This is a genomic window from Microlunatus sp. GCM10028923 (assembly GCF_042666975.1).
Taxonomy (GTDB): domain Bacteria; phylum Actinomycetota; class Actinomycetes; order Propionibacteriales; family Propionibacteriaceae; genus Microlunatus.
Genome location: NZ_JBHTFF010000005.1, coordinates 1 through 54,799 on the forward strand (window position 1 = coordinate 1; position 54,799 = coordinate 54,799).

Sequence of the window (54,799 nt, forward strand, 5' to 3'; positions counted from 1 at the left end):
TACACCTCCGAAGCCGAACGCCGCACCGCCCTACCCGGCTGGCTCCACTTCTACAATCACCACCGAACCCACTCCGCCACCGGCACCACACCCATCACCAGACTCAACAACCTGCCTGGACATCACATCTAGTCGGTGACGGTCATCCGCCAGCGGACCGGCTCGACGCCTTCGACCGTCGCGGTGGCCCAGTAGATCCCCGGGCGCGGCGTTTCGGAGCTGATCTTGCAGTCCTCGCGGGAGCGCTCGCCGTCCCAGGTCATCTTCCAGGGCAGGGATTCCTGGCTGTCCAGCGTCTTGGTGACCGGCTTCAGCGAGCTCACGCAATGATCACTGGTCCAGATCGGGTCCGTACCTGAGGTGATCGTGAACTCGAACGAGGCCGGGTCGATCGTGATCTTGCACGGGGCAGCCCCGCCGTTGATCACCGATAGGTCGTACGTGGAGTCCCGCTGGACCCGTACCGTGCGCTTGCCGATCAAGGTCACCCGGAGATCGTCCGGCTCACAGGCCACCACCTCCGGCGGCTTGGTCGGCGTCGGGGACGGACTGCCGCTGCTGCTGGTGCTGCTGCTCGGCGTCGGGCCGGGACTGGTCGGCGGCTTCGGGGTGGCCGACCCGGACGGGGTCGAGGAGGGCGTCCCGCTCGACTTCGGGGTCTCGCTCGGCTTCGGGGTCGAGCTGGGCTTCGGGGTGGCCGAGGGAGTCGGACTGTCGGCCGGCGGTACGGCGCTCGTCGGCTCCGGCCGGGTGAGCGTCTGGACCGCCAGCACCACGATCAGGACGAGCGCGACCACGGTCCCGATCACCAGTGCCCGCCGTATCCAATACGTACGCGCCGGCTCGGGCCCTACCGGCCGCAGCACGCCGCTCATGCCACTGAGGGTAGGGATGACTGTCCCCGGCTGGGGCTAGGCACGCCGGACGGGGGTCCGGGTCTGCACTCCGACGGCACACGAAAGACTGGTCCGGTGACTATTCGACTGATCCATGTTGGCCTCGGCGGCTTCGGCCAGGACTGGGAACGGCGCCGGTTCCCCCAGGTGCCCGAGGTGGAGCGGGTCGCCTGCGTCGACCCCGAACCGGCCATGCTGGCTCGCGCCCAGGAGCGGCTCAAGGTGCCGGCGGAGGACTGCTTCGGCTCGCTGGCCGAGGCGATCGAGGCCCGCGAGGCGGACGCGGTGTTGATCACGACGCCGGTCGACGGACATGCCCCGCTGGCCATCGAGGCGATGCGGGCCGGCAAGCACGTGATCACCGAGAAGCCGTTCGCGGCCAGCCTCGACGACGCCCGGGAGGCGATCGCCGTCTCCGAGGAGACCGGCCGGATCCTGCTGGTCAGCCAGAACTACCGCTTCCAGCCGGCCGCCCGGACCGCCGCCAAGCTGGTCGCGGAGCAGGCGCTCGGCCGGCTCGGCGCCGTCCGGGTCGACTTCCGGAAGTGGGCGAACGACAAGGAGCCCGGCACCCACAAGCACTACCGGCTGCACCACCCGCTGCTCTTCGACATGGCGATCCACCACTTCGACCTGATGCGGTTCATCCTCGGCCGGGAGGCGAAGTCGGTGTTCACCCAGGTCACCGACCCGCCGTGGAGCCGGTTCGTCGAGGAGGCCGCGGCGACCGTCACGGTGACGTTCGACGACGACACCGTGGTCAGCTACCGGGGCAGCTGGGTCAGCCCGGGCGAGCCGACCACCTGGAGCGGCGACTGGCATCTGGAGTGCGAGCAGGGCGAGATCTTCTGGACCGGCCGTTCGGGCGACGACGACGCCCCGCACGAGGTCGTACGGCTTCGCCAGCGCGGCGCGGAGACGGCGGAGGACGCCGAGTTGATCAAGCTGGACCGGCTCGGCCGGGCCGGTTCCCTGACCGCGCTGGTCGAGGCGATCGAGAGCGGCGAGGAGCCCGAGACCTCCGGCCGGCGCAACCTCGGCACCCTCGCCCTGATGGAGGCCGCGGCCCGGTCGGCCGTGTCGGGCCAGGTCGAACAGGTCTGATCCAGTGGGGTGCCGTCCGGATACGTTGACGACTGGCGGCGTCCAGGTGCGTGCATCGCCAGGCCGACGAGGAAGGCATATCGGGTCATATGTCGACTGAGGAGAACGCCGCGAGGCGCGTGCCTGGGCGTCGCCAGTCGTTGACGTATCCGGACGGCACTCCACTTGTGACGACGGCGGTGGTGTCGGCGGTGCTGCGCTGGTACGGCAGCGAGGCCCGCGACCTGCCCTGGCGCCGGCCCGGCACCACCCCGTGGCAGATCATGATCAGCGAGTTCATGCTGCAGCAGACCCCGGTGGCGCGGGTGCTGGAGCCGTGGCAGCGCTGGGTCGACCGGTGGCCGGTGCCGGCGGCCCTGGCGGCCGAGCCGTCCGGCGAGGCGGTCCGGGCCTGGGGCCGGCTGGGCTATCCGCGGCGGGCACTGCGGCTGCACCGGGCCGCGGTGGCGATCGACCATGATCACGACGGCGAGGTGCCGGCCGACCTGGCCGCGCTGCGCGCCCTGCCCGGCGTCGGCGACTACACCGCCGCCGCGGTCGCCAGCTTCGGCTTCGGCCAGCGGCACCTGGTGCTGGACACCAACGTGCGCCGGGTGATCACCCGGATCGGCGCCGGCCTGCAATACCCGGCCACCTCGCTCAGCGCCGCCGAACGCGCACTGGCCGAGACGTTCCTGCCCCGGCCGGCACCCCGCGCGGCCCGCTGGGCGGCCGCGTCGATGGAACTCGGCGCCGTCGTCTGCACGGCCCGGTCGCCGCGCTGCGATGTCTGCCCGGTCCGGTCCCGGTGCGCCTGGCGGGCCGCCGGCTACCCGGCCTGGGCGGGACCGCCTCGCCGTGGCCAGACCTACACCGGCACCGACCGGCAGTGCCGGGGCGCCGTCCTCGCCGTACTCCGGGAGCGGGACGATCCCGTACCGGCCGAGGAGCTGGCGACGGCCTGGCCGGACCAAGATCAATATCGGCGGGCGCTGGCCGGTTTGATCACCGACGGCCTGATCACCGAGGGCTCGTTCGGTTACGCACTGCCGAGCTAGCGGACGTTCAGGACCGGGGTGAGCGCCGGGTCCGCCGGTAGTGGTCCCGGGAACGGTTCTTGGCTCCGCAGTCCTCGGCCGAACACCAGCGGCGGTTGCGGCGCGGTGAGGTGTCGAGGTAGATCCAGCCGCAGGCCTCGTCGGCACACTGCTTGACCGGGGCCGGCTCCTCGAGGAGGATCCGGACCGCCTCGTGGCCGAGGCGCAGCGCCACCGAACGATGATCAACAAAGCGTTCCCGGGTTCGCCAGGACCCGTCGGCGCGTTCGAGTTCCACGCGCCCCCACCAGTCCCGGTCCAGCTCGAGCAGGGCGTTGGCCCCCTCCGGGTCACCGTCGATCACCGCCGCATGGACGTGTTCCCGGGTGCTCCGCAGTTCCGCTGACAACGCGCCGGTCGACTGCGCGGCGAGCAGCGCAGCCTCCTCCTCGGTGCACACCCCGAACGCCGTCGCCCAGGCCAGCGCCGCCGCATCATCGGGCAGGCGGTCCTGGCGCCGGCTCGGATCCAACCGCCAGGCGACCGTGTTCACCAGGTCCAGGCAGCGCTCGCCGGCCCGGGCCAGGAATCCCCGGTCCCTTCCGACCTCACGGGTGATCGCTAGTTCAGGCATGAGAATCATGTTATCGTCCCATTCAACGGGTGACTCGATGATTACCCGTGAGAATTCCGGATCTTCGCCGCGGCGCCGGCCGATCTGAAGGCGGTGGGGTCGTTGTCGGTTCGCTTCAGGATCGACCTCACGCCGCTGCGCGCGTCGCGCGACTTCAGGATCCTGTTCGGGTCGGGCACCGTGTTCGCGCTGGGCCTGATGTTCGGCTTCGTCGCGGTGCCGTACCAGCTGTTCCAGCTCACCGGGTCGAGCCTTGCCGTCGGGATCATAGGCGCGGTCGAACTGGTCCCGTTCATCGTGTTCGGCCTGTACGGCGGCTCGCTGTCGGACCGACTGGACCGGCGCACCGTTCAGCTGGTCACCGGCGCCGGGCAGGTGCTGCTCGCGATGATCCTCTTGATCAACGCACTCTTGGACGCCCCGCAGGCGTGGCTGCTGTACGCGGTGGCCGGACTGACCGCCGTCCTGTCGGCACTGCAACGGCCGAGCCGGGACGCACTGCTCCCCCGGGTTGTCGATCATGAGGACATCCCCGCGGCGGTGGCGCTGTCGTCGTTCGGCCTGCAGCTCGGCATGCTGGTCGGGCCGGCCGCGGCCGGGCTGGTCATCGCCGGTGCCGGATTGCCGGCGGCGTACGCGATCGAGGCGATCGGGCTCGGCGCGGCCACCGTGTGCCTGCTCGGGCTCCGGCGGCATCCGCCGACGGGTGGGCCGGCCACCGGGCACCTGGCGGCGATCGGCGCCGGTCTGCGGTACGTCAGGCAGCGCCGGGACCTGGTGGGGACCTACCTGGTCGACCTGGTCGCCATGGTGCTGGCAATGCCGATCGTCCTGTTCCCGGCGTTCGCCCTGCAGGTCGTGAACCGGCCCGACCTGCTCGGCCTGCTCTACGCGGCCGGTGCGGTCGGCTCGTTGATCACGACGCTGACCAGCGGTTGGACCCGCCGGGTCCGACGGCACGGCCGGGCCGTCGCGCTGGCCGCGATCGGCTGGGGCGCCGCGATCGCGCTGGCCGGGCTGGCCCCGAACGTGTGGATCACCCTCCTCTTCCTCGTCCTGGCCGGCGGGTTGGACACGATCAGCGGACTCTTCCGGTCCGTGATCTGGAACCAGACCGTCCCCGACGCCCTGCGCGGCCGGCTGGCCGGGATCGAGATGATCTCCTTCACGGTCGGCCCGGTCGGCGGGCAGCTGCGGTCCGGGATCATGGCCGACCTGAGCACGGTCCGTACCGCCATCGTCAGCGGCGGGATCCTCTGCGTGGTCGGGGTCGCCGCGGTCGCCGTCGGGTTCCGCGAACTCTGGCGGTACGACTCCGGTACCGACGAACACGCCGTCAACCAACGCACCGTCCGAACGCAGCGAAGGATCGCCAGCCATGCCGAATGATCATGAAATCCTGCCCCGCGCCGCCGGCACGGACGACGCCTCGGCCGCCATCGAGGCCAACCTGGACGCGTTCCTGTTCGCCCTCGGCCGGGCCGGCGGCGCCGAGGAGCGCTCCGATCCGACGGTGCGCTGGACCATCGGCGGTTCGCCGATCGACTACCACAACGCCGTCACCCGGGCCCGGCTCCCGGCCGACGAGGTGGACGCGGTCATCGAGGAGATGATCAACACCTGCCGCCGGCATCGGGTGCCGGGCAGCTGGCACGTCGGGCCGTCCATGCGGCCGACCGACCTGGGCGACCGGCTGCGGTCCCACGGGCTGAGCCCGGACGGCGCCGAACCGGGCATGGCTCTCGATCTGAGCCGGTTCGATCATGCTCCGGTGCCGGCCGGCGTCGAGGTCCGGCGGGTGGCCGACCGAAATGATCTTGATGCCTGGGTCCGTACCCTCGGGGCCGGGTTCGGCGAGGGACCGCGCGAGGCGGCCTGGGTCGGCCGCATGTATGCCCGGCTCGGGTACGAGAGTCCGGAACCCTGGCGGCACTACCTCGCCCGGTCCGACGGCCGGCCGGTGGGCACCGCCTCACTCTTCACGGCGGCGGGCGTCGTCGGCGTCTACTTCGTCTCGACCCATCCCGACGTTCGCGGCCGGGGCATCGGGTCGGCGGTCACCGCGGCCGCGCTCCGGGACGTCACCGGGCTCGGCTACCGGACCGCGGTCCTGAACGCGTCGAAGGCCGGCCACCCGGTCTACCGCCGGCTCGGCTTCCATGATCACTGCACGTTCCACAGCTACACCTTCGACCCCCGGCGCTGACGGGTCACCCGCCGCCGTCGAGGTCGGTCCGTTGCCGGCCGAGCCGCAACTCCGAGCCGACGAAGTCGATCTCGTAGAGCTTGCCGCGAGCGTTGTTGAAGGGCCGGTGCAAGATCAACAACGGGCGGCTGTCCCGGCCGAGGGTGGTGAAGATCATTCCGTGCCCGCTGTCCTGACGGACGAGCGGCGGGTGCTGGGTCCAGGGACCGGCCAGCCGGCCCGATTCCGACACGGCATAGGTCTGCACGTAGCCGCCGCTGACCTGCTTGCGGTTGGTGTTCTTCTCATAGGTGGACCAGAGCATGATCAACGCGCCGTTCGGAGCCCGGTAGAGCTGCGGCCCGTCGGTGACGTACGGGGCGAACTGGGCCGTCGAGGGCTCCGGAAGCTCCTCACCGAGCCAGGTCGCGTCGGAGCCCTTGAAGAGATGGATCGGGTCGCCGGCGGCCCGGCTGAGATCCTCCTCGAGCGGTACGGCTTCGATCGTGCCGTCGATCTTCTGCAGCCATTCGTGGGCGTACACCATCCAGGGCCGGCCGTCCGGGTCGACGTGCAGCGTCCCGTCCAGGTGCATGAAGTTCTCCGGGCCGGCCGGGCGGTCCTGGAGCGGCACGAACGGGCCGGACAGGCTGTCGGCGACGGCGATGATCGTCCCGCGCTGGTAGTTCGCCAGCTGCACCGGCAGGCCGTACGCATCCGGGGGCGGCACCGGGATCGGCTTGTCCTCGTTGTGCAGCGTGGTGAACAGGTAGTAACGGCCGCGGTACGCGTGCACCTCCGGGGCCCACGCTCCGTCGGTCGCCCACCTGCCCGGTTCGGTCCGGAACACGACGACCGGCCGGGTCCAGTCGCGGAGGTTGCGACTGCGGTAGACCATCGTGCCGGTGACCGTCTCGCCGGTCAGCGACGAGACGTTCGACGTGTACAGGTGGTAGTGCTCGGTCTTCTCGTCCACCACGACGTACGGGTCATGGAGCGGCATCTCCGGCAGCCGCAGGGGATAGTCGGCGGCGGAACTGAAGGTGCGCCCGGACGGTGACATGCGTGATCACGACTCCTCGGTGCGGTCAGGGTTGCGGTTCCGTCGCGGGCAGCCGGACCCGGAAGGTGGCGCCGCCGTCGGCGTTGGTCTCAGCGGTCACGGAGCCGCCGTGCGCCTGGGTGACCGCGGCGACGATCGAGAGGCCGAGCCCGGCGCCGCCGTGATGGCGTACCCGCGACTCCTCGGTCCGGTAGAACCGCTCGAAGATGTGCTCGCGTTCCTCCTCGGGCAGGCCCGGCCCGCTGTCCGAGACCTCGATCACCGCGTCGCCGCCGTCGCGGCGGACCCGGACCACCGACGGCGTGTCCGGCGGGGTGTGCTGGATGACGTTGGAGAGCAGGTTGCCGAGCACCTGGCGGAGCCGGTGCGGATCGCCCTGCACCACCACCGGGTCCTCGCCCGCCCCGGCGTCCGGCGCGTCCAGCCGGATGCTCCGCCCGGGATCGGTGACGACGGCGTCGGCGACCGCGTCCGAGGCCAGATCGGTCAGGTCGACCGGCTCCCTTTCCAGCGGCCGGCCCTGGTCCAGCCGGGCCAGCAGCAGCAGTTCGTCCACCAGCAGGCCCATCCGGTGTGCCTCGGACTCGATCCGGCGCAGGATCTTGGCCAGGTCGTCCGGCCGGGCCGCGGCGCCGCGGCGGAACAGTTCGGCGTGACCGCGGATCGTCGCGATGGGTGTCCGCAGCTCGTGCGACGCGTCCGCGACGAACCGGCGCAGCTGCTGCTCCGAGGCGGCCCGTTCGGCGAAGGCGCGTTCGATCTGGCCGAGCATCGCGTTCAGCGCCGACGACAGCCGGCCGATCTCGGTGCTCGGCCGGGCCGGCGGCACCCGCCGGGTCAGGTCGCCGGAACCGATCTCGCGGGCCACCTCGGCGATGTCGTTCAGCGGGCGGAGGCCGCGCCGGACCACGGTCACCGAGAGCAGCGCGACCGCGATCAGGGCGACCACGCCGGACACGGTCGCGGCGCTGGCCACCCGGCGCATCAACTCGTCGGATGCCTGGGTCCGCATCCCGACGATCAGCTGCTCGCCGCCGTCGCCGACCCGGCTGGACCGGAGCAGCCAGCCCGGGTCGCCGTTGCCCTCGGCGAGCGCCGTCTCGGCCTCGTTGAACGCCTCGCCGTCGGGATTCTCGGCCGTCGGTTCGACCGGCCAGTACGCCTTCGGCAGCGGCTCGGGCAGGTCCGGCGCCGACCCGTACACGACGGTCTGGATCACCATGCCGTCCGCGGACCGCAGCTGGAAGAACGACGGCAGCTCGCCGTCCTGGGAGGCCAGCGTCGACCAGGTCCGCCAGACGTCGTCCTCGGCACCGTCGCGCAGCCGCAGCCGGGGCTCCGGCCGGGCGACCAGCTCGGTGCTGAGCTGCCGGCCGACCGCGGTGAGCACGTCGTCGTTGCGGTCGGTCTGCCAGTCCTGCAGCGCGCCGGCGGTGGCGCCGAGCGCGACTCCGCAGCCGAGGACGAGCAGGCCGAGCACGGTCAGCACCAGGCGGGTGCGCAGCGACATGTCAGCCCCCGGCGCCGCGCCGGCGGACCGAACTGTCCCCCTCCGGAAGCCGGACGATGTAGCCGATCCAGGGGATGGTGTGGATCAGCGGCGGGTCGTAGGCGTCGATCTTGCGGCGCAGGTACGAGATGTAGGTCTGCACCACGCCGTCGTTGCCGGCGAAGTCGTACTCCCAGACATGGTCCAGGATCTGCCGCTTCGACAGCACCTTCCCGGCGTGCGCGACCAGGTAGCGGAGCAGCTTGAACTCGGTCGGGGTCAGCTCGATCGGCTCACCGTGCCGCCGCACCTCGTGCGCGTCGTCGTTGATCTCCAGATCCGCGAAGCCGATCCGGCTGCTGCCCGTGTCCGGCTTGGACCGGCGCAGCACCGCCTGGACCCGCAGCATCAGCTCGTCCAGGCTGAACGGCTTGGTGACGTAGTCGTCGCCTCCGACGGTGAGGCCGGCGATCTTGTCCTCGGTCGCGTCCCGCGCGGTGAGGAAGACCACCGGTGCGTTCTGGCCGTTGGCCCGCAGGGTCCGGCAGGTGTCCAGGCCGGAGCCGTCCGGCAGCATGACGTCGAGCACGATCAGGTCCGGATCGAACGTGGACACCTGTTCGATCGCCTCCCGGCCCGTCCCCGCGACGGACGTCTCGAACCCCTCGTACCGCAGCGCGGTCGCGATCAAGTCAGCCAGATACTGCTCGTCGTCGACCACGAGGACTCGTGTTGTTGATCCGCTCACGGGGTCCAGTCTGACAAGTCCACCGGCGGAGAGTTCATAGAGAACTCTGTGACAGCAACCTCTCAGACCGATCGCACGCCGATCGAAGATCGGTTTGGTGGTCTGGTGTCGTGGAAACCTTGTCGCGCTTCGTCCTCGCCCGTGGTCGGTTGATCACGCTGCTCACCGTCATCGCCGTCGCCCTCGGCGGCGGCGCACTCGCCCTCGTCCTGGCGAACGTGTCCGAGAAGAACGAGTACCCCGGGCTGCCCGGCTACGAGGCCAACCGGCAGATCCTGCAGACCTACGGGACCGGCGGGTACGAACGCCCGTACGTCCCCGTGATCACGCTGCCGGAGGGCATCACCGCCGACAGTCCGGAGGGCCGGGAGGTGCTCGCGGCGGCGTTCGCCGCGGCCGACCGGGCGACCGGGGGCCGGGTCGTCTCCTACGCCGACACCGGTGACGCCCGGTTCGTCGGCGACGACGGCCGGACCACCTTCGGCCTGATCTTCGGCGGGCCGGTCGAGCAGGGCGGGATCCCCGGCAGCGCCCTCGGCGAGGGCAGCACGCTGAACCTCACCATCGACGCGGCGATGCGGCCGGTGCTGCCGCCGGGCACCACGCTGTTCGTCACCGGGCTCGACCCGCTGGCGACCGGCGAGGACACCGGCGGGCTGAACGTCGGGGTGAAGTTGTTGATCACCATTGCCGCGGCGATCGTCGTGCTGGCCTGGGTGTTCCGCTCCGCGATGGCCGTGGTGCCGCTGCTCACCGCGTTGATCACGCTGCCGGTGTCGTTCATCGGCCTGCTGGTGGCCAGCTTGATCACCGAGGTGCACGAGACGACGACCACGATGATCCCGCTGCTCGGCCTGGGCATCGCGATCGACTACGCGTTGATCTTGGTCACCCGGTGGCGCGAGGAACGGGCCGCGGGCCGGGTCGGCGACGAGGCCGTCCACCGCGCCATGGCAACCGCCGGGCACGCCATCGTCTTCTCCAGTGTCGCGGTGGCGATCGGGCTGCTGGCCATGATCGTGCTGCCGATCCCGATCATGCGCAGCCTCGGCGTCGGCGGCATGCTGGTCACCGCGACCAGTGCCGTGGTGTCGCTCACCGTCCTGCCGTTGATCTTGTCCTGGACCGGGCGGCGGCTGGACCGCCGGGCCGCGGCCGGGAAGCCGATACGGCCCACCGGGTACGAGCGCGCGGGCCGGTTCTGGACCGCCTGGGCCCGGGGTGTGGTCCGGCACCGCTGGATCGTGGCGATTGGCTCCGTCGCCGCGCTCGGCGCGCTGACCGTGGTCGCGCTCGGGATCAACCTCAACGTTCCGGTCACCGGCGGCCTGTCCCGGTCCGGTCCCGGCCACGACGGCCTGGTCGCGCTGCAGAACACCGGCGTCCCCTCCGGGCCGCTGACCTCCTTCGACGTGTACCTCCCGCCGGGCACCGACCCGGTCGCGGTGGCCGACGGAATCCGTCCCCTGCCAGGGATCTACACCGTCGTCACGCCCCAGGGGTCCGACTGGCGGGCGGCCGACGGCTCGGCCCTGCTGACCGTACTGCCGGTCGACGAGGGCGGCTCACCGGCCGGCCGGGAGACCATCCAGCGGGTGATCGACGCGGTGCCGGACGGGGTCCTGGTCGGCGGCAACGTGACCCAGCAACTGGACTACGTCGACGCGACCTATGCCGCCTTCCCGTGGATGCTGGCGCTGATCGCCTTGATCACCTTCGTGATGCTGGCCCGGGCCTTCCGTTCGGTCCTGCTGCCGCTGAAGGCGATCGCGCTGAACCTGCTCTCGCTCGGTGCGGTGCTGGGCGCGATGGTGATCTTCTGGCAGTGGGGCTGGGGCACCGAGGCACTGCTCGGCATCCAGCCGAACGGGACCGTCGGCACCTTCATCCCGGTGACCATCTTCGCCTTCCTGTATGGGCTCTCGATGGACTACGAGGTCTTCATCATCGCCCGGATGCGGGAGGAGTACGACCGCACCGGCTCGACCGAGGAGGCCATCGTCCAGGGCATCGGCCGGACCGGCCGGCTGGTCACCTGCGCGGCGTTGATCTTGTTCTTCTCGTTCGCCTCGATGGCCGGCGGCGGCGAACTGGATGTCGCCGTCTTCGCCTCCGGCGTTGCCCTCGGCATCATCCTGGACGCGACCTTGATCAGATCCCTGCTGGTGCCCGCCACCGTCGCCATGATGGGCCGCTGGAACTGGTGGCTGCCGGCCTGGCTGGCCCGGATCCTGCGGGTCGACCCGTCCCCGGTCCGGAACGAGGCTGTGCTGAAGGGGAACGGTGCCCCGGATCCGGAGCCGCGGGTACCGGTGAGCAGCGGCGTCTGATGTCCTTGCCGGGCAGACTTCTCACAGGTCAGTGACTCGCACCCCACGGCGGTAGCGCCGTGATCAATTCGCTCACGAGAGCCGCGAAGGCCGGCGGAACCGCGGGGTCGCCCTGCGCGGCCGATGCGGCGATCTGGGGTATCGGGCTTCCCGGCGCAGCGGCCTGCACCCGCAGGACGCTGAGCGCCTCGGCGGTGGCGGCCGAGGCGTGCTCGTCCTCCCGGTGCCGCTGGAATCCGACGACGAACTCGCTGACGTCAATCGCCTGGAGAAGCCTGAACACGTCCAGTGCATCCTTTTCCTTCACCCGATCGCGCTGATTGGCCGCTTGCTCGAGACGCTCGCCGATCTTGATCATCTTTGCCGTCAGCAGTGCGGCCGGCCCGGCGACGCGCAGGTCGCTCGTCCTGGGATCGCTCTGGTCGAGGGACACAAGGGTCACCATCTCGTTGTCGATCAAGGCTGGTTCGAGGCCGTGCGCAATCCGTGCAGTGGCCTTCTCGTGCGGTGCGATCCGGGCCGCCCGCGCGGAGCGCCTGTCGGTGCCCGCCTGGTGCGGCACAACCATGAGGTCGATCGCGACGTCGCTCAGCGCCACCCAGTGGCCGGGATTCGCACCCGGCCTGAAACCCGCCGCCCGCAACTGCGAACCGATCTCCGGCGCGTCGGCAAGCTGACGTGTGTCGACAGCAAGATCAGCATCCGTCGTCATCAGCGGGACGTTCAGGTCCGTCGCTCCGGTGTGGTGGTAGACCGCCTGGGCACCCACCAGAACGAGACTGGACAGGTGGCTGTCCAGAGCTGAGAGAGCGTGGAGCAGCACTTTGCGTGCAGCCACGTACTCGGGTGCAGGTTCATCCATGATCATTCCTTCCACAGCGGGTCCGTTGCCGCTAGCGCGTTCATGAGCTGCTGCGCCTCCGCATCGGAACGGCCGGGCAACGTCATCAGGTCCGCGACGACCAACGGAAGCGGAGCTGTCACGAGCGTCCCGGGGTCACCGGCGGGCATGAGGATGTCCGAGTCCTGCGGCCGCGCGATGATCACATTCGCGGTCGCAGGTTCCGCATCGATCAAGCCGAGAGGGGCGGCGACCTGTACCGGGTCCGCCGAGTAGAGGGCAAGGAGGCGGAGGGGGACAACGGATGTCACTGACTCCGGAAGCAGTCGACGCGCAGCGGCTGATCCGGTGAGGGCAACGCCGGTCAGATCACCGAGACGGGCCATCGCCCGGTCCAATCCCCTCGCCGCGATGAGATACCGGACCGAATGATTGGTCCTGGCGAAGGCGTAGTCCGCCACCCACCGACGTATCAGACCGCGGCGCCGGACGGCGACGACGCCGCCGTCCTTACCTCGGTCGACGATGCCCTCCGCGGCCAAGGTGGCCAGAAGCTTGGACACCGAGCCCGGCGACACACCGGCGATGCCGGCGAGGGCTCGGACTCGGACGGGCAACTCGGTCATCGCCAGACTGCGAATGATTCGACTTGCTGCAAGTCCGTTGAGCCTGGTCACCGCTGCGGACTTGACGGGTGAACGCGGCGATCGAGCTGCACCTTGTCCGGTGAGAAGCACGAGGGGCTTGATTGAGGCGACCCGAATCCAGCCGGTCGAGTCGGCAAAGCTGAAGTCTTCAGCGGCCAGTGTGTCCCGCAGTGCAGGCCCGATGTAGTCGGAAACGAACAGGATCGGAACACCGCCGTTCGAGCGTTGAAGATCTCGGAGCGCGCGAACGAGCACCGAGCTGGAGAGTGCGCCGGACCGCTTCGCTTCGACCAGAAACGAGAGCCGTGCAGGAGCCGGTCCTACGAGTTCGACGAGTCCGTCTGCTTTCGAGTCGCCAGACTCCTGGTTGTAGTCGATGCGCCAGGATGTAGGCAGCAGCGCGGCGAGTCGAGCGAGCGCCTCACCTACCATTGATTCTCGAAGTGGCGTGTTTCCCATGGCGAGAAACAGGCTATTTCAAGAAACGTCTCACATCAACCTGCTCCTCGACGACTGGAGCCTCGTTGGTCGCCTGGGGCGGCGCTGATCTTGGTCTTCTCGTTCGCCTCGATGGTCGGCGGCGGCGGCCTGGACGTCGCCACCTTCGCCTCGGAATGAGAAACGGCTCCGGATCCGGAGCCGCGAGTGCCGGTGAGCACCGGCGTCTGATTTCCTGTTAGCTCAAGCTTATCGCAGTCCCACCCCGCGCCGCCTCCGGTTTATCGGCCCGTGAAATCGGGCTACCGGACCGGCTCGGAAGCTGCGCACAATGACCCGGCTCGGCCAGGAGACTCCTAGCTGACCAGGAGGTTCGTTGTGTCAGCGGATGACACGGCCACGGCCGGCGGCGAGGTTCGCCGCCGGCTTGCCGACAGTCCGGTCCGCTATCTCCGGCACGCGCAGGTGCTCTGGCGGGCCTCCCGCGGGTGGACCGCGCTGAGCACGCTGCTGGTCCTGCTCGACGCTGTCGTCCGGACCCTGTTGATGATCATGATCGGCCGGTTCGCCGGCGCGGTCGCGGCGGCCGTCCGGCCCGGCGCCCCGGCGTCGGAGGTTGATCAGGTCTGGAGCTCCCTGGTCGCGATCGCCGCCCTGCTGCTGCTCGGCCCGGCGGTGCAGTCGCTGAAGGCGGTGACGGCGGCGCGCTGCTCGGCGGCCTACCTCGCGTACGTCTTCGATCTCCTGGCCGAGGCCGGCGTCGGGCCGCGCGGGATCGGGCACCTGGACAGCCCGGGTCCCGCGGGCCGGCTCCGCGCCATCGCCGACGCCACGAAGGACTGGTCGTTCCTGATGGGGATCGACTCGACCTGGTCGGTGCTGACCTCGCGGCTGGCCGCGGTCGGCGCCCTGGTCCTGCTGCTGCCCTGGCGCTGGTGGGTGCCGCTCCTGGTCGCCGCCACCTTCGTCCTGCTGTCGTACGTGTTCATGGGCTGGATCGGCCTGGCGTTCGACCGGCTGCTGCAGACCACGGGTGACCAGCGCCGGCGGGCCGGCTATCTGCGCGGCCTGATGCTCGGAACCGAGGCGGCGAAGGAGATCCGGCTGTTCGGCCTGGCGGACTGGCTCGGCGAGACGTACCGGTCGACCTGGACCGAGGCCATGACGGGACTGTGGCAGTCCCGGCAGCGCGGCCTCGGGCCGGTGCTGGGCGCCTGCCTGGCCGTGGCCGCGACGACCGGCGGCGCGTTGATCATGATCGGGGTGGACGTCGTCGCCGGGGCGGTGACGCTGGGCGGCGCGGTGACGCTGGCCCAGGCAGTGCTGCGGCTGCAGATGTTCGGCCAGCTCGGGAACCCGAGCTCCGCCCTGACCCGGAACACCTCGACGCTGAACGCCCTCGCCGAGCTGCGCCGGGAACTGGGACTGCCCGCGGTCCGCACGCTTCCCGGTACGGCCCGCCCGGCTGGTCCCGATCGTGGCCCGGCCGCGGTCCGACTGGACGGCGTCAGCTTCGGCTATCCGAGTCGGAGGACCCTCGCCCTGGACGGGGTCAGCCTGGACGTGCCGGCCGGGCAGTCGATCGCCGTGGTCGGCAGCAACGGCGCCGGCAAGTCGACCATGATCAAACTGCTCTGCGGGCTCTACCAGCCGGACCAGGGCACGGTCCGGGTGGACGGCGCCGACCCGGCGGTCGACGAGACCGCCCGGAGCCGGGTGGCGGTGATCTTCCAGGACTTCGTCCGCTACCACCTGCCCTTGCGGGACAACGTCCGGCTCGACGCCGGCGATCATGATCACGAGGTACTGGAGCGGGCCCTCGCCGATGCCGGCGGCGCCGGTCTGCTGAACCGTCTCGATCATGGTTGGGACACCGTGCTGTCGGCGGCGTACGACGGCGGCACCGACCTGTCCGGCGGCCAGTGGCAGCGGGTCGCGCTGGCCCGGGCGCTGGCCGCGGTGGCCGACGGTGCCGGCGTGTTGATCTTGGACGAGCCGACCGCAGCGCTGGACGTGCGGGCCGAGGCGGAACTGTTCGACCGGTTCCTCGAGGTGACCCGCGGCGTCACCACGATCCTGGTCAGCCACCGGCTGTCCAGCGTCCGGCACGCCGACCGGATCGTCGTGCTGGCCGACGCCGCGGACGATGATCAGGGAATCGTCGAGGACGGGACGCATCAGGAACTGATGGACCGCGGCGGCCGGTACGCGGCCATGTTCCGGCTGCAGGCGCGGCGCTTCGCCCGCGACGACTCCGGCGAGGAGGCCCGATGAGCCCGGCCCTGCGCGGGATCGGCATCGTGCTGCGGACGGCGGTCCGGGTCAGCCCCTGGCAGTCACTGCTGTGCCTGGTCGAGACGGTCGGCAAGGTGCTGGCCGCGCTGGCGCCGCTGTTCATCGGGATCTTCGCCGCCGGGGCCGTCGACCGCGACCTCGGCCGGATGGCCGGCGCGGCCGCCGCCCTGGTCGGTTCGACCGCCGTCACGAACGCGTTCTCGGCCCTCGGCGTGAACGCGCAGGTGAAGCAGCACGAACTCGTCGGGCACACCCTGGACGCCGAGATCGCCCACCGCACCGCGCGGCTGCCGACCCTGGACCACCTGGAGTCCGCCCGCTTCCAAGATCGACTGCAGCTCCTGAAGGACGGCGAGGGCGTGCTCGGCGGAGCCTTCAGCCTGCTGGTCCACACGATCAACATCCTGGCGTTCTCGGTCGCCGTGCTGATCGTGGCGGCCACGGCGGACTGGCGGCTGTTGATCTTGATCGCGATCGGCGGGGTCCGGATGCTCAGCGCCCGCTGGACCGTCCGCTGGGAGCGGGACGCCGAAGAGGCCGGCGCCGCCGCGAGCCGGCTGTCCCGCCATCTGCTCGACCTGACCGGTTCGCCCGCGGCCGGTGCGGAGACCCGGGTCTTCGGCCAGCAGCAGCCGCTGCGCCGCCGGCTCCGGGCCGCGGTCCTCGGCTGGCGTACCCCACTGGTCCGGGCCGGCGACCGGACCAGTGTGCTGGACGCCGGGCACCTGCTCGTCTTCTACGCCGTGGCCGCGCTGATTCTGGCCTGGATGACCCGGGATGCCTTGGCCGGAACGGTTTCCGTGCAGGCCCTGGTGGTCGCCGTCGGGGTGCTCGGCTCCCTGCACGGCGTGAGCTCGTCCTTCGTCGAGGCGATCCGCAACTTCAGCAGGATCGGCCGGAACTGCGCCCGGCTGGTCTGGCTGATCGACTACACCGACCGGGTCACGGCGGAGCAGCCGGCCCGGACCGTACCGCCGGCTCGGATCGAGCACGGCCTCCGGATCGAGAACCTGAGCTTCGGCTACGGCGACGCCGACCGGCCGGTGCTGACCGGCATCGATCTCGACCTGCCGGCCGGAACGGTGATCGCCCTGGTCGGCGAGAACGGCGCCGGCAAGTCCAGCCTGGTGAAGTTGATCAGCGGGCTGCACCGGCCGACCGGCGGCCGGATCATGATCGACAACCAGGACCTCGCCGACCTCGACCCGGCCTCCTGGCGGACCCGGCTGTCCGGAGCGTTCCAGGACTACGCCCGGTTCGAGTTCACCGCGCAGCACGCGATCGGCGTCGGCGACCTCCCGGCACTGGACCGGGAGGACCGAGTCCGCCGGGCCCTGCACGACGCGGCCGCCGAGGACGTCATCGCCGCCCTGCCGCAGGGACTCGGCACCCAGCTCGGCACCACCTGGCCGGCCGGCGTCGACCTCTCCGGTGGCCAGTGGCAGCGGATCGCCATCGCCCGCGGCATGATCCGCCCGGCCCCGCTGCTGCTGATCCTCGACGAACCGACCGCGGCCCTCGACGCCGCCACCGAGCACGCCCTGTTCGAGCGCTACGCGGCCGCCGCCCGCACCGCCGCCGGCCACGGCGCGATCACTCTGCTGGTCACCCACCGCTTCTCCACCGTCGCGGCCGCCGACCTGGTCGTCGTGCTCGACCAGGGCCGGGTCGTCGAGACCGGCACCCACGAGGACCTGATCGCCGCGGGCGGTCGGTACGCGGAGCTGTACGAACTCCAAGCCCGCGGCTACCGCTGACCCCTCCTCCCCCAACCCCCGCTGACTGGGCACAAAAGCAGGCGTTTGGACGGCGTGTCGCTGCGGTTGTGCCGAGTCGACGGAGCCCGGGGTCGTCGGTTCGGAAGGGGAATCGCGACCTGCCGGATCACGAGATCCGGCCGGCGGTGTCCGATCCGACCGGGCCCGTTCGTGGTGAGGGCAAGGAGACCCTTTCACCCCGAACGAGGAGATTTGATCATGAAGGAATTCGCCACCAAGCCCGGTACGAAGATCGCGGTGTGGATCGTGTCCGCCCTGCTCGCGGCGTTCTTCGTGTTCGTCGGCGGCAGCAAGGCCCTGATGGCGTGGGAGGTGCTGGAGGCCGCCTCGATGGGGATCCCGGTGATCCTGCTCAAGACCGCCGGGTTCGCGGAACTGTTCGGCGCGGCCGGGCTGATCCTGCCCGCGCTGACCCGGATCGCCCCGGTGCTGACCCCGATCGCCGCAGCCGGCCTGGTGCTGACCATGATCGGCGCGACCGGGGTGGAGATCGCGCTGGGCCATCCGGTCACCGCGGTCCAGGCCGGGGTCGCCGGCCTGCTGTCCGCCTTCGTCGCCGTCGTCCGGTTCGCCGGGTTGCGGGCGACCACGCCGAGACGAGTTCGGACGATCGGCACCCGTACCGGCGTGTCTGCTGGTGCGGCCTGAGACCGTACGCGATGATCTTCGGACTCAGGCGGCCTGTTCGCCGCGATCAGCGGTGAGCAGGCCGTCGACGAATCTGGTGGTGTGCCGGGCGGCAGCGAAGTCCGGGTCGGTGATCAGCCGGCGCAGCAGCGGGATGGTGGTCCGGACCCCGGGACCCTCGACGACATACTCGGCCAGAGCCCGATCGGCGCGGGCAATCGCCTGCTCCCGGGTCGGCGCCCAGACGATCAGCTTCGCGATCAACGAGTCGTAGTGCGGCGACACCGTGTCGCCCTGGACGAAGCCCGAGTCGATCCGCACCCCCGGTCCGCCCGGCTGCCGCAGCTCGGTCAGCCGGCCCGGGGTCGGCGCGAAGCCGCGGTCCGGGTCCTCAGCGTTGATCCGGCACTCGATCGCCGCCCCACGCGGCCGAACGTCGTCCTGCTCGTAGCCCAGCCGTTCGCCGCCGGCGACGCGGAGTTGCTCGGCGATCAGGTCGAGGCCGGTCAGCATCTCGGTGACCGGGTGCTCGACCTGGATCCGGCCGTTGATCTCCATGAACGTCGCCCGGCCGTCCGGGTCGACCAGGAACTCCATGGTGCCGGCGCCGACGTACCCGATCGCCTTCGCGCCGGCCACCGCATACCGGCCCAGGTCGGCCCGCAGTTCGTCGGACAGTCCCGGCGACGGGGCCTCCTCGACCAGCTTCTGGTGCCGCCGCTGCAGACTGCAGTCCCGCTCCCCCAACGACACCGCGGTGCCGTGGCCGTCGGCCAGCAGCTGGACCTCGACGTGCCGGGCGGCGGGCAGGAAGCGTTCCAGGTAGACGTCGCCGTTGCCGAAGATCTGCCGGGCCAGCGCGACCGTGCGGCGGTACGACTCCGGCAGCTCGGCCGCCGTGTGCACCACCTGGATGCCCCGACCGCCGCCACCCGCCGCCGCCTTCAGCACCACCGGATAGCCGATCCCGGCGGCGATCGCGACCGCGTCGGCCTGGGTCGGCACGGCCCCGTCGCTGCCCGGCAGCACCGGCAGCCCGGCCTCGCGCATCGCGACCCTGGTCCGGGCCTTGTCGCCGAGCTCTTCCATCACCGCGGGCGGCGGGCCGACGAACACGATCCCGTTCTCGGCGCAGATCCGGGCGAAGTCCGGGTCCTCGGACAGGAAGCCGTAGCCGGGATGGATCGCGTCGACGCCGTGCCGCAGCGCGGTCTCGATCAGGCTCGGCAGATAGAGGTAGCTGCGCTTCGCCGCGGGCGGCCCGATGTGGGCGGTCTCATCGGCGTAGCGGGCGACAGCGCTGTCCAGATCCGCGCTGGAACAGACGGCAACTGTACGGATGCCGAGCTCGCGACAGGTCCGGGCGATCCGCAGCGCGATCTCGCCGCGGTTGGCGATAAGCACCGACCGGATCGGCTTGGTGATCATGAGACCGCCTCCCGGATCCGGACCAGCGGTTCGCCGAACTCGACCGGCGCGGCGTCGGCGACCAGCACCTCGACCACCTCGCCGGACCGGTCCGCGGCGACCGGGTTCATCAGCTTCATCGCCTCGATGATGCCGATCGTCTGCCCGGCCTCGACCCGGTCGCCCGGCCGGACGAACGGGTTCGCGCCCGGCTCCGGAGCCACGTAGAAGGTGCCGACCAGCGGCGCCGGGATCACCTCCCCCTCGATCTCGGCGATCTGCTCCGGCTCGGCTGCCGGGCCCTGCGGAACGGCCCGCGGCGCCGGGGCGGCCGCGCCGTCCGGCAGCACCATCGCCGGCTCGGCCCAGGTCACCTCGAGCGAACACTCGCCGGACCGGACCGAGACCCGCGACACCGGGCCCGGCACGGTCTTGACCAGGCTGCTCACCTCTTCCCGGAGCAGCCGCAGCGTGCTGTCGTCTGACTCGGCGTTCATGCGGTCACCCCCAGTGCGCGGAACCGGTCGAAGCGCTGCTGCCGGCACTTCTCGCCCGACCAGCCGGCCACCGCGTCCAGCTCGGCCATGATCATCGAGCGGACGGTCGCGGTGGTCTCGTCCGGCGCCGTGTGCGCGCCGCCGTCGGGTTCCGGTACGACCGCGTCGACCACGCCGAGCTTGATCAACTCCGGCGCGGTGATCTTCATCGTCTCGGCCAGCCGGGCCGCCTCGCCGGCGTGCCCGTACAGGATGGTCGAGCAGCTCTCCGGGCTGATCACCGAGTAGCAGGCGTTCTCCAGCATCAGGACCCGGTTGCCGACGGCCAGCGCGAGCGCGCCACCGCTGCCGCCCTCGCCGGTGATCACGCTGATCACCGGGACGGTCAGCTCGGCCATCCCGGCGATGCACTCCGCGATCGCCCAGGCCTGGCCGCGTTCCTCGGCCGCGACGCCGGGGGCGGCGCCCTGGGTGTCGACGAAGGTGATCACCGGTACGTCGAGCCGTTCGGCCAGCCGGAGCAGCCGGAGCGCCTTGCGATAGCCCTCCGGCTGCGGCATCCCGAAGTTGCGCAGCACCAGGGTCGCCGTGTCGTGGCCCTTCTCGTGGCCGAGCACCATCACGGTCCGGCCGCCGATCGAGGCCAGCCCGCCGACCACCGCCGGGTCGTCGCCGTGGGTCCGGTCGCCATGCAGCTCGACGAAGTCGTCGCAGATCGCCTCCAGATAGTCGGAGGTGACCGGCCGCTGGATCTGCCGGGCCAGCTTGAGCACGTCGGCGGCCGGCCGCTGCCGTACCTCCGCGGTGTCGAGTCGATCATGGAGCGCGGCGCTCCGGTCGTCCCCCGCGGACCGGCCGGCGTCCAAGATCAACAAGCGGGTCAGCGTCGAGCGCAGGCTCTTCCGCGGCTCCACCCGGTCGATCATCCCGGCACCGTGCAGGTATTCGGCGGTCTGGAAGCCCTCCGGCAGCCGTTCCCGGGTGGCGTTCTCGATCACCCGCGGCCCGGCGAAGCCGATCATGGCGCCCGGTTCGGCGATCAGCACGTCGGCCAGCGTCGCGAACGACGCGGTCACCCCGCCGTAGGTCGGATCGGCCAGCACCCCGATGGTCAGGATGCCGCGCCGCCGTGCCTCCGCCATCGCCTGCGCCGTCTTCGCCAGCTGCATCAGCGACAAGCACCCCTCCTGCATCCGGGCCCCGCCGGACGAGACCAAGATCAGGTACGGCCAGCCGCGGTCCATCGCATCCTCGGCACCGCGGGTGATCACCTCGCCGACCGCCGAGCCCATGCTGCCGCCGAGAAACCCGAAGTCCATCGCGGCCAGAACCACCGGCCGGCCGCCGATCGTCGCCGTGCCGTGCACCGCCGCCTCGTCCAGCCCGGACCGGCGCCGGGCCCGCTGCACCCGTTCCGGGTACGGCAGCGTGTCGCTGAACCCGAGCGGATCCGCGCTCCGCGGTTGATCATCGGCCGGCACCCAGGAACCGGGGTCGACCAGCTGGTCGATCCGTTCCCCGGCACCGATCCGGTGGTGGTGGCCGCAATCCGGGCAGACCTGCTGGTCCCGGCGCAGCCGCGGCTCGTACAGGGTCACCGAACAGCGCGGGCAGCGCACCCAGGCGCCGGCCGCGGTGTCCACCGGTGGTGACAGGGTCATCGCGGGCCTCCTTCCGGAGTCCAGCTGTAGAAGCCGGAGGCCATCGCGTCGGCCGGGCTGCGCCAGGTCGCCGGGTCGTACGGCGCGATGAACGCATCGAGGTCCGAGCTCAGCTCGCGGAAGTCGTCCCGCCCGCGGGCCTCGGCCATCGCCGCGGCCGGGTCGCCGGCGAACTCGACCTGGTGGAAGTACAACCCCTGGTACTCGTACAGGTCGCGCCGGACCACCCCGAGCGCGCGCGGCAACTCGGTCCGGTCCGAAGCGCCGAACAGCCGCGCGACGTCGCCGGCGGCACCCGGCCTGATCCGGGCCACGATCAGCATCCTTGTCGTCACTGGAATCCCTCTCCCTGTTAGGAATCGCACCTCTGACTCACGACACTAGAAACCCGTCCGGCCGCTGTCGCCCGCCCGGAATGGGAACTTTGATCTCCCCCCGCGGTCGGTCCTCCACTCCCGGAGGCGGAGATCCGGACGAGATGCCGTTCTCGTACGCGTAGATCACGACCTGCACCCGGTCCCGTACCCCGAGCTTCTGGTACAGGTGCTGCACGTGCGACTTGATCGTGCTCTCGCCGAGCACCAGGTGCTGCGCGATCTCGGCGTTGTTGTAGCCCTGCACCAGCAGCAGGAACACGTCGTACTCGCGGCCGGTCAGCGCGGCCAGGCCGGTGCCGTCGGTGGTCGGCCCGAGCGCGGGCCGGCGGACGAACTCCCTGATCAACATCCGGGTCACGGTCGGTGACAGCAACGCGTCGCCGGACGCGACGGCCCGGACCGCCTCGACCAGCTGGGTGCCGGTCGACTCCTTGAGCAGGAAGCCGCTGGCGCCGGCCCGCAACGCCTCGAACACGTGCTCGTCCTGGTCGTACATGGTCAGGATGATCACCTTCGGACCGGGCCGGCCGTCGGCGCACAGCTGCCGAGTCGCTTCCAGCCCGTCCATCCGCGGCATGTTGATGTCCATCAGGACGACGTCCGGATGGTGCCGGCGGACGTCCCGGATCGCTTCGATCCCGTTCCCCGCCTCGCCCACCATGATCATTCCCGGCTCGTCGGCGATCACCGATCCGACACCGTGCCGGACCAGCGGCTGATCGTCGACGATCAGGATCTTGATCTCATCCACGACCTCTCCCCCCGCAGTGCCGAAAGGTCCTCCGGGCCGGCCGGCAGGATCGCCTCGATGAAGAAGCGCCGGTCATCCCTGCTGCCGTAGCCGAACGATCCGCCCTGTTCGGCCACGCGTTCCTCCAGGCCGCGCAGCCCGCCGTCCACCCGGTCACCGGCGGCGACCTGACGATGCGCCGCCACCTCGTTGATCATGGTGATCCGGACCTGAACGCCGAACGACACCGTCACGTCCACCGAGCCGGTGCCGTACTTGAGTGCGTTGGTCAGGCCCTCCTGGACCACCCGGACCGTCGTATGCCGGACTCCGGCCGGCAGCGTCCGTTCCAGCTCCGCGTTCTCGAAATGCAGGCCGCCGCCCGGGTTCACCCGGGTGAACAGCTCCACGATCTCGGCCACCGCGTCGCTGGTGCCGGTAACGATCTCCCGGTCCAGCCCCACCGTGGACGTACGCCGGAGCAATCCCAGGATCCGGCGCAGTTCACCCATCGCGTCCCGCGACGTCTCCTCGATCGAGCGGGCGTGCGTCGCCCCGTCGTCCCGATCGACCTCCATCCGCCGGGCCGTCATCATGATCACCACCAGCCGATGGCCGATCACGTCGTGCAGTTCGCGCGCGATGCGCCTCCGTTCCCGACCGACGGCGTCGCCGATCCGCTCTGTCCCGTTGACAATCCCCGCATCCGGTTGGATGACGTTCCCCGCTGAACTTCGGACTCCCTCACAGTTACCGAACCTCAACCCGATCACCTCCCTTGCGAAGACCATAATCTTCGCAGTGAAGTGTCACAAGGTTGTCCAAAGATAACGTTCGTTACAGTCGTACGAATTCTTTCCCACAGTCGACAAGACGCATATCCGGCATAACTGTTGAACTTCGAAGCAATTCGAGATCCCTTGCACGCAAGGGATTCACTGCGCTCTGATCATCACGGATATTCGTAGATCCGGACGCGAGAAATTCGCGAAGACGCCCGAATCGGATCGCGCAGTTCGCAACCCTCGAAATCCCCGCAGAATTCGAATTCTTCCGACCACACCAGGCGGGTGAGCGCAGAACGATCCCCCGGAATCGGCGCTGGTAGGACTCCACGGTAACCGACGCCGGTGCAGTCGACCCGGGTAAGTTTCTGTGAGCTTTGTGTGAAGTCACCCGGGAGGTCCGGTGTGCCCTCCGTCACCGTGTCTCAGGTGCCGGGACGGCGCAGCACGGCGGCGGCGTTGAAGCCGCCCGCGCCCCGCGCCAGGACCACGACGGCGCGCAGATCCGGCACCGGACGGGCCTCGGTCACCAGGTCCAGCGAGGTCGCCACGCCGTCCAGGTTGACCGACGGCGGCAGCACCCCGTGACGCAGCGCCAGGGCCGCCCAGGCGACGTCCAGGGCGGCGCCGCCGGAGCAGAGCCGGCCGACCATCGTCTTCGGTACGCAGACGGCCACGCCGCCCGGCCCGAATACCTCGCCGATCGCGGCCTCCTCGAGCCGGTCCAGCCGGGGATCGCCGGCCGCGTCGGCGAACACGGCGCCCACTTCCGCCGGGGCACAGCCGGCCCGGTCCAGCGCGGTCCGCAGCGCCCGGGTCAGCTGCCGGTGATCGGGCGCCGGGTCGGTCGGGTGGTGGGCGTCATGGGTGGCCGCGGTGCCGGCCAGTTCCGCGTACGCGGTCGCGCCGCGCTCGGCCGCGAAGCCCGGCGACTCCATGATCAACATCGCGCCGCCCTCGCCCGGCACCTGGCCGGTCGCGTCGGCCGCGAACGGGCGGTAGGCGGTGGCCGGGTCGCGGCCCGTGCTCAGGCCCGGCTGGCTGGACTGGCAGACGATCGCGTACGGGGACAGCGGCGCCTCGGTACCGCCGACGACGGCCGCCCCGACCCCGCGCCGGATCGACCGGCTCGCCGCGGCGAGGGCGTCGAGCCCGCCGGCCGCGTCGGAGACGATCACGCCGCAGGATCCCTTGAGCTGCTCCTTGATCGAGATCTGGCCGCTGCTGGCGGCGTAGAACCAGCCGATCGACTGATAGGCGCTGACCGCCCGCGGGCCCTGCCCCCAGAGGGCGTGGATCTCTCGCTGACCAAACTCGTTGCCGCCGGAGGCGCTCGCGGTCACCACCGCGAGCCGGTACGGATCGTGGTCGGCCGGGTCCAGCGCCGCGTCGGCCAGGGCCAGCCGGGTCGCCTCGAGGGCGTACCAGGTCCACCGGTCGGTCTGCACCCGGAGCTTGCTGTCGGTCCGCTCGGCCGGGTCGAAGCCGGGCACCTGGCCGACCACGCCGATCGGCAGGCCGCTCGCGTCGTACCCCTCGACGGGGCCGAGCCGGCAGGTCCTGGTCAGGGTCTGTTGCCAGTGATCGGCAACCCCGATCCCGGTCGGTGCGACCACCCCGATCCCCGTGATCACCGGATTCATCATGCTGCGACCTCCGCCACTCGTGAGAACACCATCGCCGACTGGAAGCCGCCGAAGCCGCTGCCGGCGGACAGCGCATGATCAACTCGGACCTCGCGCGCCACCTGCGGCGTGTAGTCGAGGTCGCACTCGGGATCCGGCGTCTCCAGGTTCGCCGTCGGCGGCACCACCCCGCGCTGGATCGCCAGCGCACAGGCGGCCATCTCGATCGAGCCGATCGCGCCGAGCGAGTGCCCGACCACCGACTTGATCGAACTGATCGGCACCCGCCGGGCATGATCACCGAGCGACCGCTTGTAGGCGGCCGTCTCGTGCCGGTCGTTCTGCTTGGTGCCCGAGCCGTGCGCGCTGATGTACGAGATCTGGTCCGGGTTCAGCCGGGCCTGGCCCAGCGCGTCGACGATCGCGTCGCCGAGTTCGACCCCGTCCGGGCGCAGCCCGGTCATGTGAAACCCGTTGGCCCGCGCCGCGTAGCCGCCGATCTCGCAGTAGATCTCGGCGCCCCGGGCCAGCGCGTGGCCGAGCTCCTCGACCACCAGCACGGCCGCGCCCTCGCCGAGCACGAAGCCCTGCCGGTCCGCGTCGAACGGCCGGGAGGCGCGTTCCGGGTCGGCGTTGCGCGGCGTGGTGGCTCGGATCGCGTCGAAGCAGGCCACCGTGATCGGTGTGATCGGCGCGTCCGCCGCGCCGGCGATCATGACGTCCGCCTCGTCGTCCTGGATCAGCCGCAGCGCATGGCCGATCGCGTCGATGCCGGAGGTGCAGCCGGTCGACACGACGGTGGCGGCGGCCCGGGCCCCGAACCGGACCGCGAGCTCGGTCGCTGCGCTGGACGGGACCAGCGACTGGTAGAGGAACGGCATCGCGTGCCGGTGATCGACCAGCCAGTCCCGACCATGATCGCTGGCGACCACGTACTCGTCCTCCAGGGTGATCGACGAGCCGACCGCCGAGCCGAGCGAGATCCCGCGCCGGTCGCCGTCGTCCTGGTCGGGTTCGACGGCCAGCCCGGAGTCGGCAACCGCCTCGCCGGCCGCCGCGAGCGCCAGCTGGACGAACCGGTCGGTGCGCCGGCAGATCCGCGGCGTGAGGCCGTACCGGGACGGCTCGAAGTCCACCTCCGCAGCGATCTGGGACCGGAACCCGGTCGGGTCGAACGCGGTCACCCGGCGGATCGCCGGCTTCCCGTCGACGATCCGCTGCCAGAAGTCCTCCCGGGTCGGGCCGCCCGGCGCGACCACGCCGACGCCGGTGACGACGACTCTTCTCATCGCCCGACACCTGATCGGCTCGCCGCGCCGTCGCCGACCAGGACGGCCCGCTCCTCCGGGCCCGGCTCGGTGTCGACGTGGCCGAGCTGCGGTGCCGGTGCGAGCGGGCTGAGCTGGAACACCGCCAGCGCCTCGTCGTCGCCGATGTTGATCAAGCGATGCCGTACGTTGCGCGGCACCAGCAGCGCGTGCTCGCCCGGCACCGTGACCGCCTCGCCGTCCAGGTCCACCTGCAGCGTCCCGGACGCGACGAACAGGAACTCCTCCGAGTACGGGTGGTAGTGCTCCGAGACCCGTTCGCCCGGGGCCAGCCGGACCGCGCCGCAGAAGCCGGACGAGGACCCGACGTTCGGCGGAGCGATCATGGTCCGCAGGTCGCCGCCGCGCCGCCGGTTGGCCGGCACGTCGCCGAACCCGACCACCAGCCGGCGCCGCTGCTCCACCCGGTCCTTGATCAACTTCAGCTGGACCGCGCTGTTGCGGTTGATGTTGTCGGTCATCCAGGCGGTGTCCACCGGCGCGTCCGGCCGCATCTCGAAGTCCTGCACCCAGCGCAATTCGGTCCGGTCCGGACCCAGCTCCCGGTAGGTCCAGGTCAGGTTCATGAACTCGAACGGGCCCTTCTCGATCCGGCGGGCCCGGACTACGCCCTGCTCGGTGTCCCAGCGCCGCTCCGAGACCCAGGACCAGACCCGACCTTGATCATCGGGATGCATGGTCAGCCGGAACGTCGCGGAGTTCTCGGTCTCCTCGAGGATCTCGATCTCCGCGTACTCGGAGAACAGGTTGGGCCAGTCGCTCAGGTTGTTCGTCTGGGTCCAGACGAAGGAGCTCGGGGCGTCGATCTCGATGGCGTTGTCGGTGTGTCCGATCATGATGCGCTCCTCTCAGGCCTGGCCGGACAACCGGGCGTTGACCAGGTCGCGGATCCCGGCCGGCGTGGCCTCCGCGGTCAGGTCCGGCTCGATCTCGACCCCGAACTGATCTTGGATCCGGCCGGCGATCTCGACCCGGGCCAGCGAGTCGAGGTCGAGCTCGGTGAAGGTCGACTGGTAGGACTCGGGCACCGCGGCCGCGGTGTCCAGTCCGACCGCCAGCAGCAGCTGGCGAAGATCATCGTCGGTCAGGCCGGCGGTGGTCACTACGGTCTCGTTGGTCATGATCAAGTTCCCTTCAGGAGGAGGTCGTGGTCGGTTGGGCCGAGGTCTCGGCACAGATCTCGAAGCGGAGCGAGCGCGCCTCGGTGAAGCACTTCCGCAGCGGTGCGGCCAGTTCCCGGTGCTCCTCGGTGGCCTCCCAGGCCACGAAGGAGTCCAGGTCCCGCCATTCGCTGGTGATCATCCACTGCTCGGGATCGGTGGCCGACCGGCAGACCTGATCACGCAGGTGTCCGGGTACGCCGCGGGCCACCTCGTAGCGGATCTGTTCGTAGGCGTCCAGGAAGTCGTACTCGTACTCGAGCGGAACCTTGAGCAGGAAGACGATCCGGGCCCGGAAGCCCTCGGTGCCCGTCATCGCGCACCTGCCTGGGCCGGCGCGCCGGTGGCGGGTGCCGCGGAGGTACGGGCTCCCGGCGGCGGGCCACCCACCCCGGGCGGCGGCCCGCCGGCCAGCGCCGAGCTGTAGGAGAACTTGCCGAGCACCGGGACGACGCTGCCGTACAGGCCGTCCGACTCCGGACTGGTCAGGAAGCCGACCGCCCGGGCCACCAGGGCCGGGTCCACCGTGTGATCAAGATCAAGACCGGGCCGCTCGGCCCGCATCTTCGGCGTGTCCGCGATCGTCATCGACACCACGTTGGCGTGGATGCCGCGCCGCTTCACCTCGTGCGCCATGGACCGGACCCAGGTGGTCAGCGCCGCCTTCGCGGCCGAGTAGGCCGACAGCGCGGCCAGCGGCTCGACCGCCAGCGGGGTGCTGAAGTAGACCAGCCGGCCGCCCTCGGTCAGGTGCGGCAGCACCGCCTGGGTGGCCACCACCGCGGAGCGGAAGTTCGACATGATCAACTCGTCGTAGACCGCGACGTCGGTGAGCATCACCGGGCCGAAGCCGAACCGGCCGATCAGGTGGACCAGACCGCCGAGCCCGTCGAATCGTTCCGCGGCCCGGGCGGCCGCCTGCTGGGCGCCGTCCGGCTGGGCGGCGTCGGCCTGGAAGGTCTCGATCACGCCCGGCGCACCGTACCGGCGGTCCAGGTCGGCCAGCCGCTCGGCGTTGCGGCCGGTCAGCAGCAGCCGGTGGCCGCGGTCGGCGAGCACCCGGACGATCGGCTCGGCCAGCGGGCCGGTGGCGCCGGTGATCAACAGGGCCGGGGCCGTCTTTTCGGGGTCCCCGCGGCCCGGTTCGGGGGAGCGAAGCGGAGGAGAATCGGGTCGTGGGGTGTTTCTCATGTGGACGCCTCGAGGGTGGCGACCCGGGTGGTGACGTGCTCCATCATCGCCCGGCCGAAGAACGCCCGGGCACCCTCCGGTGTGCTGAGGTCCCGCGGCTCGGCCAGGAAGGGATCGAGGTCCCGCTCCAGCTGCTGGATGCTCGGCTGCCGGGCCAGGTGGGCCATGATGCTCGGCAGTGGCCCGTCCACCTCCATCATCCGGACCACCAGCCCGTCCTTGATGAAGATCGAGGTGCCGAGCAGGCGAGCCCCGTCCGGGGTCACCCACTCCGGCGGTTCGTAGCCGGCCAGGAGTTCCTTGACCTGGTCCTCGGTTCCGGGCCTGACCCGGAACATGATCGCGTATCGCTGCATCGTTCCTCCCGCGTCGTCGTCTGCTTCCAGCCTGGACATCAGCGCGGTCGCTGTCTTCCACCCGGTGGAGGAGATCCGGGCTCCCCTGCCTGGTGGACCGGGAGTTCATTCCGCCGACGGAAGACGATCATGGTCCGACCTGCGTACCGTCGTGATCATGATCTTGGAACCTCGGAACGTACGATGAGCCCGCCGGCCACCGCCGTGATCATCGGCGGCGGGATCGGCGGTCTCGCGACCGCCCGGGCGCTGCACCGGCAGGGCATCGCCACCACCGTGTACGAGCGCCGGGCCGAATCGACCGACGCCGGCGCCGGGAACGGCCTGGTGGTCTGGCACAACGCGACCATCGCGCTGCGCGGCCTGGGCCTGGAGCGCGAGCTGGCCGGCGCCGGGATTCCCTTGCAGCGTTACCTTTTCCGGTCCGCCACCGATCATGACCTGGCCACCTGGTCGCTGGCCGACGGCGCCCGGCGGACCGGCGCGGCCGCGTACACGGTGGCTCGTCCGGAGCTGCACCGGCTGCTCGCCGAGGCGGCACCCGGCCCGATCGAGTACGGTGCGCACTGCGTCGGCTTCGCGGAGGATGCCGACGGCGTTCTGGTCCGGTTCGCCGACGGCCGGGAGGTGCGGACGGACCTGCTGGTCGGCGCCGACGGGATCCGCTCGGTGGTCCGGCGGCAGCTGATCCCGGCCGAGCCGCCGCCCCGGCACGCCGGTGTCCGGGCCTGGCAGGGCGTGGTCGCCGACCCCGGCGGGCTGCCGGACGGCGCGTTCGTGAACACGTTCGGTCGCGGGCTGTGGTTCGTCTGCTACCGGCTGGCCGGGGGCCTCGTCTACTGGGACGGGGTGGTCAGCGACGAGGTCGCGCGCGATGATCACCGGCTGCGGGACGGGCAGCTCGGTGAGCAGGGCAAGGCGTTCCTGACCCGGCTGTTCGGCGACTGGCCCGGCCCGATCCCGGAGCTGATCGCGGCGACGCCGGCGAACGCCCTGCAGCCGGTCGACATCGCCGACCGCGACCCGGTGCCGCGCTGGAGCACCGACCGGGTCACCCTGGTCGGCGACGCCGCGCACCCGATGACGTTCAACCTCGGCCAGGGCGCCAACCAGGCGATCGAGGGCGCGACCGTGCTGGCGGGTTCGCTGGCGGCCGGTCCGGACCTGACGACCGCGCTGCGCCGTTATGACGCCGCGCGCACCGACCGGACCGCCCGGCTGGTCCGGCAGTCCCGGGCCAACGGCGTGTTCAGCCGCTGGCGGCATCCGGTGGTCTGCGCGGCCCGGGACGCATTCATGCGGATCGCGTTCCCGCGCCTGGTCTACCGCAAGACGTACCAACTGACGATGGATCTGAATCCGCTCACCACCACCGAAGGACGGCCATGACGACCCTGCAGCAGCCCACCACCGGCGTCAGCCGGACCGCCGTGATCATCGCCCAGGCCCGCGCCGAGGAGCACCGCCGGCCGGACCGGTTGTTCGACGACCCGCTGGCCCAGCACTTCGTCGACACGATCGGCTGGATCCAGGTCGCCCAGGCCGGCCGGCTGAACCAGGAGCACTTCGTCCTCCGGACCCGCTTCTTCGACGACTACCTGCGCTCGACGACCGCGGCCGGCCGGCGGCAGGTGGTGCTGGTCGCCGCCGGGCTGGACACCCGCGCCTACCGGCTGGACTGGCCGGACGGGACCCAGCTGTTCGAGATCGACCTGCCGGGCCTGGTCGCGTTCAAGCAGGCGGTGCTCGGCGTGCACCGGGCCGAGCCGCGCTGCCGGCGCACGGTGGTCCGGGCCGATCTGCGGGACGACTGGCCGGCCGACCTGATCGCCGCCGGCTTCGACCCGACGCGACCGACCGCCTGGCTGATCGAAGGTCTGCTGATGTACCTCGAGCGGGCCGACAACGACTCGCTGCTGGAACGGATCGGCGGCCTCTCCGCGCCCGGCAGCGCGATCGCACTGGAGCACATCAACCAGGCCTACGTCGACCTGCCGGAGATGCGGGCCGTGCACGAGCGGCTGAAGAACGTCGGCGCGTCCTGGCACTCGACGGTCGAGGACCCGGTGGCCTGGCTGGCCGGGCACGGCTGGACCGCGTCGGTGACACCGCAGACCGCGCTGGCCCAGCGGCACCGCCGGCCGGTCCCGCGGCTGACCGACCCGGCGATCGTCGACGACGCCCGGATGTGGCTGGTCAGCGGCGAACGCCACGCCTCAGCCCTTTGAGTCGGTACGGTCACCGCGCCCCTGAGGCCGTACCGTCACCGCTCCCTGAGCCGTACCACCACCGCTCCCTGAGCCTGTCGAAGGGCATGCCATGATCGGGCCGTACCCACTCCCGATCCGTTGGAGGCCTGTATGACCGGCGTCGCCCCGCTCATCCAACTGCGCAACGGCGCGAAGCTGCCCGCCCTCGGCCTCGGCACGTACGGACTGACCGGTGACGCCGGCGTCGCTTCCGTACGGACCGCGCTGCAGGCCGGCTACCGGCTGCTCGACACCGCCGAGAACTACCGCAACGAGGAGACCGTCGGGGCCGGCGTCGCCGCGTCCGGCGTGCCCCGGTCCGAGGTGTTCGTCACCAGCAAGTTCAACCGCGAATGGCACAGCGTCGACGGTGCGCGGAAGGCGTTCCAGGCCAGCATCGAACGGCTCGGCCTCGACTACCTGGACCTGCTGCTGATCCACTGGCCGAACCCGGACCAAGATCAGTACGTGGACGCGGTGCGCGGTCTGCAGGCGCTGCTGGAGGACGGCCTGGTCCGGGCGATCGGCACCTCGAACTTCAAGCCGGCCCACCTGCGCCGGGTGATCGACGAGACCGGGATCGTGCCGGACGTCAACCAGATCCAGCTCAGCCCGTTCCACCCGCGGGAGGAGGACCGGGCCTTCGCCGCGGAGCAGGGCATCGTGATCGAGTCCTGGACGCCGATCGGCGGCTCCGGCGACGGGCTGCGGAGCGACCCGGTGATCACCGAGATCGCCCGGGCCCACGACAAGACGGCGGCCCAGGTGATCTTGCGCTGGCACCACCAGCTGGGCCTGGTGGCGATCCCGAAGTCCGGCGATCCGCAGCGGCAGGCGGAGAACCTGGCGATCTTCGACTTCGAGCTCACCGACGACGAGCTGGCCGCGATCTCGGGTCTCGATCGACGCGGCGAGGGACTGGCCGATTCCGACCGCCAGGGCCACTGAGGCAGGTCAGTCGACCGGCGGCGGGTCGGCGGCCCGGCGGGTCCGGGTCGCCCCGACGCTCGCGATCACCACACAGGCCAGCGCGATCCACTGGGTCACGCTGAGGAACTCGGCCAGCATGATCATCCCGGCCAGGGCGGCGACGCCCGGCTCCAGGCTCATCAGGATCCCGAACACGCCCGGTGGGATCCTGCGCAGTGCCAGCATCTCCAGGCTGTACGGGATCACGGAGCTCATCAGGCCCACCGCGACGCCCAAGATCAACACCTGCGGCTGCAGCAGCGACGGCCCGGATTCGGCGACGGCGAACGGGGTCAGCCCGACCGTCCCGATCAGGCTCGCCACCGCAAGACCGGACAGGCCGGACCAGCTGCGGCCGGTGCGGGCGCTGAGCAGGATGTAGCAGGCCCAGCACAGGCCGGCCAGCAGGGCGAAGGCGACGCCGGGCAGGTTCAGCCCGGCCGGCGAGAAGCCGAGGATGGCCACCCCGGCGCCGGCCAGGATCACCCAGGCCAGGTCCCGGGCTCGCCGGGACATGATCACCGCCACCGCGAGCGGGCCGAGGAACTCGATCGTCACCGCGACGCCGATCGGGATCCGGGCCATCGACTGGTAGATCGCCCAGTTCATCACCATCAGGATGAGCCCGAAGCCGATCACCAGCAGCCAGTCCTGCCGGGACCGGCCGCGCAGCCGAGGCCGTACCATGATCAACAACAGCACCGCGGAACTGGTCAGCCGGAGCCAGACCATCGCGGTCGGCGAGACCACGTGGAACAGGTTCTTCGCGATCGCGGCGCCGAACTGGACCGACACGATGCCGATCAACACCAGCCAGACCGCCGGCACCCGGCCGGCCAGCCGATCCAGCCGCCCCGGCGGGTCGGCCTCCCCCAAGGACTCCGCGGACGTCACCGTCCCACTGTGTCAGACCTTGCGCGACGCCCCGTACGCCGTCCACTTCCCCACACTTCTTGGCGCTTCCCGCGAGTTATATCTCGCGGGAAGTGCCAGTTTTTCACGTAACGTGAAAAACTGCGGGGTCCCGGGCGGCGCCGATCGCGACGGCCAGCTCGAAGGCGTGCTGGTAGGCGCCGAGGTTGGCCGAGCGGGTGCCGACCAGGTCGAATGCGGTGCCATGGGCCGGGGTGCAGACGCCGACGCTGAGGCCGCCGGCCAGGGTCACCCCGCGGTCGAAGCCGAGCAGCTTGACGGCGATCTGGCCCTGGTCGTGATACATGGTCAGCACGCCGTCGAAGGCACCGTCCCGGGCGCGCAGGAAGATCGTGTCGCTCGGGTACGGGCCGGTCGCCGCGACGCCGCGCCGGGCCAGCTCGGCGACCGCCGGCTCGATGATCTCGATCTCGTGCCGGCCGAACCGGCCGCCCTCGCCGGCGTGCGGGTTGAGCGCGCAGACGCCGATCCTAGGATCCTCGAGGCCCCGCGCCCGGAGCACCTGCTGGAGCAGCAGGCCGCGTTCGACGACGAGGTCCTCGGTGATCAGGTCCGCCACCTCGGCGATCGAGCAGTGCGAGGTGACCCGCGCGGTGATCAGATCGGGCAGCACGTTGAGCTCGGTGGCCCGGGTGCCGTCGTCGAGGACGGTCTCGAACCAGGACATCTCGTCGTTCTCGGTCATCCCGGCCAGGTGCAGCGACGACTTGTTCAGCGGAGCGAAGACGATCGCGTCGACGGCATCCTGCTGGGACAGCTCCAGCGCCCGGCGCAGGCTCGCCATCGCCCAGCGGCCGCCCGCCTCGGTCGCCTCCTGCCGGACGAACCCGCCGGCCGGCCGCTCGCCGCCGTTGTCGACCAGGGTCGGCCGGCCGTCACCATGATCACGAGACCAGCCGAACTCGACCCCGGCGTCGGCCATCGCCCCGGCCAGCTCGGTCTCGTCACCGACCAGGACGATCTCGGCTTGCCGGGAGCTGGCCGGGTCGGCCAGCAGCCGGGCCACCAGTTCGGGCCCGATCCCGGCGGGATCGCCGAGGGTCAGGGCGATCCGGGGAAGCTTGTTCATGATCAACTCTCCTTGGTCGCCTGCTCGAGCAGGCCGCGCAGGTAATGCTGGTTCGTGGCGCAGACGCCGAGACTGTCTCCACCGTAGTGTTCCATCAGCAGGATGCCGTCGTAGCCGGCGGCCACCGCGTCCTTGATCACCTGCCGGTAGTTGATCAAGCCCGTCTCCAGCGTGGCCGGGGTGGAGCTGAACCAGCTGCCGTCGGCGGCCTCGTCGCGGTGGTAGTTCTTCAGGTGCCAGTAGTTGGCGTACGGCAACGTCTTGGCGTAGAGCTCGCGCCAGTCCTCGACCCTGCGGTGCAACCGGATCAGGTTGCCGACGTCGGGATTCAGCCCGACGTTGTCCAGCCCGACCTCCTCGATCAGCCGGACCGCGCTGTCGGCCGTGCCCAGGTAGGTGTCCTCGTACAGTTCCAGCGACATCCGCAGCCCGACCTCGGCAGCGTGCCGGCCCAGCTCGCGGATCCGGGACACGGTGGCCGCCCACACCTCCGGATCGTCCGGGTCCTCGGGCCCGGGAGCGGTCCAGAACCACAGCGCCGACCGTTGCGCCGCGCTGAACGGCTGGTGCAGGCCGGTCGAGAACACCTCCATCCCCCAGGCCGCGGCGGCGTCGATCGACCGATGCGCGTACGCGAGGTTGGCCTCCTCCTGGCCGGGCATGATCACGCTCTTGCGGGCGACGTGCAGCGACGGGATCGCGATCCCGTACTCGCCGGCGAGCTTGATCAGTTCGTCCCGGCGGGCGGCGTCGTAGTCGGCCGGACGGAGATGGCTGTCGGCCAGTTCGATCCGGTCGAAGCCGAGGTCGGACACCTCCCGGAACACCTCCCGCCAGGCCTCGGGTTCGGCGTCGTGCAGCGGCACACCGTCGCGGCCGGCCGTGGGAATGCCGTGCAGACAGGTGGCGATCGGCCAGTCCTGCGCCGAGGATGTCGGCGTCGGGTCCTGGAGACTCGGGGCAGCCATGGTGCTCCTCTCGGTGGCTCCGGCGCCGCGACAGCAACGCCTACCTATATCCTATAGGATAAGGCTTGAAGAGAGGACACCGATGACGCTGCGGCTTCTTGATCATGCCGTGATCGACTGCTCGATGCCGATCGAGGAGCACTGGCGGTTCGCGCCGACGATCACGTACCGGGAGGGCACCGGGAAGGGCGGCTGCGCCTTCCACAACACGGCCCTGGCCATGAGTGCGCACGGTTTCACCCACGTCGACGCGCCGCGACACATCGACCCGGACGGAGGCTGGCTGGCCGAGGTGCCGCTGCAGTCGATCATGGGCCCGGCCGTGATCATCGACGTCTCGGCCGCCGGCGACAACGCACCGATCGGCACCGAGCTGCTCTCCGGAGCGGAGGTACGGGAAGGCGACATCCTGCTGCTCCGCAGTGATCATGAACGCCGCTGGCCGACCACGACGCCCGAGTACTGGACCCGAGCACCCTGGCTGACCCGGGCAGCCGCCGAGTGGGTGCGGGCCGCCGGCGTCTCCGCGATCGGGTACGACTTCCCGCAGGACCGCGGCATCCGGGCCGACTACGTCGACGACTGGACCCCGGCCGCCGAGCTGGACGACGACTGGCCGTGTCACCGGATCCTCCTGGCAGCAGGGATTCCGCAGATCGAGTACCTGACCAACCTGGCGGCGATCAAGGTCACCCGGTGCACCTTCGCCGCCGTACCGCTGCGAGTGCCGCGCTCCGACGGGGCGCCGGTCCGCGCCCTGGCTTTCGTACCGGATGAGGGTGACTGATGCCGGTCCTTTAGTTTGTGATCATGCCCTCGAATCTCGCCTATCACGGCCCGCTCGGTGACATCTTCAACGACCACGCCGAGAACAGCGCGTACAACGCCTATATCGACCGGCCGGCGATGCTGGAACTGGCCGGCGACGTGGCCGGCCGACGGATCCTCGATGCCGGCTGCGGCGCCGGCTTCTACGCGGACGCCCTGGCCGAACGAGGGGCCTCGGTCTTAGGGCTGGAGGACAGTGCCGTGTTGGTGGAGCACGCCCGGACCCGCCTCGGTGATCGCGCGGAGGTACGCCGGCACGACCTGAACACGCCACTGGACGGGCTCGCCGACGGCTCGTTCGACGGCGTCCTGTGCGCGCTGGTGCTGCACCACCTGGCGGATCGGGGCCGGTTCCTCGCCGAGGTGTTCCGGGTGCTCCGCCCGGGTGGCTGGCTGGTCCTCTCGACGACGCACCCGACGGCGGACTGGCAGCACTTCGCGGACTCCTACTACTCCGAGGAGTGGGTCGATCTACCGTTGCCGGACGGACGCCACTCGGTCCGGCTGCAGCGGATGAACCTCGAGGTCTTCCTCGGCGAACTGCTCGGGGCCGGCTTCGTCCTGGAGCGGCTGACCGAGCCGCGCCCGGTCGAGGCCTATCGCGAGCTCGATGCGGGCCGGTACGACCGGCTGGCGCACCGGCCCACCCTGCTGGCAGTCCGCCTCCGCCGTCCGTGAGCCGGAAGCTGATCAAGGTTCGAGCCGGTACTCCCAGCCCTCCCGCCAGGCGAAGTCGGCCTTGATCAACTCCTCGAGGGGCCTGCCGTCGATGACGTGGTCCAGCGCCCAGCGGGTCGTGACGTGGCCGATGATCAAGATCCGGGAGCCCGACCAGCGACTCGGGAGGTCCGCCAGGAAGCCGCTCGCGCGCTCGACGGCCTGGCGCCAGCTCTCGCCGCCCGGGTAGGGCACGTCGAGGTGCTCGGCCAGGTCCCGGTGCAGGTCGTCGGCCGGCATCCCGTTCCGGTCGCCGTAGTCGCACTCCCGGAGCCGCCAGTCCAGCAGGATCGGCATCTCGGTGCCCGCGAACGCGACCGCTGCGGTCTGCGCGGCCCGGGTCAGGTCGGACGCGAACACGGCCGCCAGACCGTCGCCGCGCCGACGCTGGCCGAGCTCCTCGGCGAGCCGAAGCCCGCGGGCCGAGAGCTCGCTGCCCCGCCAGCCCGACGCCTGGCGCTGCTCGTTGTCCTGGCTGATGGAGTGGGTCTCGTACACGATGTCGACGGCCATGTCCCCAGCCTGCCAACCACCATCCGGTTCACCCACTCCCGGTCACCGAGTTCCCAATCGCCGACCGGGCAGTTGTGCAGCGACACGCCGCCCAGACGCCTGCTTTTGTGCCGGGTCAGCGGGTTTTCAGTGGCCGGAGAGGGAGCGGTTGCGGACGCCGGTGACGTGGCGGCGGAGGGCTTCGGGGGCGGTCGCAGGGTCGCTCTCGTACGCCTTCAGGACGGCCTCGTGTTCGGCGACGGCTTCGCGGACGTCGTCCGGACCGCGCAGGGCGGACTGGCGCATCCGGTGGGTCAGGGCGCCGAGGCCGTCGTACATCTCCACCAGGTAGCGATTGCCCGAGTGGGCGAAGATCACGTCGTGGAAGGCGCGGTCGGCGTCGAAGTAGCGCTGGGTCACCGGCAGCGGCACCGGTTCGTCGGCCGCGAGCACCTCGTCGCTGGCGGCCCGGTGCCGGTCGTGCGCCTCGCGGAGGGCGGGCAGCAGGCGATCGGTCGCGGCGGCCGCCAGCCGGGCGGCCGTCTCCTCCAGCATCACCCTGGCATCGAACAGCTCGGTCAGTTGCTCGGGGTCCAGCGGCGGCGCGACCCGGTAGCCCTTGAGCGCCTCCCGGGTGACCAGGCCGGTCCGTTCCAGCTGGACCATGGCCTCCCGCACCGGGGTCGGCGACACGGACAGGTCGCGGGCCATGGTGTCGATCGAGAGCCGCTCGCCGGCCTCGATCTCGCCGGACAGCAGCAGCTCGAGCACGCGGTCGTAGACCTGGTCCCGCAACGCCCGCCGGTCCAGCCGGCCCTCACCGGTGCTCATGCCGGGACCCTATAGGAAGAAGGAAATTCTCGGGCTCAGTTGAGGCCCTTCCGCATCACGTGGGCCAGCGCTTCGAGGGTCGCCGGGTCGCCCTCCGTGATCACCTCGCCGTACGGGGTGCGCCGCCAGAGCCAGCAGTCGAGGTCGGCCGCCGTACCCGAGATCACCGCCGACGGCTCGACGCCCGGCGTCGCCACGTCGAGCGTGAGCAGGTCGTGCGTGGTGCCCGAACTGCTGGTGCCGGTGAACCGCCCGACCTGGGTACGCCAGCGATCACCGGTGTCGGTGCTGACCACCTCGATCACCCGGGCCGGGTCGGGCCGGAACTCGCCCCAGTCCCGGGGCGGATCGCCGTACATCACCGTGAGCGCCTCGGCCACCCCGTCGGCGGCCAGCGCGGCGTCCAGCGGGGTCCGGTCACCGGCGGTGAGCTCGGCGTCGACCCGGTGGATCAGCGCCTCCTGCGCCTGCCGCCGGCGGCTGAACCCGGCGGTCTGTTCCTCGGCCCAGCTCCAGGCCGGCGTCTCCGGAGGAACGGCGGCCAGCGCCTCCCGCAGCGCGGTGGTCGCCTTGGTGAAGAACGCCCCAAGATCATCGGGCCGCTCCGGCTCCGGCAACGCCTCGACGTCGGCCGTCTCGGTCAGCGGCCCGCCGACGATCCGCGCCCAGAACCACTGCACCTCGCCGAGGTGGAACCAGAGGTCGGCCGCGGTCCAGTCCGGGCAGCTGGGCACCGGACGGTCCTGCGGCGTCCGGGCGATCACCTCGGCGAAACGGTCGGAGTTCGCGGCGAGGGCGCCGAGGTAGTCGAGGGAAACCATGGCCGTACCGTAGAAGACGGGTGGTGACGATGACGAACGAATTGCCCGCGATCCCGGCCGCCGACCTGCTCGAGCGGCTCCGGCGGTGGGAGGAGTCCGGCGCGACCTGGCACGTCCTGACCAGGTCCGAGCGCGGGGTCACGGTCTCGCTGTGCCGGTGCGACGACGGCGAGGAGGTCGAGCGGCTGCGTACCGACGACCCGGTCGCGGTCGCCCTGCTGCACGGCCGGACCGGCAGCGACGACGGCGACTGACCGGCCCCGATCCGACGACGAAGGGCCCCGCGATCTCTCGCGGGGCCCTTCGGTCGGTACGGCTTTCGGCGATCAGCCTTCGGCGGCCTGCTTGTCGCCGTCGGTGCCGCTGCCCTTGACCACGTCGAACTCGGCGGGCGGGGCGTCCGGCAGGGACGAGCGCGGCGTGCCGGTGAAGGTGAACGGCTGCTCCGAACCCTCGTCGGCGACATCCACGACCACGATCTCGCCGGACTTCAGCTCCGAGAACAGGATCTTCTCGGCGAGGATGTCCTCGATGTCGCGCTGCAGGGCCCGCCGCAACGGCCGGGCGCCGAGCACCGGGTCGAACCCGCGCTTGGCGATCAGACGCTTCGCGGCCGGGGTCAGCTCGATGCCCATGTCCTTGTCCTTCAGGCGACCCTCGATCTCGGTCACCATCAGGTCGACGATCCGCTCGATGTCCTCCAGCGACTGCTGGTGGAACACGATGACCTCGTCGATCCGGTTCAGGAACTCGGGCCGGAAGTTCTGCTTCAGCTCGTCGGTGACCTTGGCCTTCATCTTCTCGTACGAGCCGCCGGCGTCACCGGCCTGCGCGAACCCGAGGCTGACCGACTTCGCGATGTCCCGGGTGCCCAGGTTGGTGGTCATGACGATCACCGTGTTCTTGAAGTCGACCACCCGGCCCTGGGCGTCGGTCAGGCGACCTTCGTCCAGGATCTGCAGCAGCGAGTTGAAGATGTCCGGGTGGGCCTTCTCGATCTCGTCGAACAGGACCACGCTGAACGGCTTCCGGCGCACCTTCTCGGTGAGCTGGCCGCCCTCTTCGTACCCGACGTAGCCGGGCGGGGAGCCGAACAGCCGGGAGGCGGTGTGCTTCTCGGAGAACTCGCTCATGTCCAGCGTGATCATGGCGTCCTGATCACCGAACAGGAACTCGGTCAGCACCTTGGTCAGGTGCGTCTTGCCGACACCCGACGGCCCGGCGAAGATGAACGAGCCGCTCGGCCGGCGCGGGTCCTTCAACCCGGCCCGGGTCCGCCGGATCGCCCGGGACAGCGCCCTGACGGCGTCCTCCTGGCCGATGTAGCTCTTGCCGATCTCGTCCTCCATCTTCAGCAGACGCGAGGACTCCTCCTCGGTCAGCTTGAAGACGGGGATGCCGGTCGACGAGGACAGCACCTCGGCGATGATCTCCTCGTCCACCTCGGCCACCACGTCGAGGTCACCGGACTTCCACTGGGCCTCCCGCTCGGCGCGCGCGGCGAGCAACTTCTTCTCGTCGTCACGCAGGCCAGCGGCCCGCTCGAAGTCCTGGGCGTCGATCGCGGTTTCCTTCTCCAGCCGTACGGCCGCGACCTTCTCGTCGAACTCGCGCAGGTCCGGCGGCGCGGTCATCCGGCGGATCCGGAGCCGGGCGCCGGCCTCGTCGATCAGGTCGATCGCCTTGTCCGGCAGGAACCGGTCGGAGATGTAGCGGTCGGCCATCTGGGCCGCGCCGACCAGGGCCTGGTCGGTGATCGTGACCCGGTGGTGCGCCTCGTACCGGTCGCGCAGGCCGCGCAGGATGTCGATCGTGTGCGCGATCGACGGCTCGGCGACCTGGATCGGCTGGAACCGGCGCTCCAGGGCGGCGTCCTTCTCCACGTACTTGCGGTATTCGTCGAGCGTCGTGGCGCCGATGGTCTGCAGCTCGCCGCGGGCCAGCATCGGCTTCAGAATGCTGGCGGCGTCGATCGCGCCCTCGGCCGCGCCGGCCCCGACCAGCGTGTGGATCTCGTCGATGAAGAGGACCACGTCGCCGCGGGTACGGATCTCCTTGAGCACCTTCTTCAGCCGCTCTTCGAAGTCACCGCGATAGCGGGACCCGGCCACCAGGGCGCCCAGGTCCAGCGTGTAGATCTGCTTGTCGCGCAGGGTCTCCGGAACGTCGCCGCGGACGATCGCCTGGCTCAGGCCCTCGACGACGGCGGTCTTGCCGACGCCCGGCTCGCCGATCAGCACCGGGTTGTTCTTGGTGCGGCGGGAGAGCACGGTCATCACGCGCTCGATCTCGGTCTCCCGGCCGATCACCGGGTCGAGCTTGTTCTCCCGGGCGTCCTTGGTCAGGTTGCGGCCGAACTGGTCCAGCACCATCGAGGAGGACGGGGCGTTGCTGCCCTGCTCGGGAGCGCCGGAGGTCGCGGCCTCCTTGCCCTGGAATCCGCTGAGCAGCTGCAGCACCTGGTTGCGGACCCGGTTCAGGTCGGCGCCGAGCTTGACCAGCACCTGGGCCGCGACGCCCTCACCCTCCCGGATCAGGCCGAGCAGGATGTGCTCGGTGCCGATGTAGGCGTGGTTGATCTGCAGGGCTTCCCGCAAGCTCAGTTCCAGCACCTTCTTGGCCCGCGGCGTGAACGGGATGTGCCCGCTCGGCGACTGCTGGCCGTGGCCGATGATCTCCTCGACCTTTTGCCGGACTGCCTCGAGCGAGATGTTCAGCGACTCGAGCGCCTTGGCGGCGACTCCTTCGCCCTCATGGATGAGACCCAGCAGGATGTGCTCGGTCCCGATGTAGTTGTGGTTCAGCATCCGGGCCTCTTCTTGCGCCAACACCACGACGCGCCGGGCCCTGTCGGTAAACCGTTCGAACATTCCCATCTCCCTCGGCTCGGATGCGGGGCCCCGACCTCGAGCAGGGGGTCCGCATCTCGTCACCACTGTACTCAGCGGGACCGCCGGGCCCGCCGGTGTTCCGCCCCGGATGGCGCCTCATCGCTAACAGCGAAACTGCGCCGGGTAGGACCGGGGCCGAAAAGTCGTTGCCCCGAGTGGACGGGTCCCGTTGGCTGAGCGGCATGAACGCACTCCGCACCGACCGTCTGCTGCTCCGTCGCTGGCGCGAATCCGATCTCGAACCGTGGGCAGCGATCAACGCGGACCCGGAGGTACGCGAGCATCTCGGACCCGTCCTGAGCAGGGCCGAGAGCGACGCGTCGGTGCGCCGGTTCGAGGCCGACTTCGAGCGGCGCGGGTACGGCTGGTGGGCCGTCGAGGTGCAGGCCACCGGCGAGCTCATCGGCTTCGCCGGCCTGGACGACGTGGAGGACGAACTCCCGTTCGGCGGCGTGGAGATCGGCTGGCGGCTGGCCCGGTCGGCCTGGGGGAAGGGGTACGCCAGCGAAGCCGCCCGAGCCGTCCTCACCTTCGGCTTCGACGTCCTTCGGCTGTCCGAGATCCTCGCCCTGACCACCGCGACCAACCTGCGTTCACAGGCCGTGATGCAGCGGATCGGCATGACCCGAGACCCCGCCCGCGACTTCGACGACCCCAGCGCCCCCGAGGGACCGCTGCGCCCGAACGTGACCTACCGGATCGAGCGCAGCACGCAGGGCTAGGAGGCCAGCGGCTTGGGGATCAGACCGCGGTCCCGCGGGCGGATGAGAGGGAGCGCGCGGCTTGAGCTTCGGTCCCATTCCAGCGGCGCGCGCCTCGCCGAGCGCCGAACGCCCGCCCCCGGCCGACGTTTGGATCGCCGACTTCCTCGCGTTCCCGGTGACGGGTCGGATCGGGCTTGGCACTTCGACAAGCTCAGTGCGCGTTGGACCCGGCCACCTCAGCGCACGTTGGACCCGGCCACCCCAGCGCACGTTCGACCCGGCCACCCCAGCGCACGTTCGACCCGGCCACCTCAGCGCACGTTGGACCCGGCCGCCTCAGTCCGCGTTGGACCCAGCCGCCTCAGTCCGCGTTGGACCCAGCCGCCTCAGCGCGCGCTGGACCCAGCCATCTCAGCGCGCGCTGGACCCCGCCATCTCAGCGCGCGCTGGACCCAGCCATCTCAGCGCGCGCTGGACCCAGCCGCCCCAGCGCGCGCTGGACCCAGCCGCCCCAGCGCGCGCTGGACCCCGCCATCTCAGCGCGCGCTGGACCCAGCCATCTCAGCGCGCGCTGGACCCAGCCATCTCAGCGCGCGCTGGACCCCGCCGCCCCAGCGCGCGCTGGACCCCGCCGCCTCAGTGCGCGTTGGACCCGGCCGTCGCAGTGCGCGCTGGGGCCAGCCGTCCTCGCGGATTCCGGCGGCCGGGCCGCATCCGGATCAGGTGCCCGGGCACCTGCGGACCTTGGCGCGGGGACGTTCGGTGCTTGGCGACTCGGGCCACTTCCGATCTTGCGCCCGGCGTCTGCGTGCGCGGCGGCTGGCCGAGTCCCGCGCCCCGCCAGTCAAGGGTCGTCAGCAAGCGACCGCCCGAGAGCGACGGCGACGAGCACCTTGAGGAACGCGTGGGTACGTGGTGCGCTACGCCGTGGGGCCGGTCAGCGGCTACGGCCCTTGGGCGGAATGATCACCCGGGCATCAGAACCCGCAGTCCGAAGATCGTACGGTTCGGCACCGGGCGCACTGATCGGGCTCACACCGAGTGGACGCTTTGACCGCTCTCAGTCCTCAGGCACGGTCCTTTCCGTCCACTCGGCGAGCTCCGGTCGCGGCCCACGGGAGATCTTGTGGCCGCGCCGTGGGAATCAACCGCTCCCGCAACCGCGCCCGGTCGGCCGCCTCGCCGCCGAGCCGCGGATCGAAGTCCGTCAGGTTCACGTCGCGGGCCAGGTCGGCCGAGCCGTCGAGGTCGCGGATCAGTCCGCCCAGTTCTGAGCCGAAGACCGTGAACCCGTCCTCCTTCGTGATCACCCCGCGCAGCCTCGCCGCCGCCCGTCCCGGTCCGACTGCGCCGAGTGGACGCCTTGACCGCATATCCGGCCCTGTCCAGCGGTCAAGCGTTCCACTCGATGCCATCGACCCGCCCGAGCCGAACCACGCCACCACCGAGGCCGTTGATCATGATCCGCCGAAAAGCCCCATTCCCAGAGGAATAACGACCGGCGCCCAAAAGCCCGCCTCTTCCCGCTAGTGGCCCGCGGCACCCAGCGCAACCCAGCAGGAAATCCACGACCGACGGGGTCCAAGGGGTGTCCCCTTGCAGACAAGAACGGGCCGGAGGAACTCCGGCCCGTTCTTGTCATGTGTGGAGTCTGGGAGGAGGAACTCCGACCAGACTTCACACAGCGACTACTTGTGCGCCTTCTCGTACGCCTCGCGGATCTCGGCCGGAACACGGCCGCGGCTACTGACCTCATAGCCCTGGTCCACGGCCCAGGCCCGGATCTCGCTGGTGCTGCCGCGGTCCGCGGTCTTCGCCGATGCGGCGCGCGCCGAAGAGCGCCGGCGACGGCCGCCGGTCCGGCGGGCCACGGTGAGCCAGGGATCGAGCGCGTTGCGCAGCGCCTTCGCATTCTTGGTCGACAGATCGATCTCGTAATCGACACCGTCGAGTCCGAAACTCACTGTCTCCTCGGCCTTGCCGCCGTCGAAGTCATCCTCGAGGATGACCTGAACGCGTTGTGCCATGAAGGTCCCTCTCCGTTCTGAAATTTTGCCGGATGGCCAAAAAACTCACGTCATAGTAACGCCGAAGCTTTGGCCGAACAAACCCCGGCTTTTCACGTCTCAACGAAATCCAGGGCAAGGTCGAGAATAGGTGCCGAGTGAGTGATTGCGCCAACCGCGACAAAGTGAACGCCGGTCGCTGCGACCTCCTGCGCGACGGACAGCGTCAATCCGCCGCTGGCCTCGAATACCACGCGATCACCGAATTCCGCAACAACAGATCGCATGGTTTCCGGATCCATGTTGTCCAGCAGAATCTCGGTCGCTCCGGCGGCGACGAGTTCGCCGACCTGTTCGGGTTTCGTCACCTCGACCTGAATGAGAAGGTCCGGATAGCGATGCCGTACCGACTGAAACGCCGGCACCACACCGCCGGCCGCGATGACGTGATTGTCCTTGATCAACGCCGCATCGGCGAGGCACTGCCGGTGATTCACACCACCCGCCGTCCGGACCGCATATTTCTGGAGTACGCGCAATCCAGGGATTGTTTTCCGGGTATCGCGGACCGCGGTTCGCGTTCCGGCTAGGGCCTCGACCCAGGAGTGGGTCGCCGTCGCGACGCCGGACATCAGGGTGACCAGGTTCAACGCGATCCGTTCCGCGGTGAGCACGGCCCTGGTGTTGCCCTCGACCGTGAGCACCAGGTCGCCCCGGCGGACCGGCTTCCCGTCGACCCCCGTGACCTCGATCGTGTACGGCCCCGTCGGCTCCAGCACCCGGGCGAACGCGGCCGCCGCGACCGCGGTGCCGGCGAGCACCCCGTCGGCCCGGACGACCAACCTGGCGGTGGCTCTGGCGTCGGCGGGGATGGTCGCCTCGGACGTGACGTCGACCCCGTACCCGGTGCCGGCCGGCAGCACTCCGCGGCCGCCCAGATCCTCCGCCAGGGCGTCGTCGATGATCATGATCACGGCGTCGGCGTCCAGCCCGGTTTCCTTGATCAGTTCCGTGGCCTCGGCCAGCGAGGAAAGGCTCATCGTCACTCCTGCGTCGGTACGAATTCGTGCGCCAACCCGGCCGCGATGCCGGCACCGCCGGAATCCGCGAGCCGGCTGATCAGGTGCCCGTGCCAGGCCGGCGACCGGCCGTCGAAATCGTCTCGCCAGTGCGCACCACGGGACTCTTCGCGGAGCCGCGCAGCGGCCACGACGGCGGTCGCGACGGTGATCAGATTCGTCGCCTCCCAGGCCTCCAGGCCGCGTTCGGCGCCGTTCTTCTCCGTCAATCGCCGCAATTCCTCCGCGGCCCGGTCCAGCGACGTCGCAGAACGCAGTCCGCCGGCATCCCGGCTCATGATCAACTGCAGTTCGGGGACCACCGACGGATCGATCAATCCGGTCGGCCGTGCGTCCGCTGCGGGCTTCCTGCGTTCCGGCAACTGTTCCCGCAACCGGGCCGCGATCCGGCGCGCGAAGACCAGGCCTTCGAGCAGCGAATTCGAGGCCAACCGGTTCGCGCCGTGCACCCCGGACGAGGCCACCTCGCCGCAGGCATAGAGCCCGCCCAGACTCGTCGCGCCGTCGAGATCGGTTTCCACACCGCCGCAGAAATAGTGGCAGGCCGGCGCGACCGGGATCAGGTCCCGGGCCGGATTGATCCCCATCTGACGGCAACTGTGCAGAATGGTCGGGAATCGGACCCGCCACGTTTCCTCGCCGAGCATGGTCCCGTCGACGAACACGTGATCGGAACCGGCCGCCGCCATCTCCCGCATGATCGCCTTCGCGACCACATCCCGCGGCGCCAGCTCGGCCAGTTCGTGCTGGCCGACCATGAACCGTTCGCCGGCCGCGTTGAGCAGGTGCCCGCCCTCGCCCCGGACCGCCTCGCTGACCAGGGGCAACTGCCCCCGGGCGCCGGCGCCGAGGAACAGCACGGTCGGATGGAACTGGATGAACTCGATGTCGCGCAGCCGGGCTCCGGCACGCAGCGCGGCCGCGACCCCGTCACCGGTGGAGACGCCCGGGTTGGTGGTCACCGCGTAGATCTGGCCGATCCCGCCGGAGGCCAGCACCACGGCCCGCGCCTGGACGGCGCCGACGCCGGTCCGGGTGCCTTCGCCGAGCACGTGCAGCGTGACCCCGGCGACCGCCGGGGGCTCGCCCGGGCCGACCTCGGCCGGGATCAGGTCCAGCACCAGGGCGTGTTCGATGACCTCGATCGACGGCTCGGCGCGGACCGCGTGGACCAGCGCTCGGGCGATCTCGGCGCCGGTCGCGTCCCCGCCGGCGTGCGCGATCCGGTTCCGCCGGTGCCCGCCCTCGCGGGTCAGCTGGAGTTCGCCGTCGGGGTCGCGATCGAACTCCGCGCCGCGCGAGATCAGGGTTTCGACGGCTTCCGTACCCTCACCGACGAGGACCCTGACCGCTTCCTCGATGCACAGCCCGGCGCCGGCGATCAGGGTGTCGTTGACGTGCTGCTCGACGGTGTCGCCCTCGTCCTGCACCGAGGCGATACCGCCCTGCGCCCAGGGCGTCGAACCGGCCGCCAGCACGTCCTTGGTGACCACCAGGACCTTGCCCAGCCCGCGGCATTCGAGGGCGGCGGTCAGGCCGGCTATGCCCGAGCCGACCACGACCACGTCAACCTCGCGGATCCAGCCCGGCTCCTCCGCGGCGAGCCGCAGCGGCAGCTCCGGCAGCGGCGGCGCAGCGCCGGGGGTCCGGCGGGGCGGCAAAGCAGCAGCGGGAGCGGAACCCTGGCTATCCGGCACGGTGAGTATCGTCCCTCATCACCGCGGGACTGTCCCGGTCGGGTCCGTCGCGACGGCCCGACCGGCTGGTGTCACATGGCCTGCTTGTGCTCCGGCAGCTCGCGCTCCGCGCGCTCCTCGGCCTCGACCAGTTCGATCATCGCGGCGACCGCCTTGAGGTCGATGACGGTCGGGTGATCGCCGTCGCTCCACAGCTCGTCGGCCTGCGGCAGGCTGTCCCAGAGCGACTCGTGCTCGGTCTTCACCCGGCGCGGCAGACCCAGCACCTCGGCCTCGCCCTCGGTCTTGGCAGCCGGGGCCTCGATCAGCTCGCGCAGACCGGCGATGGTGTTCTCGCGGAGGGCCAGCTCGGCCTTCAGCGCGGCCTTGTCGCCGTGCAGCGAGGCGATCACCCGCTGCAGCTGGACCCGGTCGACGCGGAGCCGTTCGGCCTCGCCGGCCGCGTTCTTGGCCCGGTCGGTCAGGGTGTCGACGACGGTCGAGTTGTGCCGGCGCTCCTCGGTCAGCGCCTTGCCGTGGTTACGGGCGGCGGCGATCATCGCGGCGGAGTGTTCCTGGCGGGCCTGGGACACTTCGTTCCAGGCACAGGCGCAGGCGACGACGGCAGTGATCACCAGGGCGCCGACCCCGGCCCGGATCACCCAATCCGGACCGAAGGCGGCAGCCACCGCGACGGCGATGCCGAGGACCAGCACCACCTTCGACGTAGTGACCAGGGTGGATTTTGCGGCGCGGCGTCGAGCCGAGGGGCTCAGTGGGCGCGTAGGGGCATCGGCAGGGGAAGTCACACGCGAAACGATAGGACGACGGCCCCGGAGATTGTGGGATTTTGACCCCGGTGTCTGCGTTCCGGTGTCTGTGAATCAGCGGTCGCGGTCGACCGGATCGTCCTCGGTCTTGGAGTCGGAATCGGCGTCCGGATCGTCGGGCACTTTGCAGGCCCGTTCCAGCAGCAGACCGCTGATGCTCAGCGCGATCCCGCCGACCACGGCGACCAGGGACCGGACCACCCGCTCCCGCGGCGAATCCCCGGCGACCTGGGCCACGAACAGCAGGGCGTACGCCAGGTAACCACCCGCGACAAGCGCCCCGGCCAGGGCGGACGCCTTGCCCAGCACCAGGTACGACACCGCCCGCTGCGGATCGATCCGGAGCCGGCGCTTGTGGATCCGCTGGTACGTCTGCCAGGCCAGCAGGCCGATCCCCGCGGCGACCACGATCACCGTGACCGGCGCGGTCCAGGGCACCTGGGGCGGGCTGGTGTTCAGGGCTCGCGCGCCGACCACGACCAGCCACCCCGCCAGGCCGCCGAACAGCGCCGCGACGGCCAGCGCCAGCGGCGGGGTCGTCCTCAGCGAGCCGTCGTCGGTCGGTTCGGCCAAGGTCAGTCGGTGATCGTCAGGTCGTCCCGGCGGACCACGCCGGCCAGGTCGGCCGTCTGGATCAGGTCGGCGATCCGGCCGTGCCCGGGCACCTCGCCGGCCGGGTCCACCTCGAGCCACGGCGCCAGCACGAAGCCGCGCTCGTGGGCCAGCGGATGCGGCAGCCGGAGGCTGTCCTCGTCCTTGGTGGTGGTGCCGACGATGATCAGGTCGACGTCCAGGGTCCGCGGGGCCCAGCGCTCGCCGCGCTCCCGGCCGTACGCGTCCTCGATCGCCAGCGCCCGCTCCAGCAGCGTCCGCGGCTCGAGGGTCGACTCGGCGACGATCACCAGGTTGAGGAATTTGCTGGCGTCCGCCGGTCCGCCCAGCGGGACGGTCTCGTACACGGACGAGACGTCCACGACGATCACGTCGGGCGTGTCCTTGATCGCGTCGACGGCGCCCTGCAGGATCGTCAGCCGATCGCCCAGGTTCGACCCGAGCGAGTAGACGACCTTGCGCAACGGTTTCATGCCGCTGAGCGTGTCGGCGTCGATCGCGTACGGGTTGGGGCTGCTCATATCCGTCTGCTCCTCGTCACTGTGACGGCCACGTCGGCCACCTCTACCGGCATCGGCGCCCCCGGTTTGTGCACGGTCACCTGCACCGTGTCCACCCGCTGATGCTGCTTCAGGCACGTCTGTGCAATTCTCTCCGCCAAGGCCTCGATGAGGTTCAGCGGGTCCCGCTCGATGTCGGCCACCACCACCGATGCCAGTGCGCCGTAATCGATCGTTTGGTCAAGATCATCACTGGCTGCGGCCGGAGAAAGATCAAGAAAACAAGTGACGTCGACGACGAATCGCTGACCCTGGCGTCGCTCGAAGTCGAACACGCCATGGTGCCCGAACCCGACAATACCCCGCAGGGCAACGCGATCCAGCCCTTCCGGCACGGCCGTAGCCGCCTCGATCGCCCCCGTCATCTGCCCTCCTTCGCCCGCCGACCCTATCCGACCACCCCGGGGCGGGGCAGTCGGCGTCCGCGAATCCGAAGACCGTAGCGCCATCCGGCGACGCTTCGCCTACGATGTGCGCGCGTTGCGACGTGGCAGGCTGCTGGATTCGCCGATCCGTCGGCCTGCGGACGCCTCGCGTTAACCCGATCCAGCGAGTTGGTCGACCACCGCGATCGCGTCCCGATGGGACCGTACGGCGTGCACCCGGACACCCCAGAGCCGGTGCTGCGCGGCGACCACGGTGAGCGCCGTGGACGCGTCGTCGCACTGCCGGGCCGGCCGCAGCCGGTCGCCGTCGGCGAGCAGCCGGCTGAGGAAGCGTTTCCGGGAGGCGCCGAGCAGCACCGGCCGGTCCAGCACGGCCAGCTCGTCGATCCGGCGCAGCAGCTCCCAGTTGTGCTCGGCGGTCTTGGCGAACCCGAGGCCCGGGTCGATCACCAGCCGGTCCGGGGCGATGCCGGCCGCCACCGCCTGGTCCAGCTGGATCCTCAGTTCGGTGATCACCTCGGCCACCACGTCGTCGTACACGGCCCGGCTGAACATGTCCTCGGAGTGGCCGCGCCAGTGCATGCAGAGGTACGCGACCTGCAGCTCGGCCACCGTCGGCAGCATGGCCGGATCGGCCCGGCCGCCGGAGACATCGTTGATCATCTTCGCGCCGGCGGCGACCGCGGCCGCCGCGACGTCGGCCCGCATCGTGTCGACGCTGACCACGGCCCCGGCCCTGGTCAGCTCCGTGATCACCGGCAGCACCCGGTCCAGTTCGGTCTGCACGTCCGGCCGGCTCGCACCCGGCCGGGTCGACTCGCCGCCGACGTCGATCACGTCGGCACCCTCGGCGATCAGGTCGTGGCCGTGCCGGATCGCGTCGTCGGGGTCCAGCCAGGCTCCGCCGTCCGAGAACGAGTCCGGAGTCACGTTCACCACACCCATCACCAGGGTGCGGCCCGGTGCCGGCAGCCCGGTCACCGCGGGAATCTCCTTCACCCGCCGTGATCCTAGTGTTCTTGGTCACTGGCGCGCCTGGTGGGCCGCGCGGGTAGGGTCGGCGGGATCCCCTTTGTCTGGCAAGGAGCCGACGCATGCGCATGCCCGAAGCGGAGGTCGACGTCACGGTCGGCCTGGTCGAGAAGTTGATCAACGAACAGCACCCCGATCTGGCCGGACCGCTGAGCCTGGCGGCGAACGGCTGGGACAACGTGATCGTCCGGCTCGGCGACGAGCTGCTGGTCCGGCTCCCCCGGCGTACGGTCGCGGCGCAGCTGGTGATCAACGAACAGCGCTGGCTGCCGGTGATCGCCCCGGCGCTGCCGGTCCCGGTGCCGATCCCGATCCGGGTGGGTACGCCGAGCGAGCACTTCCCGTGGTTCTGGACGATCAGCCGCTGGATCCCCGGCGTCCCGTTGACCGACCTCGCCGTACCGGAGCGGACGCCGCTGGCCGGACCGGTCGCCGAGTTCCTGGCCGCCCTGCACCGGCCGGCCCCGGACGACGCGCGCAACGGCCCGGACCGGATCTTCAACCCGGTCCGCGGGATCCCGCTGGCCGACCGGAACGAGCTGGCCGAGGAGCACCTGGCCGGCGGCGCGATCCCCGAACCGGACCGGCTCCGCGAACTCTGGCAGGCGCTGCTCGAGACGCCGGTCCTCGCGACCGAACCGGTCTGGGTGCACGGGGACCCGCACCCGGCCAACCTGCTCGCCGACCATGATCGACTCGCGCCCGATCGACTCGCGGCGGTGATCGACTTCGGCGACCTCACGGTCGGCGATCCGGCCACCGACCTGGCCACCGGCTGGCTCAGCTTCGACGGTGCCGGCCGGCGCGCCTTCCGGGACCGTTACACGGAACTGACCGGTGCCGGCCCGGACCTCTGGGCCCGGGCCCGCGGCTGGGGCCTGTCCCTCGGGCTGTCCCTGCTGGCCAATTCCGACGACAACCCGCAGCTGGCCGCGGTCGGCCGGCACGCCCTGGATCAGGTGATCGCCGAGACCTGATCCGCACCGTCCCGTACGCCCGAATCCCCGGTGGTCGGGCGGGTCCGGCGAGATCGGCCCCGGACGGTCGGGCCGGACCGATAATGAGGCCACGGCCCGGCTCTGGAGGCCGTGCTCGGGGGGTGCGCGATGAATCTCGACGTCGAGGACCTCCGGGTGTTCACGGCACTCGCCCGGGCCGGGCACTACGGGAAGGCCGCCGAGGCGAGTTGTCTGAGCCGTTCGGGGGTGAGCCGAGCCGTCCGGCGCCTGGAACAGATGGTCGGGCAGCCGCTGGTCCGGCGGAACGCCGCCGGGATGCACGGCCTCACCGAAGCCGGTGAGCGGTTCGTCCGGCACGCCGAATCCATCCTCCGGGCCTGCGAGGCCGCGGTCGAGGACGCCCGGAACGGCACCTTCCCTCCGATCCGCTTGATCGACACCAGCACGGCGCCGACCACGCCGTGGTGTCAACCTCCGGTGCGTGATCAGCAACAGCCCTGTTCCCCGGCCGGCTCCGGGTGGAGCGTTGATCAGGTCGGCCCGCCGGCTTGACGGGCGGCATCGTCGCGAGGGGAGGGGACGCGGATGGCCACCATCAGCGGGACGTCATCGGATCCGAACAAGGCGGGCGTGACTGCGGACAACTCCGGCAACGGCGCCGCGCTGTGGGCGAGCGCGAACCCGCAGGGCCGGGCCGTGGTCGGAGTCAGCAAGACCGGGGTCGGGCTGTGGGGCCAGGTCAACCAGGGGCGCGCGATCGTCGGCGCCGTGGACACCGACGGCACCGCCCTCTGGGGCGAGACGCAGACCGGCCGGGCCGTGGTCGGCGCCTGCGACCAGACCGGCGCCGGGGTCTGGGGCGAGGTCCGCAGCGGCGGCCAGGGTGTGGTCGGGAACGCACCCACCGGCGACGGCGTCGTCGGCACCGGGCGGCGCGGCGTGGTCGGTGAGAGCGAGACCTATCAGGGCGTGTACGGCCACAGCGGCGGGAACTGCGGCGTCGTCGGGGTCTCCGAACGCATGCACGCGATCTGGGCCGAGGCGCACAGCGCCACCTCGGCCGGCCTCTACGCCCGCAACACGGCGGGCGGCAACGCGGCCTGGCTGGATGGTGCGGTCTCGATCAGCGGCGACCTGACCGTCAACGGCGACGTCCTGCTCTCCGGCGCGGACTATGCCGAACTGATGCCGGCCCGGCCCGATGTCGAGCCGGGACAGTGCGTGGTGATCGACGCCGACGGGTCGCTGGAACCGTGCCGAGCCCCGTACGACCACCGGGTGGCCGGCGTCGTGTCCGGCGCCGGGGCGTACCGGCCGGCGATCGTGCTCGACCGTGACTGCGACGGCGTACCCGTCGCGTTGATGGGCAAGGTGGCGGTCTGGGCGGATGCGGACTTCGGCCCGATCACCGCCGGCGACCTGCTCACCACCTCGGCCCGCCCGGGCCATGCGATGGCGGTACGGGACCGGTCGGTGGCTCTGGGTGCGGTGATCGGCAAGGCGTTGACCGCGTTGCCGAACGGCACCGGCCTGGTCACCATGCTGGTCTGCAGCCGCTGACCGTTGTGATCATGAGGGAGGCGGCACGATGGCGATCCGGCTCAGCCTGCGCAGCTATCTGGCTCCGCGAGGCCAGACGTCGACCGGCCTGCGTCAGGTGCTCGCGCAGCAGCGCGAGCGCACCCTGAGGGCCCTGCTGGACAACGACCGGGCCACCTCGCAGGTGCCCTGGCTCGGCGGCCATCCGGTGACGGTCCTGGACGACGGCGGGATCCAGGAGAAGGCGACCATCCTGATCCTGGCCGACGGCTATTCGCTGGCCGGCCAGCAGGCGTTCGCCACCGACGTGAGCACCATGATCAACGGCTTGTTCGCGATCGACTTCTACCAACAGAACAGGGCGAACTTCCGGGTCGTCCGGCTCGGGCTGGTGTCGGCGGACGACGCGATCAGCGAGCCGAACGCGGCCAAGGACACCGCCCTCAACCTGGTCTACAACGACAACTGGGCGCTGGGCTGGTTCGACGCCTTCAGCGAGGACAACTACGCCCGCATCCGCAAGGCCGTCCGGACCTGGAACCTGGACGCCGACATCACCGTCGTGCTGACCCACCGGACCGGCGGCAACGGCCTGTGGCGGAACCGGATGATGGCGATCACCAGCGGGGTCGCCCCGGACGTGATGGCCCACGAACTCGGACACTGCTTCGGGCTGCTGGACGAGTACCTCCGGTCCGGCTACAACGAGACCTACGCCGGCGGCGAACCCCCGGCCCCGAACCTGACCATCGAGACCGACCGGACCAAGATCAAATGGCGGGATCTGATCAAGGCCACGACCCCGATCCCGACCAGCCCGCTCCCGGCCGGCTGGAACGCGGTCACGGATGTCGGACTGATCGAGGGCGGCTGGGGCCGTTACACCAAAGGCGTCTACCGGCCGGCCAGCCAGTGCCGGATGGACAACAACACGCCGCCGTTCTGCCCGGTCTGTTCCGGGGCGGTGATCACCGCCCTGAAGTCCGCGATCGAGAACCAGGGCCGGCCACCCGGCGGCGGCGAACCAGGGGCGGCCGGCGAGAGCCCGTTCCTGCGCCTGACCGTGCGGCGTGGCGCGGACGGCACGCTGGCCCTCGTCGACGTCGCACCGTCCGGCCATGATGATCTTGTTCCGCCACCGGCCACCGGACTGAACGCCCACGTCGTGCTGGACGGCGACCGGCCGGTCGCCGCCGCTCCCATGATCGAGATCCCCGCGCACAGCTTCGGAGCCGATCAGCCCGAGCCGCACGGCTTCGTCGAAGCCGCCGGCGCCGACGAGTTCGAGATCCGCGTCCCGGCCGCGGCACTGGCCGGGATCAGGCCGGACGTCCTCAGGCTCGGCCGGACGGCCCTCACCGAGCCGGCCGACGGCGGGTCCTGGGTCGACGCCGTACGAGCTGAGCCGGCAGCGCTCGAAGCGACCGACGCCCTGGATTC

56 protein-coding genes and 1 pseudogene (1 of these 57 cut by a window edge) are annotated in these 54,799 nt (G+C 70.8%); 21 read left to right on the forward strand and 36 right to left on the reverse strand.

Annotated features, from left to right (window positions below; all coding sequences use genetic code 11):
* Window positions 1–132: pseudogene (locus tag ACFQU4_RS13085) on the forward strand (IS481 family transposase); the annotation flags it as partial.
* On the opposite strand, the gene ACFQU4_RS13090 reads toward ACFQU4_RS13085, so the two are convergent.
* Window positions 129–488 (reverse strand): hypothetical protein, encoded by a 360-nt coding sequence (locus ACFQU4_RS13090; protein WP_377492271.1) that lies wholly within the window; start codon window positions 486–488, stop codon window positions 129–131. The pseudogene ACFQU4_RS13085 and the gene ACFQU4_RS13090 sit on opposite strands and share 4 nt — an antisense overlap.
* On the opposite strand from ACFQU4_RS13090, the gene ACFQU4_RS13095 reads away from it, so the two are divergent.
* From ACFQU4_RS13095 to ACFQU4_RS13105, 3 genes are all read left to right on the forward strand, one after another.
* Complete coding sequence (locus ACFQU4_RS13095) at window positions 472–915, forward strand: hypothetical protein (RefSeq protein WP_377492274.1); 444 nt, start codon at window positions 472–474, stop codon at window positions 913–915. The genes ACFQU4_RS13090 and ACFQU4_RS13095 overlap by 17 nt on opposite strands.
* A gap of 56 nt (window positions 916–971) precedes the next feature.
* Window positions 972–2,000 carry a Gfo/Idh/MocA family protein gene (locus ACFQU4_RS13100; protein ID WP_377492277.1) on the forward strand — a complete coding sequence of 343 codons (1,029 nt, stop codon included), beginning with the start codon at window positions 972–974 and terminating at the stop codon, window positions 1,998–2,000.
* A gap of 167 nt (window positions 2,001–2,167) precedes the next feature.
* On the forward strand, window positions 2,168–3,037 hold the full coding sequence (locus ACFQU4_RS13105) for an A/G-specific adenine glycosylase (protein WP_377492280.1): 870 nt from the start codon (window positions 2,168–2,170) through the stop codon (window positions 3,035–3,037).
* Between the two features lie 7 nt (window positions 3,038–3,044).
* Here ACFQU4_RS13105 and ACFQU4_RS13110 read toward each other — a convergent pair whose 3' ends face one another.
* The gene (locus ACFQU4_RS13110) at window positions 3,045–3,650 is read right to left on the reverse strand and encodes a CGNR zinc finger domain-containing protein (RefSeq protein ID WP_377492283.1); all 606 of its coding nucleotides are present in this window, start codon (window positions 3,648–3,650) and stop codon (window positions 3,045–3,047) included.
* 102 nt (window positions 3,651–3,752) lie between these two features.
* On the opposite strand from ACFQU4_RS13110, the gene ACFQU4_RS13115 reads away from it, so the two are divergent.
* Window positions 3,753–5,039 carry an MFS transporter gene (locus tag ACFQU4_RS13115; protein ID WP_377492286.1) on the forward strand — a complete coding sequence of 429 codons (1,287 nt, stop codon included), beginning with the start codon at window positions 3,753–3,755 and terminating at the stop codon, window positions 5,037–5,039.
* Entirely contained in the window at window positions 5,029–5,856 is an 828-nt protein-coding gene (locus ACFQU4_RS13120) for a GNAT family N-acetyltransferase (protein ID WP_377492289.1), read from the forward strand. The genes ACFQU4_RS13115 and ACFQU4_RS13120 overlap by 11 nt, the downstream gene beginning before the upstream one ends.
* A gap of 4 nt (window positions 5,857–5,860) precedes the next feature.
* Here the strand turns inward: ACFQU4_RS13120 and ACFQU4_RS13125 are convergent, their stop codons facing one another.
* The 3 genes from ACFQU4_RS13125 to ACFQU4_RS13135 are packed head-to-tail and all read right to left on the reverse strand — an operon-like array spanning window position 5,861 to window position 9,135.
* Window positions 5,861–6,898: a glycoside hydrolase family 43 protein gene (locus ACFQU4_RS13125; protein WP_377492292.1), complete on the reverse strand. Its 1,038-nt coding sequence runs from the start codon at window positions 6,896–6,898 to the stop codon at window positions 5,861–5,863.
* A gap of 25 nt (window positions 6,899–6,923) precedes the next feature.
* The gene (locus tag ACFQU4_RS13130) at window positions 6,924–8,408 is read right to left on the reverse strand and encodes a sensor histidine kinase (RefSeq protein WP_377492295.1); all 1,485 of its coding nucleotides are present in this window, start codon (window positions 8,406–8,408) and stop codon (window positions 6,924–6,926) included.
* Between the two features lies 1 nt (window position 8,409).
* Window positions 8,410–9,135 carry a response regulator transcription factor gene (locus tag ACFQU4_RS13135; protein ID WP_377492299.1) on the reverse strand — a complete coding sequence of 242 codons (726 nt, stop codon included), beginning with the start codon at window positions 9,133–9,135 and terminating at the stop codon, window positions 8,410–8,412.
* Between the two features lie 110 nt (window positions 9,136–9,245).
* Here ACFQU4_RS13135 and ACFQU4_RS13140 point away from each other — a divergent pair, with 110 nt between their 5' ends.
* Window positions 9,246–11,465, forward strand: a complete 2,220-nt coding sequence (locus ACFQU4_RS13140; RefSeq protein ID WP_377492302.1) for an MMPL family transporter — start codon at window positions 9,246–9,248, stop codon at window positions 11,463–11,465.
* Between the two features lie 28 nt (window positions 11,466–11,493).
* On the opposite strand, the gene ACFQU4_RS13145 is transcribed toward ACFQU4_RS13140, so the two are convergent.
* Window positions 11,494–12,327, reverse strand: a complete 834-nt coding sequence (locus tag ACFQU4_RS13145; protein ID WP_377492305.1) for a hypothetical protein — start codon at window positions 12,325–12,327, stop codon at window positions 11,494–11,496.
* Window positions 12,328–12,329: 2 nt separating this feature from the next.
* The gene (locus ACFQU4_RS13150) at window positions 12,330–13,412 is read right to left on the reverse strand and encodes a helix-turn-helix domain-containing protein (RefSeq protein ID WP_377492308.1); all 1,083 of its coding nucleotides are present in this window, start codon (window positions 13,410–13,412) and stop codon (window positions 12,330–12,332) included.
* Window positions 13,413–13,769: 357 nt separating this feature from the next.
* Between ACFQU4_RS13150 and ACFQU4_RS13155 the strand changes: the two genes are divergently transcribed.
* The 3 genes from ACFQU4_RS13155 (at window position 13,770) to ACFQU4_RS13165 (ending at window position 18,112) form a co-directional block, all read left to right on the forward strand.
* Window positions 13,770–15,665 carry an ABC transporter ATP-binding protein gene (locus tag ACFQU4_RS13155; RefSeq protein WP_377492311.1) on the forward strand — a complete coding sequence of 632 codons (1,896 nt, stop codon included), beginning with the start codon at window positions 13,770–13,772 and terminating at the stop codon, window positions 15,663–15,665.
* A complete protein-coding gene (locus tag ACFQU4_RS13160) occupies window positions 15,662–17,443 on the forward strand; it encodes an ABC transporter ATP-binding protein (protein ID WP_377492314.1) in 1,782 nt (593 codons plus the stop codon). The genes ACFQU4_RS13155 and ACFQU4_RS13160 overlap by 4 nt, the downstream gene beginning before the upstream one ends.
* Before the next feature lie 219 nt (window positions 17,444–17,662).
* Window positions 17,663–18,112: a DoxX family protein gene (locus ACFQU4_RS13165; protein ID WP_377492317.1), complete on the forward strand. Its 450-nt coding sequence runs from the start codon at window positions 17,663–17,665 to the stop codon at window positions 18,110–18,112.
* Window positions 18,113–18,136: 24 nt separating this feature from the next.
* Here ACFQU4_RS13165 and ACFQU4_RS13170 read toward each other — a convergent pair whose 3' ends face one another.
* The 13 genes from ACFQU4_RS13170 to ACFQU4_RS13230 all read right to left on the reverse strand — a co-directional run bounded on the left by ACFQU4_RS13170 (window position 18,137) and on the right by ACFQU4_RS13230 (window position 29,208).
* A complete protein-coding gene (locus ACFQU4_RS13170; protein WP_377492320.1) occupies window positions 18,137–19,519 on the reverse strand; it encodes an acetyl/propionyl/methylcrotonyl-CoA carboxylase subunit alpha in 1,383 nt (460 codons plus the stop codon).
* Window positions 19,516–19,995: an acetyl-CoA carboxylase biotin carboxyl carrier protein gene (accB, locus tag ACFQU4_RS13175; RefSeq protein ID WP_377492323.1), complete on the reverse strand. Its 480-nt coding sequence runs from the start codon at window positions 19,993–19,995 to the stop codon at window positions 19,516–19,518. Before accB ends, ACFQU4_RS13170 begins: the two co-directional genes overlap by 4 nt.
* On the reverse strand, window positions 19,992–21,656 hold the full coding sequence (locus tag ACFQU4_RS13180) for an acetyl-CoA carboxylase carboxyltransferase subunit alpha (RefSeq protein WP_377492326.1): 1,665 nt from the start codon (window positions 21,654–21,656) through the stop codon (window positions 19,992–19,994). Before ACFQU4_RS13180 ends, accB begins: the two co-directional genes overlap by 4 nt.
* A complete protein-coding gene (locus tag ACFQU4_RS13185; RefSeq protein WP_377492329.1) occupies window positions 21,653–21,991 on the reverse strand; it encodes a TcmI family type II polyketide cyclase in 339 nt (112 codons plus the stop codon). Before ACFQU4_RS13185 ends, ACFQU4_RS13180 begins: the two co-directional genes overlap by 4 nt.
* A 37-nt stretch (window positions 21,992–22,028) precedes the next feature.
* The gene (locus ACFQU4_RS13190) at window positions 22,029–22,784 is read right to left on the reverse strand and encodes a response regulator (RefSeq protein WP_377492332.1); all 756 of its coding nucleotides are present in this window, start codon (window positions 22,782–22,784) and stop codon (window positions 22,029–22,031) included.
* Window positions 22,763–23,554: a sensor histidine kinase gene (locus ACFQU4_RS13195; protein ID WP_377492335.1), complete on the reverse strand. Its 792-nt coding sequence runs from the start codon at window positions 23,552–23,554 to the stop codon at window positions 22,763–22,765. Before ACFQU4_RS13195 ends, ACFQU4_RS13190 begins: the two co-directional genes overlap by 22 nt.
* Before the next feature lie 419 nt (window positions 23,555–23,973).
* Window positions 23,974–25,194 carry a beta-ketoacyl synthase N-terminal-like domain-containing protein gene (locus tag ACFQU4_RS13200; RefSeq protein ID WP_377492338.1) on the reverse strand — a complete coding sequence of 407 codons (1,221 nt, stop codon included), beginning with the start codon at window positions 25,192–25,194 and terminating at the stop codon, window positions 23,974–23,976.
* Window positions 25,191–26,462, reverse strand: coding sequence for a beta-ketoacyl-[acyl-carrier-protein] synthase family protein (locus ACFQU4_RS13205; RefSeq protein WP_377492341.1), 1,272 nt, complete (start codon window positions 26,460–26,462; stop codon window positions 25,191–25,193). Before ACFQU4_RS13205 ends, ACFQU4_RS13200 begins: the two co-directional genes overlap by 4 nt.
* Complete coding sequence (locus ACFQU4_RS13210) at window positions 26,459–27,337, reverse strand: cupin domain-containing protein (protein ID WP_377492344.1); 879 nt, start codon at window positions 27,335–27,337, stop codon at window positions 26,459–26,461. The genes ACFQU4_RS13205 and ACFQU4_RS13210 overlap by 4 nt, the downstream gene beginning before the upstream one ends.
* Window positions 27,338–27,349: 12 nt before the next feature.
* Window positions 27,350–27,622: an acyl carrier protein gene (locus tag ACFQU4_RS13215; protein ID WP_377492347.1), complete on the reverse strand. Its 273-nt coding sequence runs from the start codon at window positions 27,620–27,622 to the stop codon at window positions 27,350–27,352.
* A gap of 13 nt (window positions 27,623–27,635) precedes the next feature.
* Window positions 27,636–27,977: an antibiotic biosynthesis monooxygenase family protein gene (locus ACFQU4_RS13220; RefSeq protein ID WP_377492350.1), complete on the reverse strand. Its 342-nt coding sequence runs from the start codon at window positions 27,975–27,977 to the stop codon at window positions 27,636–27,638.
* Window positions 27,974–28,765 (reverse strand): SDR family oxidoreductase, encoded by a 792-nt coding sequence (locus ACFQU4_RS13225; RefSeq protein WP_377492353.1) that lies wholly within the window; start codon window positions 28,763–28,765, stop codon window positions 27,974–27,976. The genes ACFQU4_RS13220 and ACFQU4_RS13225 overlap by 4 nt, the downstream gene beginning before the upstream one ends.
* A gap of 83 nt (window positions 28,766–28,848) precedes the next feature.
* Window positions 28,849–29,208, reverse strand: coding sequence for a SchA/CurD-like domain-containing protein (locus tag ACFQU4_RS13230; protein ID WP_377492356.1), 360 nt, complete (start codon window positions 29,206–29,208; stop codon window positions 28,849–28,851).
* A gap of 129 nt (window positions 29,209–29,337) precedes the next feature.
* On the opposite strand from ACFQU4_RS13230, the gene ACFQU4_RS13235 reads away from it, so the two are divergent.
* The 3 genes from ACFQU4_RS13235 (at window position 29,338) to ACFQU4_RS13245 (ending at window position 32,405) form a co-directional block, all read left to right on the forward strand.
* A complete protein-coding gene (locus ACFQU4_RS13235) occupies window positions 29,338–30,597 on the forward strand; it encodes an FAD-dependent monooxygenase (RefSeq protein ID WP_377492359.1) in 1,260 nt (419 codons plus the stop codon).
* Complete coding sequence (locus tag ACFQU4_RS13240; RefSeq protein ID WP_377492363.1) at window positions 30,594–31,436, forward strand: SAM-dependent methyltransferase; 843 nt, start codon at window positions 30,594–30,596, stop codon at window positions 31,434–31,436. Before ACFQU4_RS13235 ends, ACFQU4_RS13240 begins: the two co-directional genes overlap by 4 nt.
* A 132-nt stretch (window positions 31,437–31,568) precedes the next feature.
* Window positions 31,569–32,405, forward strand: a complete 837-nt coding sequence (locus tag ACFQU4_RS13245) for an aldo/keto reductase (RefSeq protein WP_377492366.1) — start codon at window positions 31,569–31,571, stop codon at window positions 32,403–32,405.
* Between the two features lie 6 nt (window positions 32,406–32,411).
* Here the strand turns inward: ACFQU4_RS13245 and ACFQU4_RS13250 are convergent, their stop codons facing one another.
* The 3 genes from ACFQU4_RS13250 to ACFQU4_RS13260 form a co-directional block, all read right to left on the reverse strand.
* Entirely contained in the window at window positions 32,412–33,320 is a 909-nt protein-coding gene (locus ACFQU4_RS13250) for a DMT family transporter (protein WP_377492369.1), read from the reverse strand.
* 103 nt (window positions 33,321–33,423) lie between these two features.
* Window positions 33,424–34,428: a 4-hydroxythreonine-4-phosphate dehydrogenase PdxA gene (locus tag ACFQU4_RS13255; protein WP_377492372.1), complete on the reverse strand. Its 1,005-nt coding sequence runs from the start codon at window positions 34,426–34,428 to the stop codon at window positions 33,424–33,426.
* A gap of 2 nt (window positions 34,429–34,430) precedes the next feature.
* Window positions 34,431–35,396, reverse strand: coding sequence for a sugar phosphate isomerase/epimerase family protein (locus ACFQU4_RS13260; protein WP_377492375.1), 966 nt, complete (start codon window positions 35,394–35,396; stop codon window positions 34,431–34,433).
* A gap of 82 nt (window positions 35,397–35,478) precedes the next feature.
* Here ACFQU4_RS13260 and ACFQU4_RS13265 point away from each other — a divergent pair, with 82 nt between their 5' ends.
* A complete protein-coding gene (locus tag ACFQU4_RS13265; protein WP_377492378.1) occupies window positions 35,479–36,183 on the forward strand; it encodes a cyclase family protein in 705 nt (234 codons plus the stop codon).
* A gap of 23 nt (window positions 36,184–36,206) precedes the next feature.
* Window positions 36,207–36,902, forward strand: coding sequence for a class I SAM-dependent methyltransferase (locus ACFQU4_RS13270; RefSeq protein ID WP_377492381.1), 696 nt, complete (start codon window positions 36,207–36,209; stop codon window positions 36,900–36,902).
* A gap of 12 nt (window positions 36,903–36,914) precedes the next feature.
* Here the strand turns inward: ACFQU4_RS13270 and ACFQU4_RS13275 are convergent, their stop codons facing one another.
* The 3 genes from ACFQU4_RS13275 to ACFQU4_RS13285 form a co-directional block, all read right to left on the reverse strand.
* The gene (locus tag ACFQU4_RS13275; protein WP_377492384.1) at window positions 36,915–37,454 is read right to left on the reverse strand and encodes a histidine phosphatase family protein; all 540 of its coding nucleotides are present in this window, start codon (window positions 37,452–37,454) and stop codon (window positions 36,915–36,917) included.
* Window positions 37,455–37,580: 126 nt separating this feature from the next.
* Complete coding sequence (locus tag ACFQU4_RS13280; RefSeq protein ID WP_377492387.1) at window positions 37,581–38,264, reverse strand: GntR family transcriptional regulator; 684 nt, start codon at window positions 38,262–38,264, stop codon at window positions 37,581–37,583.
* Between the two features lie 35 nt (window positions 38,265–38,299).
* Complete coding sequence (locus ACFQU4_RS13285; protein WP_377492389.1) at window positions 38,300–39,085, reverse strand: maleylpyruvate isomerase family mycothiol-dependent enzyme; 786 nt, start codon at window positions 39,083–39,085, stop codon at window positions 38,300–38,302.
* A gap of 29 nt (window positions 39,086–39,114) precedes the next feature.
* On the opposite strand from ACFQU4_RS13285, the gene ACFQU4_RS13290 reads away from it, so the two are divergent.
* Window positions 39,115–39,339, forward strand: coding sequence for a hypothetical protein (locus tag ACFQU4_RS13290; RefSeq protein ID WP_377492392.1), 225 nt, complete (start codon window positions 39,115–39,117; stop codon window positions 39,337–39,339).
* Between the two features lie 72 nt (window positions 39,340–39,411).
* Here the strand turns inward: ACFQU4_RS13290 and ACFQU4_RS13295 are convergent, their stop codons facing one another.
* Window positions 39,412–41,955: an ATP-dependent Clp protease ATP-binding subunit gene (locus tag ACFQU4_RS13295; RefSeq protein WP_377492395.1), complete on the reverse strand. Its 2,544-nt coding sequence runs from the start codon at window positions 41,953–41,955 to the stop codon at window positions 39,412–39,414.
* A gap of 203 nt (window positions 41,956–42,158) precedes the next feature.
* Here ACFQU4_RS13295 and ACFQU4_RS13300 point away from each other — a divergent pair, with 203 nt between their 5' ends.
* A complete protein-coding gene (locus ACFQU4_RS13300) occupies window positions 42,159–42,698 on the forward strand; it encodes a GNAT family N-acetyltransferase (RefSeq protein ID WP_377492398.1) in 540 nt (179 codons plus the stop codon).
* A gap of 1,049 nt (window positions 42,699–43,747) precedes the next feature.
* On the opposite strand, the gene ACFQU4_RS13305 is transcribed toward ACFQU4_RS13300, so the two are convergent.
* From ACFQU4_RS13305 to folP, 9 genes are all read right to left on the reverse strand, one after another.
* Window positions 43,748–43,990, reverse strand: a complete 243-nt coding sequence (locus ACFQU4_RS13305) for a hypothetical protein (protein ID WP_377492401.1) — start codon at window positions 43,988–43,990, stop codon at window positions 43,748–43,750.
* A 378-nt stretch (window positions 43,991–44,368) separates the two neighbouring features.
* On the reverse strand, window positions 44,369–44,707 hold the full coding sequence (locus ACFQU4_RS13310) for an Lsr2 family protein (RefSeq protein ID WP_179754325.1): 339 nt from the start codon (window positions 44,705–44,707) through the stop codon (window positions 44,369–44,371).
* Between the two features lie 92 nt (window positions 44,708–44,799).
* A complete protein-coding gene (gene nadC, locus ACFQU4_RS13315; RefSeq protein ID WP_377492404.1) occupies window positions 44,800–45,726 on the reverse strand; it encodes a carboxylating nicotinate-nucleotide diphosphorylase in 927 nt (308 codons plus the stop codon).
* A gap of 2 nt (window positions 45,727–45,728) precedes the next feature.
* Window positions 45,729–47,462, reverse strand: coding sequence for an L-aspartate oxidase (locus ACFQU4_RS13320; RefSeq protein ID WP_377492407.1), 1,734 nt, complete (start codon window positions 47,460–47,462; stop codon window positions 45,729–45,731).
* Between the two features lie 71 nt (window positions 47,463–47,533).
* Window positions 47,534–48,160 carry a hypothetical protein gene (locus ACFQU4_RS13325; protein WP_377492410.1) on the reverse strand — a complete coding sequence of 209 codons (627 nt, stop codon included), beginning with the start codon at window positions 48,158–48,160 and terminating at the stop codon, window positions 47,534–47,536.
* A gap of 165 nt (window positions 48,161–48,325) precedes the next feature.
* A complete protein-coding gene (locus ACFQU4_RS13330) occupies window positions 48,326–48,844 on the reverse strand; it encodes a DUF3180 domain-containing protein (protein WP_377492413.1) in 519 nt (172 codons plus the stop codon).
* Between the two features lie 2 nt (window positions 48,845–48,846).
* Window positions 48,847–49,404 (reverse strand): 2-amino-4-hydroxy-6-hydroxymethyldihydropteridine diphosphokinase, encoded by a 558-nt coding sequence (folK, locus tag ACFQU4_RS13335; protein WP_377492415.1) that lies wholly within the window; start codon window positions 49,402–49,404, stop codon window positions 48,847–48,849.
* Window positions 49,401–49,808: a dihydroneopterin aldolase gene (gene folB / locus ACFQU4_RS13340; RefSeq protein WP_377492418.1), complete on the reverse strand. Its 408-nt coding sequence runs from the start codon at window positions 49,806–49,808 to the stop codon at window positions 49,401–49,403. The genes folK and folB overlap by 4 nt, the downstream gene beginning before the upstream one ends.
* Window positions 49,809–49,979: 171 nt before the next feature.
* Window positions 49,980–50,774 carry a dihydropteroate synthase gene (gene folP / locus ACFQU4_RS13345; protein WP_377493404.1) on the reverse strand — a complete coding sequence of 265 codons (795 nt, stop codon included), beginning with the start codon at window positions 50,772–50,774 and terminating at the stop codon, window positions 49,980–49,982.
* A 149-nt stretch (window positions 50,775–50,923) separates the two neighbouring features.
* Here folP and ACFQU4_RS13350 point away from each other — a divergent pair, with 149 nt between their 5' ends.
* From ACFQU4_RS13350 to ACFQU4_RS13365, 4 genes are all read left to right on the forward strand, one after another.
* Entirely contained in the window at window positions 50,924–51,838 is a 915-nt protein-coding gene (locus ACFQU4_RS13350; RefSeq protein ID WP_377492421.1) for an aminoglycoside phosphotransferase family protein, read from the forward strand.
* Window positions 51,839–51,967: 129 nt separating this feature from the next.
* Window positions 51,968–52,372: a LysR family transcriptional regulator gene (locus ACFQU4_RS13355; RefSeq protein WP_377492424.1), complete on the forward strand. Its 405-nt coding sequence runs from the start codon at window positions 51,968–51,970 to the stop codon at window positions 52,370–52,372.
* Between the two features lie 33 nt (window positions 52,373–52,405).
* A complete protein-coding gene (locus ACFQU4_RS13360) occupies window positions 52,406–53,380 on the forward strand; it encodes a hypothetical protein (RefSeq protein WP_377492427.1) in 975 nt (324 codons plus the stop codon).
* A 28-nt stretch (window positions 53,381–53,408) separates the two neighbouring features.
* A protein-coding gene (locus ACFQU4_RS13365; RefSeq protein WP_377492430.1) for a M64 family metallopeptidase crosses the window boundary here: on the forward strand, window positions 53,409–54,799 show its 5' portion. It continues 43 nt past the right edge of the window; only the first 1,391 of its 1,434 coding nucleotides appear in the window; the start codon lies at window positions 53,409–53,411; its stop codon lies off the right edge, out of view.

What these genes read in the sequence shown, in the direction of transcription:
- ACFQU4_RS13110 (WP_377492283.1), bottom strand. Translation starts at nt 3,650, where the DNA reads ATGCCTGAACTAGCGATCACCCGTGAGGTCGGAAGGGACCGGGGATTC.
- ACFQU4_RS13120 (WP_377492289.1), top strand. Translation starts at nt 5,029, where the DNA reads ATGCCGAATGATCATGAAATCCTGCCCCGCGCCGCCGGCACGGACGAC.
- ACFQU4_RS13125 (WP_377492292.1), bottom strand. Translation starts at nt 6,898, where the DNA reads ATGTCACCGTCCGGGCGCACCTTCAGTTCCGCCGCCGACTATCCCCTG.
- ACFQU4_RS13130 (WP_377492295.1), bottom strand. Translation starts at nt 8,408, where the DNA reads ATGTCGCTGCGCACCCGCCTGGTGCTGACCGTGCTCGGCCTGCTCGTC.
- ACFQU4_RS13145 (WP_377492305.1), bottom strand. Translation starts at nt 12,327, where the DNA reads ATGGATGAACCTGCACCCGAGTACGTGGCTGCACGCAAAGTGCTGCTC.
- ACFQU4_RS13150 (WP_377492308.1), bottom strand. Translation starts at nt 13,412, where the DNA reads ATGGGAAACACGCCACTTCGAGAATCAATGGTAGGTGAGGCGCTCGCT.
- ACFQU4_RS13160 (WP_377492314.1), top strand. Translation starts at nt 15,662, where the DNA reads ATGAGCCCGGCCCTGCGCGGGATCGGCATCGTGCTGCGGACGGCGGTC.
- ACFQU4_RS13165 (WP_377492317.1), top strand. Translation starts at nt 17,663, where the DNA reads ATGAAGGAATTCGCCACCAAGCCCGGTACGAAGATCGCGGTGTGGATC.
- ACFQU4_RS13170 (WP_377492320.1), bottom strand. Translation starts at nt 19,519, where the DNA reads ATGATCACCAAGCCGATCCGGTCGGTGCTTATCGCCAACCGCGGCGAG.
- accB (WP_377492323.1), bottom strand. Translation starts at nt 19,995, where the DNA reads ATGAACGCCGAGTCAGACGACAGCACGCTGCGGCTGCTCCGGGAAGAG.
- ACFQU4_RS13180 (WP_377492326.1), bottom strand. Translation starts at nt 21,656, where the DNA reads ATGACCCTGTCACCACCGGTGGACACCGCGGCCGGCGCCTGGGTGCGC.
- ACFQU4_RS13195 (WP_377492335.1), bottom strand. Translation starts at nt 23,554, where the DNA reads ATGGTCTTCGCAAGGGAGGTGATCGGGTTGAGGTTCGGTAACTGTGAG.
- ACFQU4_RS13200 (WP_377492338.1), bottom strand. Translation starts at nt 25,194, where the DNA reads ATGATGAATCCGGTGATCACGGGGATCGGGGTGGTCGCACCGACCGGG.
- ACFQU4_RS13205 (WP_377492341.1), bottom strand. Translation starts at nt 26,462, where the DNA reads ATGAGAAGAGTCGTCGTCACCGGCGTCGGCGTGGTCGCGCCGGGCGGC.
- ACFQU4_RS13210 (WP_377492344.1), bottom strand. Translation starts at nt 27,337, where the DNA reads ATGATCGGACACACCGACAACGCCATCGAGATCGACGCCCCGAGCTCC.
- ACFQU4_RS13215 (WP_377492347.1), bottom strand. Translation starts at nt 27,622, where the DNA reads ATGACCAACGAGACCGTAGTGACCACCGCCGGCCTGACCGACGATGAT.
- ACFQU4_RS13220 (WP_377492350.1), bottom strand. Translation starts at nt 27,977, where the DNA reads ATGACGGGCACCGAGGGCTTCCGGGCCCGGATCGTCTTCCTGCTCAAG.
- ACFQU4_RS13230 (WP_377492356.1), bottom strand. Translation starts at nt 29,208, where the DNA reads ATGCAGCGATACGCGATCATGTTCCGGGTCAGGCCCGGAACCGAGGAC.
- ACFQU4_RS13235 (WP_377492359.1), top strand. Translation starts at nt 29,338, where the DNA reads ATGGTCCGACCTGCGTACCGTCGTGATCATGATCTTGGAACCTCGGAA.
- ACFQU4_RS13240 (WP_377492363.1), top strand. Translation starts at nt 30,594, where the DNA reads ATGACGACCCTGCAGCAGCCCACCACCGGCGTCAGCCGGACCGCCGTG.
- ACFQU4_RS13245 (WP_377492366.1), top strand. Translation starts at nt 31,569, where the DNA reads ATGACCGGCGTCGCCCCGCTCATCCAACTGCGCAACGGCGCGAAGCTG.
- ACFQU4_RS13255 (WP_377492372.1), bottom strand. Translation starts at nt 34,428, where the DNA reads ATGAACAAGCTTCCCCGGATCGCCCTGACCCTCGGCGATCCCGCCGGG.
- ACFQU4_RS13260 (WP_377492375.1), bottom strand. Translation starts at nt 35,396, where the DNA reads ATGGCTGCCCCGAGTCTCCAGGACCCGACGCCGACATCCTCGGCGCAG.
- ACFQU4_RS13265 (WP_377492378.1), top strand. Translation starts at nt 35,479, where the DNA reads ATGACGCTGCGGCTTCTTGATCATGCCGTGATCGACTGCTCGATGCCG.
- ACFQU4_RS13270 (WP_377492381.1), top strand. Translation starts at nt 36,207, where the DNA reads ATGCCCTCGAATCTCGCCTATCACGGCCCGCTCGGTGACATCTTCAAC.
- ACFQU4_RS13275 (WP_377492384.1), bottom strand. Translation starts at nt 37,454, where the DNA reads ATGGCCGTCGACATCGTGTACGAGACCCACTCCATCAGCCAGGACAAC.
- ACFQU4_RS13280 (WP_377492387.1), bottom strand. Translation starts at nt 38,264, where the DNA reads ATGAGCACCGGTGAGGGCCGGCTGGACCGGCGGGCGTTGCGGGACCAG.
- ACFQU4_RS13285 (WP_377492389.1), bottom strand. Translation starts at nt 39,085, where the DNA reads ATGGTTTCCCTCGACTACCTCGGCGCCCTCGCCGCGAACTCCGACCGT.
- ACFQU4_RS13290 (WP_377492392.1), top strand. Translation starts at nt 39,115, where the DNA reads ATGACGAACGAATTGCCCGCGATCCCGGCCGCCGACCTGCTCGAGCGG.
- ACFQU4_RS13295 (WP_377492395.1), bottom strand. Translation starts at nt 41,955, where the DNA reads ATGTTCGAACGGTTTACCGACAGGGCCCGGCGCGTCGTGGTGTTGGCG.
- ACFQU4_RS13300 (WP_377492398.1), top strand. Translation starts at nt 42,159, where the DNA reads ATGAACGCACTCCGCACCGACCGTCTGCTGCTCCGTCGCTGGCGCGAA.
- ACFQU4_RS13310 (WP_179754325.1), bottom strand. Translation starts at nt 44,707, where the DNA reads ATGGCACAACGCGTTCAGGTCATCCTCGAGGATGACTTCGACGGCGGC.
- nadC (WP_377492404.1), bottom strand. Translation starts at nt 45,726, where the DNA reads ATGAGCCTTTCCTCGCTGGCCGAGGCCACGGAACTGATCAAGGAAACC.
- folK (WP_377492415.1), bottom strand. Translation starts at nt 49,404, where the DNA reads ATGAGCAGCCCCAACCCGTACGCGATCGACGCCGACACGCTCAGCGGC.
- folB (WP_377492418.1), bottom strand. Translation starts at nt 49,808, where the DNA reads ATGACGGGGGCGATCGAGGCGGCTACGGCCGTGCCGGAAGGGCTGGAT.
- folP (WP_377493404.1), bottom strand. Translation starts at nt 50,774, where the DNA reads ATGGGTGTGGTGAACGTGACTCCGGACTCGTTCTCGGACGGCGGAGCC.
- ACFQU4_RS13350 (WP_377492421.1), top strand. Translation starts at nt 50,924, where the DNA reads ATGCGCATGCCCGAAGCGGAGGTCGACGTCACGGTCGGCCTGGTCGAG.
- ACFQU4_RS13355 (WP_377492424.1), top strand. Translation starts at nt 51,968, where the DNA reads ATGAATCTCGACGTCGAGGACCTCCGGGTGTTCACGGCACTCGCCCGG.
- ACFQU4_RS13360 (WP_377492427.1), top strand. Translation starts at nt 52,406, where the DNA reads ATGGCCACCATCAGCGGGACGTCATCGGATCCGAACAAGGCGGGCGTG.